Source organism: Streptomyces sp. BE20 (genome assembly GCF_036322525.1).
Lineage (GTDB): Bacteria > Actinomycetota > Actinomycetes > Streptomycetales > Streptomycetaceae > Kitasatospora.
Window position 1 is genome coordinate 1 of sequence record NZ_JAQYWW010001014.1, and the last position, 55656, is coordinate 55656.

The 55656-nt window shown below is 74.0% G+C and carries 51 protein-coding genes and 1 pseudogene (1 of these 52 only partly in view); 22 read left to right on the top strand and 30 right to left on the bottom strand.

Translation table 11 applies throughout. The features are described from left to right. Window positions 1–513, top strand: a pseudogene (locus PUR61_RS26275) (hypothetical protein); the annotation flags it as partial. A gap of 185 nt (window positions 514–698) precedes the next feature. On the opposite strand, the gene PUR61_RS26280 reads toward PUR61_RS26275, so the two are convergent. The 3 genes from PUR61_RS26280 to PUR61_RS26290 all read right to left on the bottom strand — a co-directional run bounded on the left by PUR61_RS26280 (window position 699) and on the right by PUR61_RS26290 (window position 3179). Further along, complete coding sequence (locus PUR61_RS26280; protein WP_329881879.1) at window positions 699–1520, bottom strand: M23 family metallopeptidase; 822 nt, start codon at window positions 1518–1520, stop codon at window positions 699–701. A gap of 140 nt (window positions 1521–1660) precedes the next feature. Next, window positions 1661–2398, bottom strand: coding sequence for an AAA family ATPase (locus tag PUR61_RS26285; RefSeq protein ID WP_329881880.1), 738 nt, complete (start codon window positions 2396–2398; stop codon window positions 1661–1663). 112 nt (window positions 2399–2510) lie between these two features. Continuing rightward, window positions 2511–3179, bottom strand: a complete 669-nt coding sequence (locus tag PUR61_RS26290; RefSeq protein WP_329881944.1) for a DNA-binding response regulator — start codon at window positions 3177–3179, stop codon at window positions 2511–2513. Between the two features lie 67 nt (window positions 3180–3246). Here PUR61_RS26290 and PUR61_RS26295 point away from each other — a divergent pair, with 67 nt between their 5' ends. After that, entirely contained in the window at window positions 3247–4089 is an 843-nt protein-coding gene (locus PUR61_RS26295; RefSeq protein ID WP_329881881.1) for an oxidoreductase, read from the top strand. 389 nt (window positions 4090–4478) lie between these two features. Then, a complete protein-coding gene (locus PUR61_RS26300) occupies window positions 4479–4823 on the top strand; it encodes a hypothetical protein (protein ID WP_329881882.1) in 345 nt (114 codons plus the stop codon). Window positions 4824–4923: 100 nt separating this feature from the next. Here the strand turns inward: PUR61_RS26300 and soxR are convergent, their stop codons facing one another. Continuing rightward, the gene (gene soxR / locus PUR61_RS26305; protein WP_329881883.1) at window positions 4924–5427 is read right to left on the bottom strand and encodes a redox-sensitive transcriptional activator SoxR; all 504 of its coding nucleotides are present in this window, start codon (window positions 5425–5427) and stop codon (window positions 4924–4926) included. Window positions 5428–5482: 55 nt separating this feature from the next. On the opposite strand from soxR, the gene PUR61_RS26310 reads away from it, so the two are divergent. Then, window positions 5483–6211, top strand: a complete 729-nt coding sequence (locus PUR61_RS26310; RefSeq protein ID WP_329881884.1) for a transketolase — start codon at window positions 5483–5485, stop codon at window positions 6209–6211. A gap of 81 nt (window positions 6212–6292) precedes the next feature. Continuing rightward, the gene (locus tag PUR61_RS26315; RefSeq protein WP_329881885.1) at window positions 6293–7186 is read left to right on the top strand and encodes a transketolase family protein; all 894 of its coding nucleotides are present in this window, start codon (window positions 6293–6295) and stop codon (window positions 7184–7186) included. Window positions 7187–7193: 7 nt separating this feature from the next. On the opposite strand, the gene treZ is transcribed toward PUR61_RS26315, so the two are convergent. From treZ to glgX, 3 genes are all read right to left on the bottom strand, one after another. Continuing rightward, a complete protein-coding gene (gene treZ, locus PUR61_RS26320; protein WP_329881886.1) occupies window positions 7194–9011 on the bottom strand; it encodes a malto-oligosyltrehalose trehalohydrolase in 1818 nt (605 codons plus the stop codon). After that, complete coding sequence (gene treY / locus PUR61_RS26325) at window positions 9008–11482, bottom strand: malto-oligosyltrehalose synthase (RefSeq protein WP_329881887.1); 2475 nt, start codon at window positions 11480–11482, stop codon at window positions 9008–9010. Before treY ends, treZ begins: the two co-directional genes overlap by 4 nt. A gap of 230 nt (window positions 11483–11712) precedes the next feature. Continuing rightward, window positions 11713–13869, bottom strand: a complete 2157-nt coding sequence (gene glgX / locus PUR61_RS26330; protein WP_329881888.1) for a glycogen debranching protein GlgX — start codon at window positions 13867–13869, stop codon at window positions 11713–11715. Between the two features lie 584 nt (window positions 13870–14453). Between glgX and PUR61_RS26335 the strand changes: the two genes are divergently transcribed. The 4 genes from PUR61_RS26335 (at window position 14454) to PUR61_RS26350 (ending at window position 18830) form a co-directional block, all read left to right on the top strand. Then, window positions 14454–15734 carry an SAV2148 family HEPN domain-containing protein gene (locus PUR61_RS26335; protein ID WP_329881889.1) on the top strand — a complete coding sequence of 427 codons (1281 nt, stop codon included), beginning with the start codon at window positions 14454–14456 and terminating at the stop codon, window positions 15732–15734. 391 nt (window positions 15735–16125) lie between these two features. After that, on the top strand, window positions 16126–17388 hold the full coding sequence (locus PUR61_RS26340) for a Dyp-type peroxidase (RefSeq protein WP_329881890.1): 1263 nt from the start codon (window positions 16126–16128) through the stop codon (window positions 17386–17388). 93 nt (window positions 17389–17481) lie between these two features. Continuing rightward, on the top strand, window positions 17482–18183 hold the full coding sequence (locus PUR61_RS26345; RefSeq protein WP_329881891.1) for an exonuclease domain-containing protein: 702 nt from the start codon (window positions 17482–17484) through the stop codon (window positions 18181–18183). 185 nt (window positions 18184–18368) lie between these two features. Then, window positions 18369–18830, top strand: a complete 462-nt coding sequence (locus PUR61_RS26350) for a GNAT family N-acetyltransferase (protein ID WP_329881892.1) — start codon at window positions 18369–18371, stop codon at window positions 18828–18830. Here PUR61_RS26350 and PUR61_RS26355 read toward each other — a convergent pair. The 5 genes from PUR61_RS26355 to PUR61_RS26375 all read right to left on the bottom strand — a co-directional run bounded on the left by PUR61_RS26355 (window position 18809) and on the right by PUR61_RS26375 (window position 25282). Further along, window positions 18809–19672, bottom strand: a complete 864-nt coding sequence (locus tag PUR61_RS26355; protein WP_329881893.1) for a DUF3592 domain-containing protein — start codon at window positions 19670–19672, stop codon at window positions 18809–18811. The two genes, PUR61_RS26350 and PUR61_RS26355, sit on opposite strands and share 22 nt — an antisense overlap. A 96-nt stretch (window positions 19673–19768) precedes the next feature. Further along, window positions 19769–20677 (bottom strand): DUF3592 domain-containing protein, encoded by a 909-nt coding sequence (locus tag PUR61_RS26360; RefSeq protein WP_329881894.1) that lies wholly within the window; start codon window positions 20675–20677, stop codon window positions 19769–19771. 55 nt (window positions 20678–20732) lie between these two features. Beyond that, window positions 20733–21755 (bottom strand): polysaccharide deacetylase family protein, encoded by a 1023-nt coding sequence (locus PUR61_RS26365; protein ID WP_329881895.1) that lies wholly within the window; start codon window positions 21753–21755, stop codon window positions 20733–20735. Between the two features lie 194 nt (window positions 21756–21949). Further along, window positions 21950–22843 carry a phosphotransferase enzyme family protein gene (locus tag PUR61_RS26370; RefSeq protein ID WP_329881896.1) on the bottom strand — a complete coding sequence of 298 codons (894 nt, stop codon included), beginning with the start codon at window positions 22841–22843 and terminating at the stop codon, window positions 21950–21952. A 189-nt stretch (window positions 22844–23032) separates the two neighbouring features. Continuing rightward, entirely contained in the window at window positions 23033–25282 is a 2250-nt protein-coding gene (locus PUR61_RS26375) for an MMPL family transporter (RefSeq protein WP_443035240.1), read from the bottom strand. Window positions 25283–25833: 551 nt separating this feature from the next. On the opposite strand from PUR61_RS26375, the gene PUR61_RS26380 reads away from it, so the two are divergent. The 4 genes from PUR61_RS26380 (at window position 25834) to PUR61_RS26395 (ending at window position 31605) form a co-directional block, all read left to right on the top strand. Continuing rightward, complete coding sequence (locus PUR61_RS26380) at window positions 25834–28011, top strand: MMPL family transporter (RefSeq protein WP_329881898.1); 2178 nt, start codon at window positions 25834–25836, stop codon at window positions 28009–28011. Window positions 28012–28372: 361 nt separating this feature from the next. Further along, window positions 28373–28576: a cold-shock protein gene (locus PUR61_RS26385; protein ID WP_329881899.1), complete on the top strand. Its 204-nt coding sequence runs from the start codon at window positions 28373–28375 to the stop codon at window positions 28574–28576. Between the two features lie 159 nt (window positions 28577–28735). After that, window positions 28736–30433, top strand: coding sequence for a DEAD/DEAH box helicase (locus tag PUR61_RS26390; RefSeq protein WP_329881900.1), 1698 nt, complete (start codon window positions 28736–28738; stop codon window positions 30431–30433). A gap of 404 nt (window positions 30434–30837) precedes the next feature. Continuing rightward, on the top strand, window positions 30838–31605 hold the full coding sequence (locus PUR61_RS26395) for a ricin-type beta-trefoil lectin domain protein (RefSeq protein ID WP_329881901.1): 768 nt from the start codon (window positions 30838–30840) through the stop codon (window positions 31603–31605). Between the two features lie 15 nt (window positions 31606–31620). Here the strand turns inward: PUR61_RS26395 and PUR61_RS26400 are convergent, their stop codons facing one another. Further along, entirely contained in the window at window positions 31621–32229 is a 609-nt protein-coding gene (locus PUR61_RS26400) for a TetR/AcrR family transcriptional regulator (protein ID WP_329881902.1), read from the bottom strand. A 127-nt stretch (window positions 32230–32356) separates the two neighbouring features. Between PUR61_RS26400 and PUR61_RS26405 the strand changes: the two genes are divergently transcribed. From PUR61_RS26405 to PUR61_RS26415, 3 genes are all read left to right on the top strand, one after another. Next, complete coding sequence (locus PUR61_RS26405; RefSeq protein WP_329881903.1) at window positions 32357–33025, top strand: FMN-dependent NADH-azoreductase; 669 nt, start codon at window positions 32357–32359, stop codon at window positions 33023–33025. Between the two features lie 4 nt (window positions 33026–33029). Beyond that, a complete protein-coding gene (locus PUR61_RS26410; protein ID WP_329881904.1) occupies window positions 33030–33350 on the top strand; it encodes a DMT family transporter in 321 nt (106 codons plus the stop codon). 75 nt (window positions 33351–33425) lie between these two features. Further along, on the top strand, window positions 33426–33758 hold the full coding sequence (locus PUR61_RS26415) for a type II toxin-antitoxin system VapB family antitoxin (RefSeq protein ID WP_329881905.1): 333 nt from the start codon (window positions 33426–33428) through the stop codon (window positions 33756–33758). Between the two features lie 19 nt (window positions 33759–33777). Here the strand turns inward: PUR61_RS26415 and PUR61_RS26420 are convergent, their stop codons facing one another. From PUR61_RS26420 to PUR61_RS26470, 11 genes are all read right to left on the bottom strand, one after another. Next, window positions 33778–34560: a sirohydrochlorin chelatase gene (locus tag PUR61_RS26420; RefSeq protein WP_329881906.1), complete on the bottom strand. Its 783-nt coding sequence runs from the start codon at window positions 34558–34560 to the stop codon at window positions 33778–33780. 11 nt (window positions 34561–34571) lie between these two features. Then, complete coding sequence (locus tag PUR61_RS26425) at window positions 34572–35486, bottom strand: ABC transporter permease (protein WP_329881907.1); 915 nt, start codon at window positions 35484–35486, stop codon at window positions 34572–34574. Then, window positions 35473–36276 carry an ABC transporter ATP-binding protein gene (locus PUR61_RS26430; RefSeq protein WP_329881908.1) on the bottom strand — a complete coding sequence of 268 codons (804 nt, stop codon included), beginning with the start codon at window positions 36274–36276 and terminating at the stop codon, window positions 35473–35475. Before PUR61_RS26430 ends, PUR61_RS26425 begins: the two co-directional genes overlap by 14 nt. Before the next feature lie 214 nt (window positions 36277–36490). After that, complete coding sequence (locus PUR61_RS26435; RefSeq protein WP_329881909.1) at window positions 36491–37657, bottom strand: aliphatic sulfonate ABC transporter substrate-binding protein; 1167 nt, start codon at window positions 37655–37657, stop codon at window positions 36491–36493. A gap of 271 nt (window positions 37658–37928) precedes the next feature. Continuing rightward, window positions 37929–39275 carry a sulfate adenylyltransferase subunit 1 gene (locus PUR61_RS26440; protein WP_329881910.1) on the bottom strand — a complete coding sequence of 449 codons (1347 nt, stop codon included), beginning with the start codon at window positions 39273–39275 and terminating at the stop codon, window positions 37929–37931. Beyond that, window positions 39275–40231, bottom strand: a complete 957-nt coding sequence (cysD, locus tag PUR61_RS26445; protein WP_329881911.1) for a sulfate adenylyltransferase subunit CysD — start codon at window positions 40229–40231, stop codon at window positions 39275–39277. The genes PUR61_RS26440 and cysD overlap by 1 nt, the downstream gene beginning before the upstream one ends. After that, entirely contained in the window at window positions 40228–40827 is a 600-nt protein-coding gene (cysC, locus tag PUR61_RS26450) for an adenylyl-sulfate kinase (protein ID WP_329881912.1), read from the bottom strand. Before cysC ends, cysD begins: the two co-directional genes overlap by 4 nt. Window positions 40828–40906: 79 nt before the next feature. Beyond that, window positions 40907–41611 carry a phosphoadenylyl-sulfate reductase gene (locus PUR61_RS26455; RefSeq protein WP_329881913.1) on the bottom strand — a complete coding sequence of 235 codons (705 nt, stop codon included), beginning with the start codon at window positions 41609–41611 and terminating at the stop codon, window positions 40907–40909. Then, a complete protein-coding gene (locus PUR61_RS26460; RefSeq protein ID WP_329881951.1) occupies window positions 41592–41879 on the bottom strand; it encodes a hypothetical protein in 288 nt (95 codons plus the stop codon). The genes PUR61_RS26455 and PUR61_RS26460 overlap by 20 nt, the downstream gene beginning before the upstream one ends. Continuing rightward, the gene (locus tag PUR61_RS26465; protein ID WP_329881914.1) at window positions 41876–43600 is read right to left on the bottom strand and encodes a nitrite/sulfite reductase; all 1725 of its coding nucleotides are present in this window, start codon (window positions 43598–43600) and stop codon (window positions 41876–41878) included. The genes PUR61_RS26460 and PUR61_RS26465 overlap by 4 nt, the downstream gene beginning before the upstream one ends. A gap of 199 nt (window positions 43601–43799) precedes the next feature. After that, window positions 43800–43883 (bottom strand): putative leader peptide, encoded by an 84-nt coding sequence (locus PUR61_RS26470; RefSeq protein ID WP_310593185.1) that lies wholly within the window; start codon window positions 43881–43883, stop codon window positions 43800–43802. A gap of 311 nt (window positions 43884–44194) precedes the next feature. On the opposite strand from PUR61_RS26470, the gene PUR61_RS26475 reads away from it, so the two are divergent. Beyond that, on the top strand, window positions 44195–45490 hold the full coding sequence (locus PUR61_RS26475; protein ID WP_329881915.1) for a YihY/virulence factor BrkB family protein: 1296 nt from the start codon (window positions 44195–44197) through the stop codon (window positions 45488–45490). Between the two features lie 378 nt (window positions 45491–45868). After that, complete coding sequence (gene rsgA / locus PUR61_RS26480) at window positions 45869–46999, top strand: ribosome small subunit-dependent GTPase A (RefSeq protein WP_443035237.1); 1131 nt, start codon at window positions 45869–45871, stop codon at window positions 46997–46999. Window positions 47000–47159: 160 nt separating this feature from the next. Here rsgA and PUR61_RS26485 read toward each other — a convergent pair whose 3' ends face one another. Then, complete coding sequence (locus PUR61_RS26485) at window positions 47160–47615, bottom strand: ASCH domain-containing protein (protein ID WP_329881916.1); 456 nt, start codon at window positions 47613–47615, stop codon at window positions 47160–47162. A 216-nt stretch (window positions 47616–47831) separates the two neighbouring features. On the opposite strand from PUR61_RS26485, the gene PUR61_RS26490 reads away from it, so the two are divergent. Both PUR61_RS26490 and PUR61_RS26495 read left to right on the top strand, forming a co-directional pair. Further along, the gene (locus PUR61_RS26490) at window positions 47832–49346 is read left to right on the top strand and encodes a DNA-3-methyladenine glycosylase 2 family protein (protein WP_329881917.1); all 1515 of its coding nucleotides are present in this window, start codon (window positions 47832–47834) and stop codon (window positions 49344–49346) included. Window positions 49347–49447: 101 nt separating this feature from the next. After that, entirely contained in the window at window positions 49448–49933 is a 486-nt protein-coding gene (locus PUR61_RS26495; RefSeq protein ID WP_329881946.1) for a methylated-DNA--[protein]-cysteine S-methyltransferase, read from the top strand. 67 nt (window positions 49934–50000) lie between these two features. On the opposite strand, the gene PUR61_RS26500 is transcribed toward PUR61_RS26495, so the two are convergent. Together PUR61_RS26500 and PUR61_RS26505 are read right to left on the bottom strand one after the other, a co-directional pair. Beyond that, window positions 50001–50510 carry a GNAT family N-acetyltransferase gene (locus PUR61_RS26500; RefSeq protein WP_329881918.1) on the bottom strand — a complete coding sequence of 170 codons (510 nt, stop codon included), beginning with the start codon at window positions 50508–50510 and terminating at the stop codon, window positions 50001–50003. Between the two features lie 58 nt (window positions 50511–50568). Beyond that, complete coding sequence (locus PUR61_RS26505) at window positions 50569–51084, bottom strand: MarR family winged helix-turn-helix transcriptional regulator (protein ID WP_329881919.1); 516 nt, start codon at window positions 51082–51084, stop codon at window positions 50569–50571. Window positions 51085–51226: 142 nt separating this feature from the next. On the opposite strand from PUR61_RS26505, the gene PUR61_RS26510 reads away from it, so the two are divergent. Then, a complete protein-coding gene (locus PUR61_RS26510; protein WP_329881920.1) occupies window positions 51227–52792 on the top strand; it encodes an MFS transporter in 1566 nt (521 codons plus the stop codon). Window positions 52793–52865: 73 nt separating this feature from the next. Here PUR61_RS26510 and PUR61_RS26515 read toward each other — a convergent pair whose 3' ends face one another. From PUR61_RS26515 to PUR61_RS26525, 3 genes are all read right to left on the bottom strand, one after another. Continuing rightward, window positions 52866–53576, bottom strand: coding sequence for a DUF305 domain-containing protein (locus PUR61_RS26515; RefSeq protein WP_329881921.1), 711 nt, complete (start codon window positions 53574–53576; stop codon window positions 52866–52868). After that, a complete protein-coding gene (locus PUR61_RS26520; RefSeq protein ID WP_329881922.1) occupies window positions 53573–54250 on the bottom strand; it encodes a DUF3105 domain-containing protein in 678 nt (225 codons plus the stop codon). The genes PUR61_RS26515 and PUR61_RS26520 overlap by 4 nt, the downstream gene beginning before the upstream one ends. A 142-nt stretch (window positions 54251–54392) precedes the next feature. After that, the gene (locus PUR61_RS26525; protein ID WP_329881923.1) at window positions 54393–54941 is read right to left on the bottom strand and encodes a hypothetical protein; all 549 of its coding nucleotides are present in this window, start codon (window positions 54939–54941) and stop codon (window positions 54393–54395) included. 282 nt (window positions 54942–55223) lie between these two features. On the opposite strand from PUR61_RS26525, the gene PUR61_RS26530 reads away from it, so the two are divergent. Beyond that, window positions 55224–55656, top strand: the 5' portion of a protein-coding gene (locus tag PUR61_RS26530) for a hypothetical protein (protein ID WP_329881924.1). It continues 1331 nt past the right edge of the window; 433 of the gene's 1764 nt are visible here — the first part of the coding sequence; the start codon lies at window positions 55224–55226; the stop codon falls past the right edge of the window.

Here is a 55656-nt window from a genome sequence, read left to right on the forward strand (position 1 = left end):
GCGGTCGGGAACACCGCCTACCCCGACGACCAGCCCGTCCTGCTGCACTACGACGGCCGGGACTGGACCAGGGTCACCGCCCCCGCCTTCACCGGCCTCTACGGCGAGTACCAGAGCGTTGCGGCCAACGGGCCCGACGACATATGGGTGGTGGGCCGGGCCGTCCTCACTGACCAGGACCGCGGCCACCCGCTGGTCGCCCACTACGACGGCCGCTCCTGGAGCACGGTGGCCGCCCCGGAGGGCGTGGCCGGCAAGCTGTGGTCGGTCGCCGCCGTCCCGGGCGGCATGGCCGCCGTCGGCTGGGACACGAGCGGCGGGCCGGACCGGCCGCTCGGCCTGCGCTTCACCCACGGCCGCTGGGAGACGCTCGACCTCTCCGTGCCCGGCTACGCCGACCTGTCCTACCAGGCGGTGGTGGCCGGGCCGGGCGGCCGGTTGACCGCTGTGGGCGCCGGCACCACCCCGAAGTCGTCGACCTACCAGCCGATGGCGCTCACCGGCCGCAGGTGACGCCGTCCCGCTCCCGTGCCCGGCCCGGGGCACGGGAGCGGGGAACGCGCGGACCTGAACGTTCAGTTCGCTACTCGGCCGGCCAGACGCTCACCTGCCGTTCGTTTCACCGTCACCGTGACGGCAAACCGAACGGCATTTTCGGATCCAGACCTCCGCACCCTCGCTGACCAGGCACGCAAGGTTCAGGCACGGCCACTGAACAGCATCGTGTCCTCCGGCACCCCTGTGCGCTCGGTGCCGGAGGTCTCGTCGAGGTAGGCCCACCGGAACGGCACCCCGCGCGCGGTCACCGGGTCCTGGCCGTCCATCAGTTGGAAGTGCAGGTGCGGTTCGGAGGAGTTGCCCGAGTTCCCGCATGCGCCGATCGGCTGCCCGGCCCGCACCCGGTCCCCGACGGCGACCGTGACCGAACCGCGCCGCAGGTGGGCGAAGCCGGCCACCACCCCGTCTCCGACGTCCAGCAGCACGTGGTTGCCCCACAGGTGGCGCGGCCGGCCCAGCCCGCGGACGAACCCCTCCGGGTAGAGGAACCCGTAGCCGGGCAGCGATGTGCGCGACCAGTGGTCGCGCATCCGGTCCTCCACCGCCACCACCACTCCGTCGGCGGGTGCCAGGACGGGCCGGCCGAAGGTCGGGAAGCGTTCCGGGCGGCGTCCGAACGGCCAGACCGTGGCGAACTGCGGTCCCTGGTCCTCGCCGTCGTCCGGGGCGTACGTGAGGTCGATGGCGTACGTCTGCGCGTGGCTGTGGGTGTGACTCGGCACCTTCGTCGCGGGCCCGTTGAGGGCCGTCCAGCGACCGGTCACGGGCACACCCACCGCCACCGGCTCCCGTGCGGCGACCGGTCGTTGGCGTCGGACCAGCAGCCAGTGCAGCAGTCCGCCGAGGGCTAGCAGGGCGACGCCGGTGATCCACAGCGGTCCGATGCCGGAACCGTTCACCAGGACGCAGACCGCCCCCGCACCGAAGATCGGCCCGTGCCGCTTCCAGACGGTCATCAGCATCGGCAGCCCCCCGGCGGCAGGTCACGTGGTCGACGCGGACGGAAGCCCGCGCGATCACCGTACCCGGACACCCGCCGTGCACGGACGGCCGAGGCGGCGCGGTGGGGCCGTGTGGCGGTGAGGCAGCGGGGCGGAGGGCTTCAGGTGAGGTGCCGCAGGTAGGACTCCGGGCGTTCGAGGTAGCGGCGCCAGTGGTCGACGAGGGCGAGGTCCTGCCAGCGGGTGGGCCGGATGCCGTGCTCGCCGACCTCCAGGACCGCCGCGTCCGGGGTGGCGGCCAGGATCGGGGAGTGGGTCGCGCAGACCACCTGCGCGCCGGACCGGCCCAACTCCTGGAGCAGGGCGACCAGCCGCAGGCTGGAGGTGAACGAGAGCGCCGCCTCCGGTTCGTCCAGCACGTACAGGCCGGGCCCGCGGAACATCGACTCGAAAACGGTGAGGAACCCCTCGCCGTGGCTCATCAGGTCGGTGCGCTCCTCCCAGTAGCCGGGCCATCCCTGCTTCTCGGCCATCATCCGCATCGCCGACTCCGCCCGCAGGAAGAACCCGCGCCGCCCGGAGCGCGGGCCGGAGGCCATGGCGAGGCCGCGCGGGGTGTACTCCAGGCGCAGGCGCTCGCCGAGGGCGCTCCTCTCGCGCGGCGACGCGTACCGGGAACCGCCGCGCCCGCCGTACGAGTCGAGGCCGAACGCCTCGGCCACCGCCTCGACGACGGTCGACTTGCCACTGCCGTTCTCGCCGACCAGGAACGTCACCGGCGCGGGCAGGGTGACCCCCGCCCCGACGAGCGCGCGCACGCACGGGACCGTCCACGGCCACGCGTCGCGGTCGTCCGCGCCGAGCAGCTGCGGGTGGACGCGTAGGCGTTCGACGATCATGCGGGGCCTCTCCGGGAAGTGCCCGACCGCCGTCGGAAGCTCGGTGGCCGTACGTCCGAGCCTAGGCGGCGGGTACGACACTCCGGGGTGGGCCGGGGCCGCATGTCGGCGGCTACGCCCGGCGCAGCCCCAACTCTCCCGCGCGCAGGCCGGCCTGGAAGCGGGAGCCGGCTTCGAGCCGTGCCATCAGCTCGGCCACCCGCCGCCGGTAGGTGCGCAGCGAGAGGCCGAGCCGCCGGGCCGCCACCTCGTCGGTGAGCCCGGAGGCCAGGGAGCGGAGGATCGTGCGGCCGTCCGCGTCGAGGTGCGGGACGTCGCCGGACAGGTAGGCGTCGAGGTCGACGGCGCTGTCCCAGACCGCTTGGACCAGCGCGTGCACGCCGTCGATCAGGGCCTGCGACGTGGTCACGGTGTACTCGCGGCCGGCGGGGGTCTGCCGTCCGGCCAGGATCATCACCCGCCGGTCGATGAGGATGGTCTCGTGCGGCAGCGGTGAGCCGCTGATCCGGACGAGGGCGCCCGCGTCCTGCACCAGCCGCAGGTGGACGCGGGCCTCCTCGTCGGCGAGGGCGACCGGGCTGAGGAGCTTGCGGGTGGTGAAGCCGGGTGCGGCGGTGTCCCTCGGCCGGGTCCGGACCTCGGCCCTCGCCTCCGGCCGGGACCACGTGCGGAGGTCCCTGGCCGCGCACAGGAACTCCGTCTGCGCGGACTCGAAGAGATGGCCGGCGCGCGCGGTCAGTTCCGCGTCGCCGTGGACCGAGAACACCTGCTCGTTGCGCATCCGTCCAGTCTGGCAGCAACTGGCCACGGTCTCGCCGGGGTTCGTGGCGGCGGACAGCATGGCACGCATGACGACCACGACGTTCCCGCTCGGCGGCGACCTCCCTGTCAACCGGCTCGGCTTCGGCGCGATGCGCCTCGCCGCCGGCACGTTCGACGGCCCGCCGAGAGACCCGGCGACCGGTGTCGCGGTGCTCCGGCGCGCCGTCGAGCTGGGCGTGAACCACATCGACACGGCCGGCTTCTACAACCGCGGAGCGGTGCGCGCGAACGAACTGATCCGCAGGGCCCTGGCCCCGTACCGGGACGACCTGGTGATCGCGACCAAGGTCGGTCCGCTGCCCGGTCCGGACGGCGTGCCGATCGGGCAGGCGGGGCCCGGCCACCTGCGCGGCCTGGTGGAGGCGGACCTGCGGGCCCTCGGGCTGGACCGGCTGGACCTGGTCTACCTGCGGGTGGGCGGGCTGACCGGGCCGGGCACCGAGTCGATCGCGGAGCGGTTCGCGGTCCTCGCCGGGCTCCGCGAGCAGGGGCTGATCCGGCACCTGGGCGTGAGCAACGTCGACGCCGCCCAGCTCGCCGAGGCGCGGGCGGTCGCGCCCGTCGCGGCGGTGCAGAACTCGTTCGAGAACGGCCCGGGACTGCTGGCCGCCTGCGAGGCGGCGGGTATCGCGTACGTGCCGTACTTCCCGCTCGGCGGGGGTTGGGTCCCGCTCGACCTCGAACGGCTCGGCCGGGTGGCCGCCCGGGTGGGCGCGACCACGTCGCAGGTGGCGCTCGGCGCGCTGCTGGCGTCCTCGCCGTCGGTGCTGGCGATTCCGGGTACAGGGTCGCTCGACCACCTGGAGGAGAACCTCGCGGCGGGCGGTCTGGTGCTCGGTGCGGAGGACCTGGCCGAGCTGCGCGCCTGACCGGGGGCACGGGGCGCGTCCCGGACTGCGGCTGCGCGGGCTCCCGTGGCGCAGGGTGGTCCTGCGGATCCGGGTGTTCCTCCGTCCGCGCGGCCGGTCCCGGGGCGGTGGCGGCTTCCGGTCGATGAGCGGGCGGCGGGGCGTGGGATGCGCGACCCGCGCGACCCGCCCGGCCCGGTGCGTCCCGCCCGTTCCCGCCGTGCGGCGCGGTGCCGGGAAACGCGGCAGCCGGCGGCGGGTGCTGGCGACAATTCCCCTGTCATATGCGGAACTTCACGGTCCCTCCCTATAGTCGCCGAGGCGTCTTTGGCGGGGTGCCCTCGCCGGAGCGCCGTCCGGCCGCGGGTCGCAGCGGCACATCACCACCGACAAGCGAGGGCGGAACCATCGTGCGTGGGAACACCAGGGGCAAGAGGGTCGGGATCGCGGGCTGTCTGCTGGCCGGGATCGCGGCGGCGGCCGTCGTCACGGCCCCGGCTGCCGAGGCGCGGACCGCGTCCCCGACCCGGACCGAGGGCGTGAACTGCAGCACCGGGAGCTTCGGCTCGGACGGTAACCAGTGGTACTACAACATCTCCTGCTCGGCCTGGGGCACGAGCAAGTGGTGGGTGAACATCAGCTGCTCCGACGGCACCACCCGCACCTCCGGCCCGAACACGGTCTTCATGAACGTGCGGGTCTACTGCCCGCCGAACACCACACCGATCCAGGGTTGGGTGACCTACACCGCCTGACCCGGGACCGGCCCGGGCGACCGGGCCCGCCCGGGCCGGTCTGCGCCGCCGCCCCGCTCGGGGTGGCGGCGCCGCACGTCGGCGGGCCGACCTGCGGCCGTCACTCCGTGAGCTCCCGCGCGGCCGGCTCGGGGCCGGTGGCGGGGTCGCGGGTGAGGAGGTAGCGGGCGCCGGGGCCGCCGGCGGCGGCGCGGTCGCCGGCGTTGTAGAGGGAGCAGCGGGTGAGCGAGAGGCAGCCGCAGCCGATGCAGCCGGTGAGCTTGGCCTTCAGGCGTTCCAGTTCGGCGATCTGCTCGTCGATCCGGCTCTGCCAGGACTGGGCGACGCCGTCCCACTCGGCGCCGCTGGGCGCGCGGCGCTCGGGGAGGCGGTCGAGGGCGACCTTGGCCTCGTCGAGGGAGAGGCCGACCCGCTGGGCGGCGCGGACGAAGGCGATCCGGCGCAGGGCGCCGCGGGCGTAGCGGCGCTGGTTGCCGGTGGTGCGGGTGGCGTGGATCAGCCCCATCCGCTCGTAGTAGCGCAGGGCGGAGGTGGCGAGGCCGCTGCGTTCGGAGAGCTGGCCGATGGTGAGGAGGTCGTGGCGGCCCGGGGGGTTGGCGGTCATGGGATCACTGTAGCGGCTTGACTTGAAGTCGACTTCAAGTTGGAGCATCGTGGTCATGACGACGAGCACCCTCCCCGCCATCCCCACCGCCACCACCACTCCCACCGCCGGTTTCGCGGACCTGCCGGGCCTGATGGCCCTGATGACCGGCGACGAGAAGCACGGGCCGGCCGCCACCTCCACCCTCGACGCCCTCTGGGTGCTCTACGACCGGGTGCTGCGGGTCTCCCCGGCCACCGCCGAGGAGCAGGACCGCGACCGCTTCCTGCTCTCCAAGGGGCACGGCCCGATGGCGTACTACGCGGTGCTCGCCGCCAAGGGGTTCGTCGCGCCGGAGGTGCTGCCGAGCTTCGGCGCGTACGACTCGCCGCTCGGCCACCACCCGGACCGGATGCTGATCCCCGGGGTCGAGATCAGCTCCGGGTCGCTCGGGCACGGGCTGCCGCTGGGGGTCGGTACGGCGCTAGGGCTGCGTGCCCAGGGGCTCACCGACCCGGTGGTCTGGGTGCTGATCGGGGACGCCGAGTTCGACGAGGGGTCGAACCACGAGGCGGTGGCCTTCGCCGGTGCGTACGGGCTGGACCGGCTGAACGTCCTGGTGATCGACAACTCCTCCGCCACGCACGGCTGGGAGGGCGGCATCGCGGCCCGGTTCGCCGTCGAGGGCTGGTCGGCCGAGACGGTGGACGGGCGGGACCACGAGGCGCTGTACGCGGCGTACACCGCCGAACACCCCGGCCGCCCGCGGGTCGTGGTGGCCCGGGTGGAGCCGAAGGACTCCTGACCGCCGCCCCGGCCCTCCTCCCCGCACCCCGCCCGCACCACCCCGCCCCGCACCACCCCGAACGGTAAGGAATCCCGACCGATGGACACCATGCGCGACCGCTTCGTCGACCTCACCGCCCGTCTGCTGGAGGACGATCCGCGATTGGCCGTCGTCCTGGCCGACGTCAGCGCCGCCGGCTTCACCGGGGCGGCCCGGCGCCACCCCGACCGCGTGATCAACGTGGGCATCCGGGAGCAGCTGCTGATCGGCGCGGCCGGCGGCCTGGCGCTCGCCGGGATGCGGCCGATCGCGCACACCTTCGCCAGCTTCCTGGTGGAACGCCCCTTCGAGCAGGTCAAGTTGGACCTGGTGCACCAGGGCGTCGGGGCCGTGCTGGTGAGCGCGGCCGGCTCGTACGACTGGCCGGCCGGCGGGCGTACCCACATGGCGCCGGGCGACGTCGCGCTGCTGGACACCCTCCCGGGCTGGACGGTTCACGTGCCCGGCCACCCGGACGAGGCGGAGCTGCTGCTGCGGCACGCGGTGGCGGACGGCGACCGCAACGTGTACGTCCGGCTCTCGGGGCACCGCAACGAGCACGCGGTGGCGGTCGAACCGGGCCGCTTCACCACCGTGCGCCGGGGCACCAAGGGCGTGGTGCTCGCGGTCGGCCCGATGCTGGACGCGGTCCTGGCGGCCACCGCCACCCTGGACGTCACCGTGCTGTACGCGGCGACCGTGCGGCCGTTCGACGCGGCCGGGCTGCGGGCCGCCACCGAGCAGTACGCGGACGTGGTGCTGGTCGAGCCCTACCTGGCGGGGACCTCCGCCAACGAGGCGCACGACGCGCTCGCCGACCGCCCGCACCGCGTGCTGGCCCTCGGCGTGCCGCGCAGGGAGCACCGGCAGTACGGGTCGATCCCGGAGCACCTGGCCGCCTACGGCCTGGACGCGGCCTCGCTGCGGGAGCGGATCGGCACGTTCCTCTGGTGAGGCCGGGTCACAGGCGGAGCAGCGCGACCGAGTCGGGCTCCAGCGTGAGGCCGTCGCCCGCCACCGCGTACCCGCCGTAGCCGGCCACCACCTCCGCCTCGCCGCCGAGCGGCACCGCGACGGGCGCCGTGCCCAGGTTGACCGCCGTCCGGTACCGGCCCCGGTGCACCACCAGCCACCCCGCGGCGTCGTCGAACTCGGCCCGGACCGCCGCGAGATCGGGGTCGGAGAGCTCCGGCGTCCTGCGGCGCAGGCGGATCAGCGTCCGGTACCAGTCGAGCAGTCCGGCGTGCGGTCCGCTTCGCGGTTCGGTCCAGTCGAGGACGGAGCGCAGCACGGTGGCGGGCTCCTGCGGGTCCGGTACGGACTCCGCGGCCCAGCCGTGTTCGGCGAACTCCCGTCGGCGGCCCCGGCGGACGGCCTCGGCGAGGTTCGGGTCGGTGTGGTCGGTGAAGTACTGCCAGGGGGTGGCGGCGCCCCACTCCTCGCCCATGAACAGCATCGGGGTGAACGGCGAGGTGAGCACCAGTGCGGCGCCGCAGGCGAGCCGGCCGGGGGAGAGGGCGGCGGAGATCCGGTCGCCGAGCGCCCGGTTTCCGACCTGGTCGTGGGTCTGGAGGTAGCCGAGCAGCCGGTGCCCGTGGGCGGGCGGGAACGGGCGGCCGTGGTGGCGCCCGCGGAACGAGGACCAGGTGCCGTCGTGGAAGTACCCCCGGGTGAGCGTCCGGGCGACCGCCGCCAGCGGGGTTTCGGCGAAGTCGCCGTAGTAGCCCCGGGACTCGCCGGTCAGGGCGCAGTGCAGGGCGTGGTGGAAGTCGTCGCTCCACTGGGCGGCGAGGCCCTGGCCGCCGGCCTCGCGCGGGGTGGTGGTGCGCGGGTCGTTGAGGTCGGACTCGGCGACCAGGAACAGCGGCCGGTTGGTGGCCGTGGCCAACCGGTCGACCTCGGTGGCGAGTTCCTCCAGGAAGTGGACGGCCCGGTCGTCGGCGAGGGCGTGCACGGCGTCCAGCCGCAGGCCGTCGATCCGGTAGTCGCGCAGCCAGGCGAGCGCGCTGCCGATCAGGTAGGCGCGCACCTCGTCGGAGCCGGGTGCGTCGAGGTTGACCGCCGCGCCCCAGGGGGTGTGGTGCCGGTCGGTGAAGTACGGGCCGTACGCGGGAAGGTAGTTGCCGGACGGGCCGAGGTGGTTGTGCACGACGTCGAGGACGACGCCGAGGCCCTTGCGGTGCGCGGCGTCGACGAACCGCTTCAGGCCCTCCGGTCCGCCGTAGGGCTCGTGCACGGCCCAGAGCGAGACGCCGTCGTACCCCCAGCCGTGCTTGCCGGGGAACGGGCAGACCGGCATCAGTTCGACGAAGTCGACGCCCAGGTCGACGAGGTGGTCGAGGTGGTGGGTCGCCGCCTCGAAGGTGCCGGCGGCGGTGAAGGTGCCGACGTGCAGCTCGTACAGCACCGCGCCGGGCAGCGGCCGGCCGCGCCAGTCGGTCCGTGACCAGCGGAACCCGGTGTGGTCGACGGCCCGGCTGGGGCCGTCCGGGCCGTGCGGCTGCCGGGGGGAGCGCGGGTCGGGCAGCGGGCGGCCGTCGTCGAGCACGAACGCGTAGTCCCCGGCGGGTGCGTCGCCGTGCCACCAGCCGGCGCGGGTGGTGTCGCGGGTCAGCGGGTGGCGGGTGCCGTCGACCGCCACCTCGACCAGCTCGTCCGCCGACGGGGCCCAGACCTCGTAGCGGGCCCCCTCACGCGGGGTCCCGTCACGCGGTGCCCCGGCATGTCCGGTCGCCTCACGGTGGGTCGCGGCGCGGCCGGCCGGGTGGTCGGGCGTCATGCCTCGCTCCTTCTGGTCAGCAGCGCCACCGGGTACGCCGCCAGCAGGTCGGCCACCGGTACCGGGCCGGGCGGGAAGTGGCGCTCGGTGAGCTCGTCCGTCCACCGGCCGCCGGCCGGCAGGTGCAGCTCGGTGGTGCGCCAGCCGCCGGCCCGGTCGAGGCCGTACGGCAGCCGGGTGACCGCGGTGACCACGTCCGCCCCGCGCCCGAAGGCGAGCAGGTGGTCGGCGGCGGGGCCGACCGCGGTCAGCGGCCGGTGGGCGCCGAGGGCCCGGGTCTTCCGCAGGTGCAGCGCGGTCGTGGTGAGGTGCAGCTTCTCCCGGGCCGGGTCGCCCGGCCGGGTCGTGGGCGAGTCGGTGAGCCGGACGGCCAGCGCCCCGAGGTCGACGACGCCCCGGTTGTCCGGGTCGACCAGGGTGTGGAGCGGCTCCTCGCTGCCCTGGTAGAGGTCGGGCACGCCGGGCACGGTGAGGTGCAGCAGCGCGGCGGAGAGCGTGTTGGACCGCGCGTACGGGGCGAGGGCGCTCACGTACCCCTCGACCCGGGGCAGCAGCCCGGGGTGGCCGAACACGGCGCGGGCGCGGTCGGCGAGGGCGCGCTCGAAGCGGACGTCGGGGGTGGTCCAGGAGGTGTGGACCTTGGCCTCCCGGGCCGCCTTGAGGACGGCGGTGACCAGCCGTTCCGGGGTGACCGGCCAGGCGGCGACCAGGGTCTGCCAGAGCAGCCAGTCGCTGTCCCGGTCCCCGCCCGGGCCGGCCGCGGTGGACCAGGCGGCGGCCTCCGCGGCCCAGGACCGGGGCTGCTCGGCGAGGACGGCGAGCCGGGCGCGGGCGTCGGCGCTGCGCTTGGTGTCGTGCGTGGAGAGGACGGTCATGGTGTGCGGCCAGTGCCGTTCGACGTAGTGGCACCAGGCGTGGAAGTCCTCCGGCCGCAGGCCCGGCCGGGCGGGCTCGCCGCCGACCTCGTTGAGGCTCAGCAGCGCGTTCCAGCGGTAGAAGGCGGTGTCCTCGACGCCCTTGGCGGCCACCGCGGCGGCGGTCTGGGCGAACCGGGCGGCGAACTCGTCCTGCACGGGACCGCGGCCGAGCCGGCCCGCCGCGAGGTCGGCGACCAGCCGGTCGGTGGGGTCGGCCGAGCCGTCGAGCGCCTCGTCCAGCTGCTCCGCGGAGGCGGCGGGCAGCGGCTCGCCGGGCCGGACGTACGGGCGGTAGGCGGGGTAGCCGGTGAGCAGGCGCTGCAGCGCGGCCCGCAGCCGCTGCGGCGGGTGGTCGGCGTACGCGGGCTCGGCGGCGCCGAGCCGGACGGCCAGCCGGACCAGCCGTTCGACCTCGGCGGCGAGCTCCCCCTCGGGGGCGACCATGTCGGCCCGGCCGCGCCGGGCGGCGGCGAGCGCCGGGTGCGGGTCGGCGCAGGGTTCGCCGGCCGGGGCCGCGCCGTCGGCGGGCGACGCGCCGGTGACGAACGCCTCGTACGCGCCGGCCAGCCGGCAGGCGCCCGCGTGGTCGGTGAGCACCCCGTCGATCCGGCGCAGCGCGTCGTACCCGGTGGTGCCGGCGCACGGCCAGTCGGCGGGGAGCCGCTCGTCGCCGGTGAGGATCTTCTCCACCACCGTGTACGCCCCGCCGGTGGCCCGGGCCAGCCGCTCCAGGTACCCGCGCGGATCGGCCAGACCGTCCGGGTGGTCGATCCGGAAGCCGTCCAGGACGCCCTCGCGGTGCAGCCGCAGCAGCACGCCGTGCGTCGCCTCGAACACCTCGGGCTCCTCGACCCGGACGGCGATCAGCTCGTTGACGGTGAAGAACCGCCGGTAGTTGAGTTCGGTGCGGGCCAGCCGCCACCAGGCGAGCCGGTACCACTGCCGGGCGAGCAGCTCGGGCAGCGGGAGCCGCTCGGTGCCGGGGCGCAGCGGGAGGGCGTGGTCGTGGTAGCGGAGGGTGTCGCCGTCGACGGCCAGTTCGCCGAGGACGGCGCCGAGCCGGTCGCCGAGCAGCGGCAGCAGGACCCGTCCGCGCCCGGGGGCGTCGGGCGGGCCGGGCTGGGCGCTCCAGTCGATGTCGAACCAGCGCGCGTACGGCGAGTCGGGGCCGTCCCGCAGGACGTGCCAGAGCGGCCGGTTGAGGTGCTCGGGTGCGGGGACGGCCATGTGGTTGGGCACCACGTCGGCGATCAGCCGTAGGCCGTGCCGGTGCGCCTCGGCGGCCAGAGCGCGCAGGGCGTCCTCACCGCCGAGCTGTTCCCCGATCCGGCCGTGGTCGACGGTGTCGTAGCCGTGGGTGGATCCGGGGACGGCCTCCAGCAGCGGGGAGAGGTGCAGGTGGGAGACGCCGAGGGCGGCCAGGTAGGGGACGGCCGCGGCGGCGTCGTGCAGGGTGAAGCCCGGCTGGAGCTGGAGGCGGTAGCTGGCGGTGGGGACGCCGGCGGGAGGGACGACGGCCGGGCGGGGCTGCGCGGGCTCGGCGGCGTTGGTCATGTGTCCATGCCTACCCGGCCGGGCCGGTACGCAAGACCCGTTGCTGACCCGAACAGGTGAGCGGCGCGGTGGACGGCCGGGCCCGGAGGCTCCCGCCGGGGCCGGCCGCGCCCTCGCGGCCCGGGCCCCTGCCGCCCGGTGCCCGCCACCGGCCGGCTGGTCTCTCGCCGGCCGGCGGCGGGCACCGTCCTTCCTGTGGGGGAGGCGGTGCGCCGGACCCCCGGGGGATCTCACGCGGGCCGTTGCAGCACCATCAGCGAGCGGTCGGTGAGCCAGAGGGTGTCCCCGGCCTTGACCCGGGCGCCCGACCCCGGCGCGGGCAGCCGCGGCTGCGCGGTGTCCACCACCACCTGCCACTCCTGCCCGTGCCCGGCCGGGACGGTGAACTCCAGCTGTTCGAAGTGCGCGTTGAACAGCAGCAGGAAGGAGTCGTCGACGATCCGCCCGCCGCGCCGGTCCGGCTCCGAGATGGCGTAGCCGTTGAGGAAGACGGTGAGGGACTTGGCGTAGCTGGCGCCCCAGTTGCGCTTGGTCATCTCCTCCCCGCCGGGTGTGAACCAGGCGATGTCCGTGAGGTCCTCGTACCCGCCGGTGCCGTCCCCGGTGGGGCGGCCGGAGAGGGCGGGGCCCGAGACGGGGCGGCCGTGGAAGAAGCGGCGGCGCCGGAAGACGGGGTGGTCGCGGCGGAGCCAGACCATGCCCTGGGTGAACTCCAGCAGCCGGGCGCCGGGCCCGTCGCCGTCCGGCCAGTGCACCCAGCTCAGCTCGTTGTCCTGGCAGTAGGTGTTGTTGTTGCCCAGCTGGGTGCGGCCGAACTCGTCGCCGTGCGAGAGCATCGGTACGCCCTGGGAGAGCATCAGGGTGGCGAGGAAGTTGCGCTGCTGGCGCGCGCGCAGCTCCTCGACCGCCGGGTCGTCGGAGGGCCCTTCGGCGCCGCAGTTCCAGGAGCGGTTGAAGGACTCGCCGTCCCGGTTGCCCTCGCCGTTGGCCTCGTTGCGCTTCTCGTTGTAGGAGACGAGGTCGCGCAGGGTGAAGCCGTCGTGGCAGGTGACGAAGTTGATCGAGGCGATCGGGCGGCGGCCGTCGTCCTGGTAGAGGTCGGAGGAGCCGGTGAGCCGGGAGCCGAACTCGGCGAGGGTGGCGTTCTCCCCGCGCCACAGGTCGCGGACGGTGTCCCGGTACATGCCGTTCCACTCGGTCCACAGCGGCGGGAAGTTGCCGACCTGGTAGCCGCCCTCGCCGAGGTCCCAGGGCTCGGCGATCAGCTTGGCCTGGGAGACCACCGGGTCCTGCTGGACGAGGTCGAAGAACGAGGACAGCCGGTCGACCTCGTGGAACTGCCGGGCGAGGGTGGCGGCGAGGTCGAAGCGGAAGCCGTCGACGTGCATCTCGGTGACCCAGTAGCGCAGCGAGTCCATGATCAGCTGGAGCACGTGCGGGCTGCGCATCAGCAGGCTGTTGCCGGTGCCGGTGGTGTCCTCGTAGAACCGCTGGTCCCGGGCCAGCCGGTAGTAGGAGGCGTTGTCCAGACCGCGCATCGACAGCGTCGGACCGAGGTGGTTGCCCTCGGCGGTGTGGTTGTAGACCACGTCGAGGATGACCTCGATGCCGGCCGCGTGCAGGGCCTTCACCATCGACTTGAACTCCTGCACCTGCTGGCCGCGGTCGCCGGTGGAGGAGTAGGAGGAGTGCGGGGCGAAGAAGCCGATCGTGTTGTAGCCCCAGTAGTTGGAGAGGCCGAGGTCGCGCAGCCGGTGATCACGGACGAACTGGTGCACCGGCATCAGTTCGATCGCGGTGACGCCGAGCTTGGCCAGGTGCTCGATCACGGCGGGGTGGGCGACGCCCGCGTAGGTGCCGCGGATCTCCTCCGGGATGCCGGGGTGGAGCCGGGTGAGGCCCTTCACGTGGGCCTCGTACAGGACGGTGCGGTGGTAGTCGGTGCGCGGCGGTCGGTCGGTGCCCCAGTCGAAGTAGGGGTTGATCACCACCGAGTGCATGGTGTGGGGCGCCGAGTCGAGGTCGTTGCGGCGCTCGGGCGCGCCGAAGTGGTAGCCGTAGACGGACTCGTCCCAGTCGATGTTCCCGCTCATCGCCTTGGCGTACGGGTCCAGCAGCAGTTTCGCGCTGTTGTGCCGCTGACCGAGCCCCGGGTTGTGGGGGCCGTGGACGCGGAAGCCGTACCGCTGGCCGGGCTGGACGCCCGGGAGGTAGGCGTGCCGGACGAAGGCGTCGGTCTCGCGCAGCTCGACGGAGGTCTCCGCACCGTCCTCGCCGAGCAGGCAGAGCTCGATCCGGTCGGCGCTCTCCGAGAACACCGCGAAGTTGGTGCCGGCCCCGTCGTAGGTGGCACCGAGGGGGTAGGGCTTCCCTGGCCAGACCTGCATGGCTCCTCAACTTCCTTGCTTAGAAGGAGAACTGACAGATAGTCCGATGGTCGGGCCGGACCCCGACGCTCTCTTCCCGGCCGGGCGGCCGGGCATGTGCGACGGTCGTGTGCCGTGACGCACGGCACAGTCCGCATACTCCCCGACGCGTCCCCCGAGGGCGGGGCCATTTGTGCCGTATTCGCCCGAACGGGTGTCCGCCCGGACTCCCGGGGCCGGTCCGCGGCCGGTCCGGGGTGCGTCGGGGACCCGGTCGGAGCGGTTCCGGCGCCCGTGCGCGGCCCTGCGCGATCCGGCGCGTCCCGGTGCCGTCCGGGGGCTTCCGGGCGGGCGGGGCAGGTGAGACGGTTGGGGCGGGCGGGGGTCGGGGCGCCGCCGTGGCCGAACCGGCTGCGGACGGTTCGCGGCGGGCAGTACTCTTGATCGTCCGGCCGCCCCGCACTCGTGGCGCAGTATCAGAAGGCCCGGCGGTGAGCCGTTCCGGACGAGCCGGACGGGCAGCACACAGACAGCAGCAGAGCCGGCCGTACGGCGAGCCGTACAGCGAGCAGGCAGCTCCGAGCAGGAACCAGGTGAGGTGGCGCATGGTGTTCCCCGCCGGCGGACGTGGCGGTGGGCCCGGCGGCCCCGACCGGGGCAGCGCCCGCAGCGAGGCGCAGACGGTCGTCATGCGCCCCGCCCTGACCGGCCGGGCGGTCGTGCCCGCGCAGGGCGGCCCGGTCGAGGTCCCCGCGCTGGCCTGGTCCGGCGCCGAGTGGGAGGACGCCTACCAGCGGGTCCGGCTGTCCGGCCGCGCCTACGTCTGGCTCAACCTCGTCGAGCAGCGGCTCCGCTCGCTCGTCGACGAGGTGCTGCACCCGATCTACGCGCCCGCCCACGGCGAGGACTGGGTCACGGCCGCAGCCGGCCCGGCGGGCGAGGAGTGGGCGCACCGGGCCGGCGCCGTCCGCGAGGTCAGCCGCCGCAAGGGCTACCTGCTCGACCCGGCCGACGACGACCCGCTGGTCTTCCTCACCCTGCCCCAGCTGCGGGAGCTGATGGTCCAGCACTGGCCCTGCTTCGAGCCCTACCTGGCGGACCGTCGGGAGATAGAACTGGCGCTGGACGAGCTGGAGGTCGCCCGGCACGTCGTCTCCCGCAACCGCGTCCTCACCGGCACCGTCCTCGCCCAGACCGAACGCGCCGCCGCCCGGCTGCTGGCCCTGCTCGACGGCGGCGCCGGCGGCGTCCCCGCCGACGTCGTCGAGTCCCTGGTCGCCGGCCGCTACGCGGACGTCGTCGCCGTCCACCCCGACCGGGTCCGGCTCCAGCGCGACCTGCCCGTCGAGGACCTGCTCGACGGCGCCCGGCGGCTCGACGCGCTGGGCATCGGCCTCGGCATGCTCTGCCAGAACTACACCGGCAAGCGGCTCGTCCGGCTCGCCACCGACGGCTGCCGGGTCCGGCTGCTGTTCCTCAACCCGACCAGCAGCGCCGTCCGCCGCCGCGAACGCGAGCTGGGCCTCGGGCGCGGCGAGCTGGCCCGCTCGATCCAGATGAACATCCTGCACGTCCGCCGGGTCCGCGCCCGGCTGCGGGACCAGGGCGGCTTCGAGATCAGGGTCTTCGACGAGACCCCCCGGTTCACCGCCTACCTGGTCGAGGGCCCGGCCGGTGCGGGGCAGCTCGGCGCCGGCGGTCGCCGCCAGACCCGGGACCTCGGCGTCGTCCAGCCCTACCTGCGCCGCGCGCGCGGCATGGAGTCGCCCGCGCTGGTGCTGCGTGGCGGTGCCGGCCAGCAGCCGGGCGGGACGGACGCCGGACTGCTGGAGGTCTACCGCGAGGAGTTCGAGGGCATCTGGGCGGACTCCCGGCCGGTCTCCTGACGCCCGTCTCCCCGAGCGGGGAGCCCGCGCCCCGGGGCCTCACCGCGGCGACCTCGTGACGGGACACCTCGCGAAAGGACCCCGCTGCGGCGACCTCGCGAAGGGACCTCGTGACGGGGCCTCGTGACGGGGCCTCGGCAAGGGGCCTCGCGACGGGTGCGGGCAGGGCGGCGGACGGGCCGTAGGCCGGACGGATGGCGACCGGCGGCTGATCGGCCGACGGACGGTCAGCCGGGGTGCACGTTCCGGGGGCGGGCCGGGCCGGGGCTTGCTAGCGTCGATTTCATGATCAGCAGGCCGGTTCCGGGCCTGCCGCGCGTCCCCCCGGCTGCCGCGAGCCCCCCTTCGGCTTGCCCGCGCACCCCTGCCCGTCGATCCGGAAGGCCCGCCGTTGTCCAGTCAGTACACGACCGACCCTGGCGCCCCCGGCGCCTCCCGTCGCAGCTTCGTCCGCACCGCCCTCGGGGCCGGCGCCGCCGGGGCGCTCACCCTCGGAACCGGCGGCGCCGCGCCCGCAGCCCCCGGGCCGCGCGCGACCACCGGCCTGATCCCGTTCCACGGCCTCCACCAGGCCGGCATCCTGAACCCCCCACCCGGGTACGGCACCTTCCTCGCCGTCGACGTCAACGTCGCCGACCGCACGGCGCTGGGGGCGCTGCTGCGCACCCTCACCGACCGGATCCGCTTCCTGACCGGTGGCGGCACCCCGCCCGACCTCGGCCCCGACGCCCCGCCCGCGGACAGCGGCACCCTCGGCACCGCCGCCGCCCTGCCCACCGACGACCTCACCGTCACCGTCGCCGTCGGCGCCTCCCTCTTCGACGCCCGCTACGGCCTCGCCGACACCCGCCCCCGCAAGCTCACCGCGATGCGGACCTTCCCCAACGACGCGCTGCGCCCCGCCGAGTGCCACGGGGACCTCTCGCTCCAGGTCTGCGCCACGAGCCGGGACACCGTCGAGCACGCCGTGCGCGACCTGCTGCGGGCGCTCCGGGGCGCGGTCCGGCCGCGCTGGCAGCTGGACGGCTTCCAGAACCGCGCCCGTCCGTCCGGCGCCGCGCGGAACCTGCTCGGCTTCAAGGACGGCATCGAGAACCCCGACACCGGCTCCGCCCGGGACATGGACGAGCTGGTCTGGGTCGGCGCGGGCGGCGGCGAACCCGCCTGGGCGGTCGGCGGCAGCTACCAGGTGGTCCGGGCCGTCCGCACCCTGACCGGGCCCTGGGACGAGGTGCCGCTGACGGACCAGGAGCGGATGATCGGCCGCCGCAAGTCCGACGGCGCCCCGCTCGGCCGCGCCAAGGAGAACGACAAACCGGACTACGGCCAGGACCCGAAGGGCGCCGTGATCGCCCTCGACTCGCACATCAGGCTCGCCAACCCGCGCACCGACGCGGCCCGGGGCAGCCGCATCCTGCGCCGCGCCTTCACCTACGACCGGGGCCTCGACGCGGACGGCGTCCCCGAGCACGGCCTGGCGTTCTGCTGCTACCAGCAGGACGTGGTCCGCCAGTTCGAGGCGGTCCAGACCCGGCTCGCCGACGAGCCGCTGGCCCGCTTCCTCCGCCCCACCGGAGGCGGCTACTTCTACGTCCTCCCCGGCGTCCGGGACGCCGCCGACTGGCTCGGCCGGACCCTGCTCGACGCGGCCTGAGCGCCGCCCCCGCCCGCCCCACCGGCCGGATTGTCGGAGGGGCGGGCGATGATAGGGGCTGTTTCGACCAGTAGGACGGAAGGACACACCCCTATGAGCTGGTGGCAGCAGCCACTGGTCGGCTTCGACCTGGAGACCACGGGCACCGACCCGGCCGTGGACCGCATCGTCACGGCCGCCCTCGTGGACACCGTCGGGGCCCGCCGGCTGAGCGCCACCGGCTGGCTCCTCGACCCGGGCGTCCCGATCCCCGCCGAGGCCGAGGCGATCCACGGCATCGGCGACGGCCTCGCCCGCGCCAAGGGCCGCCCGGCCAAGGAGGCGGTGGACGAGATAGCTGCCGCCCTCTGCGAGCGGCTCGCCGCCGGGCGTCCGGTGGTGGCCTTCAACGCCACCTTCGACCTCTCGCTGCTCGACGCGGAGCTGCGCCGGCACGGACTGCCGTCGCTCGCCGAGCGCCTCGGCGGCCCCGTCGGACCGGTCCTCGACGCGCTGGTCATCGACCGCGCCGTGGACAAGTACCGCAAGGGCTCCCGGACGCTCCAGCGGGTCTGCGAGGTGTACGGCGTCGAGCTGACCGACGCGCACGAGGCCGGCAGCGACGCGCTCGCCGCCGTCCGGGTGGCCGTCGCGCTGGGTGAGCGCTACCCGGCCGAGGTCGGCGCCGTCCCGCCCGCCGAGCTCCACACCCGCCAGATCGGCTGGTACCGGGTCTGGGCCGAGGACCTCCAGGCGTGGTTCCGCCGCGGCAAGGACCCGCAGGCCGTCATCGACCCCCGCTGGCCCCTGCGCTGAGGCGGCCGGCGGCCGGTGATCGCACCGCGCCCGCCCGACGCGGTGCGGGCGGCGGTGCGGGCACCGGTGCCCGGCGGCACACCCGGCCCGTGACCGGAACGCGGCCGGGTGCGGTCGCGTTGCCGATCCGCCGCCGGGCCGCCCGGCAGCCTGCCGTCCGGCGGTCCGTCTGCGACACTGCCGCCATGATCATCAGACTGGCCGAGCACGACCTCCCCGCCTTCCTCGGGCTCGCGGCCGAGGTGGAGGAGTGGTTCGGACCGATGGTGGCCGAGCCAGGGTTCCACCGGGCGGTGGCCGGGCACGCCGAGCGCGGGCTCGCGCTGGTCGCCGACGGCCCGGACGGCCCGCTCGGCGGGCTGCTCTTCGGGACCGGCCCGGACGGCCGCCACCACCTGCACTGGCTGGTGGTGGCCGAGCGGGCCCGGGGGACGGGCGTCGGGCGGGCCCTGGTCGACGACGCGCTGCGGCGGTACGTCCGCGGCCCCGCGACGGTGGAGGTGATCACCTTCGGCGCCGACCACCCGGGTGCGGTGGCCAGTGGCGCCAGGGTCTTCTACGAGCGGCTCGGCTTCGCCCCGGGCGAGCCCGCCGCGCCGGGGCCGGAGGGCGGCTCGCGACAGGTCTACCGGCTCGCCGTGGAGTAGCCGGCCTCCGGCGCGGGAGCGAGGAGGCGCGCCTTGGCGAGGGCGAACTCGGCGCCGTCCAGGAGGCCCTCCCGGTGCAGCACGGCCACTCGCTCCAGCTCCCGGGCGAGGACGGAGACGGCGTCGCCGGACTGCTCGTCGGGCGGGCGGACGGCGATCTCGGCACCGTCCGGGTGCCGCGGGTCGTAGCGGACGGTCACCCGGTCGCCGACCCGGGGCAGCGCGTAGGCCGGGAACGCCCCCGGCTGGGTGGTCGCGCGCTCCTCGCCGTCGAGGGTGCGGTACTTCACGGTGAGCCGCAGACCGACCCGGCGAGGAGCGGGGGTGGCCGCTTCCGTGAGCACGGTGACGGTGCCGGCGACGGTGACGCCGTGGTCGGCCAGTCGTCGGGCGAGGGCCCGTGCCCGACGGTGCACCGCGGTCTCGCGGGCCACCCGCCGTTCCGCGGGGACGCCCGCCAGGAGGGCGATCAGGGCAAACGCACCGATCGGGACCAGGAGCCAGGGGCGAGGGGCCCCGTCGGCGCCGTAGGCGCCCACCAGGGTGAGCAGGAGCCAGACCGGGAGGATCAGGCCGCCCGACATGCGGTGGCAGCGGTCGTCCTCGTCGGCGTTGTTGGCCAGGACGGCCGCGCAGACCATCGAGAGCAGCCAGCACACCAGGCCGCAGGTGATCTCCAGCACCATGGCGTTGGCGTCGCAGCCCGTCTCCCGGCCGCAGGGGTCGGCGGCGGGCACCCGCACCAGTCCGGCGGTGCCGAGCCGACCGGCCGCCACGGCGAGGCCGCACAGGAGGACGAGGGCCAGCAGACGGGGTCCGGTGATCCGGCGCTCTGTCGTCATGCGCGGACGGTAGTGCCGTTCGACCGCCCCCGGGGTGAACCGGGGCGGCCCGCGGGGGAAGATCCGGGTGAACGGGAGGCGTCGGCGGTGCGGCGTCTACGGCAGGGCGGGCCGGCGGTCCTCGGGGGCGCGTCCGAGCAGCTGGGCCTTGGCCAGGGCGAACTCGACCTCGTCCAGGGCCCCTTGACGGTGCAGGGCGGCGAGGCGCTCCAGGCCGTCCACGATCTCCGGCGGTGCGGCTCCGGGGGTGGTGGTGGGGACGGCGTCGTCGGGGCCGGGGTCCGTGACGGTGGCCCGGGCCACCGACGGGTCGTCCGGGTCGTAGCGGACCTCGGCGGGGCTGCCGCGGCGCGGGCCCCCGGGGGCGGGGAAGGCGCCGGTCACGGTGGTGGTGTGGACGGTGCCGGCCGGGGTGGTGAACTCGACGGTCAGCCGAAGGACGGGGTCGCCGTCGTGAGTGCTGCCGTCACCGGCGACGCCCACCACCGTGCCGGCGGCGGTGACACCGGACTCGGCCAGCCTGCGCTCCTGTTCGGCGGCGCGGAGCTGCTCCGTCCGCGTGGTGCGCCACCGCCGGGCGCCGAAGCGGTCGAGTCCGATCGTGGCCAGCGCGAGCGGGGCGACCGGGGCGAGCAGCCACGGGTGGAAGGTGTTGTCGGCGAAGGAGGCGCCGACCAGACCGAGGGCGACGCAGCCGAGCAGGACGCCGCGGTCGGAGGTGGCCGAGTCGCCGTCCAGCGGACCGTCCCCGTGCGCGGTGGTGGCGGTGCCCACCAGGGCTGCCAGCCAGCACAGGAGGCCACCGGCGAGGTGGACGGCGACGTCGAGGCCGCCGCAGGACCGTTCGGGCCCGCAGGCGTCCTCGACGAAGGCCCGGACGAAGCCGGTGCCGGTGATCCAGCCGGCCGCCGCGACGGGGGTGGCGAGCGCGAGCAGTCCGAGGACCCGACCGGTACTCAGGCGTGGTCCGAGCGGTCCGAGTTCCGTGGGGTGATCGGTGGCCATGGGCCGGATTCTAGGGGGCGTGGGTGACGGGACGGACGGTGCCCGGGTGACCGGATCAGCTCGCCGGGACGTCGAAGCGGTAACCCTGGGCCACCAGCCAGGGCAGCAGTTGCCGGAGCGCGGCGACGGTCTGGCTGCGGTCGCCGCCGCCGTCGTGGAGCAGTACGACGCCGCCGGGCCTGAGCCGGGTCCGGACGGCCGAGACGATCGCGGCCGTGCCGGGGCGGGACCAGTCGCGCGGGTCGACCGACCAGCCGAGGGGGCGCAGGCCGTTGTCCGCGGCGATCCGCCGGTTGTCCTCGGTGAACGCGCCGCCGGGGGCGCGGAACCAGCCGACCGCGGTGCCCGGGCCGCCGGCCCGGACGATCATGGCCTCGGCGTCGGCGATCTGACGGACCGCCCGGTCGTGCGGGAGGGCGGCGAACGGCTGCGGGTGGTCGACGCTGTGGTCGCAGAGCCGGTGGCCGGCCGCCACGATCCGCCGGACGGCGGCCGGATCGGCGGCGGCCTGCTTGCCGACCAGGCAGAACGTGGCCCTGGCGTGGTACTGGGCGAGCAGGTCCAGGACCTGGCCGGTGGCCGGGCCGGGGCCGTCGTCGAAGGTGAGCGCGACCGTACGGCCGCCGGACGCGGTGGAACCGGCGATCGTGGTGGAGACCCCGGTGGAGGGCGCCGGGGGCGCCGGAGTCCCGGGCGCGGTGGTGGTGGGGGACGGCGCCGGTGCGGGGGGTGTCGTCGGCCTCGCGGTCGGGGGGCGGGGGGTGGTGGGCTTCGGGGCGGGCGTGCGGGTGGGCGGTGACGTGACCGGAGGGGTGGCCGGGACGGAGCCGGACACCGGAGGGCCGGACGACGGCGGTCCGGACGGCGGTGGCGCGGACGGCGACGCGGGGGCGGTCGGTGCCGGGCCCGTCGGCGAGGAGGGCGCGGCGGTGGTCGTGCCCGGTTCGGGCCGGAGCGCGCCGTTGGCGGTGCCGCAGGCGGCGAGCGCCAGCGAGGCGGCGAGCGCGGCGCAGCCCGTGACGAGTCGGCGGCGCCGGGCGGAGGGCGAGGGGCGCGGCGGGGCGGAGTGCTGCGGCATGGCGGCGGCTCCTGAGGTGCAGAGGCGGATGCCGATCCTCGGTCGGGATGACTGTCGGATAGGACGCCGATGGCATCGACCCGGTTGCGCCCTCCTCGGGGGACACCCCGCCCCGACGGCCTTTCAGGGCCGCCGCCACGCGCGGTCCGCCGCCCGCCCGCCCGCCCCGCCCGCCCGCCGGACCGGCCGCCGGGTCAGAACGGGTACCAGCGCACCTCCGTCGCCCCCGAGCGCAGCGAGTCCACCCGCCGCCGGAACTCGGCGAGCGCGGCCGGGTTGCCCGGCACCTGCTGGGCGACCCAGGAGGCGCTCGCCGTCTCGCGGGCCCCGCGCAGCACCGTGAAGCCGGACCACTCGCGCACGTCCCAGCCGTACGCGTCGGTGAACGCCCGGTACTCCTCGGCGGGGACGCCGTAGCGGTCGTGGCTGAGTGCCAGGACCACCAGGTCGTGCTCACGCAGGTCGCGCGAGACGGTCTCCAGGTCGAGCAGGACGGGTCCGTCCGGCCCGATGTGGACGTTGCGCGGCAACGCGTCGCCGTGGATCACCCCGGTCGGCAGGTGCGGGTGGAGGTCGGGCAGGGCCGCGGCGAAGGTGTCCCGGCGGCGGCGCAGGAAGTCCACGTCGGCCGGGTCGACGTGGCCCTCGGCGGAGGCGAGCCAGCGTTCGACGGGGGCGAGCAGGTCGCGCCGGGAGAGCCGGAACGGCGGGTCGGGCAGCAGGTGCAGGGCGGTCAGCAGCGGGGCGAGGTCGGCCGGGCGGGCGGGCCGCCCGGCGGGCGGGAGCCGGTGCCAGAAGGTGACGGGGTGCCCGAGGGTGTGCCGCGGTTCGGCGGGCAGCGCGTCGTACGGGCGGACCACGGGGATGCCCCGGCCGGCCAGCCAGTCGGCGACGGCGAGTTCACGGCGGGTGCGCTCGGCCAGTTCGGGGCCGCGCCCGACCTTGGCGACCACGGCCGGGTCGCCGAGGTCGAAGACGGCGTTCTCGCCGAGCGCGAGCAGCCGCGCGCCGTCGGGCGCGGGAAGGCCGGCGGACTCGCAGGCGTGGGCGAGGATCAGCCGGGCCCGGCTCTCGTCGAAGGGGAGCATGGGGGTCCGTTCCGTGGTGGCGGTCGGGGCCCGCCTTCGTCCTGCGGCCTGCCGGGCTCCGGACGGACGGCGGGGGTGTGCGGGCGGGGGTGAGGGCGGGCTCCGGGGGGAGACGGCGATCATTCTGGCAAAGAGGTGCCGGGCCCCGCGTGTCGCGGGGCCCGGCGGGTGTGAGGTCGGAGGGGAAGGTCAGACCTCGATCCGGCGGTGCCGGGCCTGGAGGGCCGGCTCGGGGGCCGGCGGGGCGGTCGTCGCGGCGGGGGCGCCGACCGGCGGGAAGGTCTCGCCGTGCGAGAGGTTCGGCAGCCGGCCGAGCCAGCGGGGCAGGTACCAGTTGTGGTCCCCGAGCAGGGTCATCACCGCGGGCAGCAGGACCGCGCGGATGATCGTCGCGTCGATCAGCACCGCGACCGCGAGGCCGACGCCCATCTGCTTCATCGCCTGCATGGAGAGGGTGCCGAAGACCCCGAACACCGCCACCATGATCACCGCGGCGCTGGTGACCACCCCGGCCGTGGAGCGGATGCCGTGCGCGACGGCCGCCCGGGTCGGCATGCCCCGGTCGTGGCCCTCCTTGATCCGGGAGACCACGAAGACGTGGTAGTCCATCGAGAGGCCGAAGAGGATCACGAAGAGGAAGAGCGGCACCCAGGACTCGACCGCGCCGACCCCGGCGGTGCCGAGCAGGGAGGCGCCGACACCGTGCTGGAAGACCAGGGTGAGCACGCCGTACGCGGCGCCGACCGAGAGCAGGTTGAGCACCACGGCGGTGCCGGCGACGGCCAGCGAGCGGAACGAGGTCAGCATCAGGAGGAAGGCGAAGGCCACCACGAAGCCGAACACCAGCGGCATCGAGCCGGTCATCTTGGCGTTGAAGTCGTACGAGCCGGCGGTGCGACCGGTGACCGGGGCCTCGGTGCCGGGCACCTTGAGGACGGTGGAGGGCACCAGGTCCTCGCGGAGGGCCTTCAGCGCCCCGTTGCTGACGTCGTCGTTGCCGGTGCCGTTGAGCGGTATGTCGACGGTGGCGACGTTCTGCTCGGCGTGGACGGTGACGTCCACCGGACCGTGCATCCGGCCGCTGGCCAGGGCCTTCGCCTTGAGGTCGGCGATCGCCGCGGTCATCGCGGGGGAGTCGATGTCGGTGGACTTGATGACCACGGAGGCGGGGGCCGGGCTGCCGGGGAAGGCGGCCTCGATCTTCTGCGAGACGGCGACCAGCCGGTTGCCCTCGGGCAGCTGCTGCTGGAACGTGAGGTTGGCGGTGTGCATGGTGAGCATGGGCGCGGACAGGCCGAGCAGGACGGCGCCGGCGAGGACGGTGGCGGCCAGCGGGCGGCGCAGCACGGGGGTGAGGACGGCGTTCCAGAACCGGCCGCCGGTGGTGGCGGCGTCGGCGCGGCGGAGCTTGCGGAGGAAGGGGACGCGGCCCTTGTCGACCCGGTCGCCGAGCATGGACAGCAGGGCGGGCAGCACGGTGAGCGAGCCGAGCACCGCGGTGACGACGACCACGATGGTGGCGTAGGCCATGGCCTGGAACTCGGCGATTCCGGTGAGGAACATGCCAGCCATGGCGACCACCACGGTGACGCCGGAGACCAGGACGGCCCGGCCGCTGGTGGCGGCGGCGACCTTCAGCGCCGTGTCCAGGTCGCGGCCGGCGGCCCGCTCCTCGCGCTCGCGGCGCAGGTAGAACAGGCAGTAGTCGACGCCGACGGCGAGGCCGACGAGGAGCATCACGGAGCTGGCGTTGTTGCTGGTGTGGAGGAACCCGCTGCTGAGGGCGACCAGCCCGCCGGCCGCGACGAAGGCGGTGATGGCGAGGACCACGGGGAGGACGGCGGCGACCAGCGCGCCGAAGGCGATCAGCAGGATGCCGAGGGCGAGCGGGACGGCCGTCCACTCGGCGCGGGCGAAGTCGTCGGCGAACTGCTGGTCGATCCACTTGCCGGAGCTGGCGTCGCCGAGTTCGACCACGGTGAGGTCGGGGTGCTGCTTCTGCACGGCGGCGACGGCGTCCACCACGGCGGTGACGTTCTCGACCGCCTCGTCGTGATCGCCCTTCACGGTGAGCTGGACGAGGACGGAGTGGCCGTCCGCGGAGATCGCCCGGGTGTCGTACGGGGAGCGGATGCCGTCGGCCTTGCCGGTGCCGTCGACGCCCTTGATCACCTGCTCGACGGTGGTCCTGAAGGCGGGGGCCTCGGAGGTCAGGGTGGCGCTCTGGATCAGCACGGTCTCGCTCGCCGGGGACTTGAGTCCGGCGTCGTCGAGGATCTTGGCGGCCCGGGAGACCTGGCCGGGCATCGCCTCGGACTCCTTGACCTGGGTGCTTCCGTGCAGGCCGCCGAGGAACGCGGCGGCGACGACGAAGATCAGCCAGCCGAAGACGGCCGTCTTTCTGTGCCGGGCGCTCCATGCGCCCATCGCGGCGGCCATGCCGAGCTTGGTCTTCACGAGGTCCCCCTGGGAGAGCGGCCGGAGCCCCGGTGAGCGGGTGCGGCCGGTGGTACGGCGGTGGTCGGCCGCCGGGAGCGGAAGCCGGCTGCGGATCCGGCGTCGCAATCGACCTTAGGGAGACGGAGGTTGACGGAGTATCCGGCTGGCGGGGGAGTTCCCCCTGTGGTCTTCCTCGGGGGAGGGGTGGGGTTTTCCCTACCAGGGAACCCTGACTTCTCCTCCCTGCGGGAGGGTAAAAAGTCCACCCTGAGGGGGATCGGTCTCCACCCGGAGCACGAGGTCACGGGTGTCCTACGCGCGCGAAGATGGGTGCGGCCTCCGTACGGCGGCCTCAGGGGGATCGGCTACAGGGTTACGGGGGTTGTTTGCCGGCCGGCAAACAAGCGGTCGTAGGATGATGCTCCCTGAATACTTACCTGCCGACCGGCTAGGTGCTGTGCCCCTGCACGGCCCGGGCCGGTCTCGATCCGTCGCCCGGCGTCCCGTCCCCCAAGGGCTGCGGTGAACCATGCCCAGGAGGCATCACGAGCATGTTCCACCGACTAGGACATTTCGTCGTCCGTCGCGCCTGGTGGGTGATCGCGGCGTGGGTCATCGCGATGATCGCCATCGCCGCATCGGCCCCGAAGATCACCGCGCAGACCGACGAGGCCTCGTTCCTTCCCAAGCACTACGAGTCGATCCAGGCCTCGGTGCTCCAGGAGAAGGCGTTCCCGGCCAACTTCACGCCGTCCGCACTCGCGCTCTTCGAGCGCAACGACGGTGCCCCGATGGACGCGTCCGACAAGGACGCCATGGCCAAGATCGTCCAGGGTCTCACCGACAAGAAGATCGAGCACGTCGAGAAGATCGTCCCGGCGAGCGAGCAGTCGACCTCCAAGGACGGCAAGTACGCGCTCGCCCCGATCGCCATCGACAAGGCCACCCAGCAGTCCGACGAGTTCGGCGAGGCCGCCAAGAAGCTCCGGGACGAGGGCAAGTCCCTCACCTCCGGGACCAACCTCAAGTTCCAGCTCGGCGGCGCAGCCGCCCAGGCGCTGGACCAGAAGGAGTCCTCCGGAGCCGCCGACGCCGTGATCGCGCTGGCCACCCTGGTGCTGGTCGTGATCATCGTCGGGATCATCTTCCGCAGCGTCCTCGCCGGACTGCTGCCGATCGTGGTCTCGCTGATCATCGCCATGCCGGCGGCCAACGGCCTGATCGCCTACGCCACCAAGGCGTTCAAACTGGAGAGCACACCGGTCCTGTCGGCGATCCTGATCGTCGTGGTGCTCGGTGTCGGCACCGACTACTTCCTGTTCCTGGCGTTCCGCTACCGCGAGCGGCTGCGCGCCGGTGACGACCGCAAGGAAGCCGTCGCCAACGCGGTCGGCCGGGTCGGCGAGGCCATCGCCTCCGCGGCCGGCGCGGTCACCGTCGCCTTCGCGGTGCTGATCCTCTCCAGCCTCGGCATGTTCAAGGCGCTCGGCCCGGCCCTGGCCATCGCCGTCGTCGTCACCGCGTTCGCCTCGCTCACCCTGGCCCCGGCCCTGCTCGCCGTCATCCCGGCGCGCGCGGTCTTCTGGCCCGGCAAGAAGTGGATGAACGAGCCCAAGGACGCCCGCTTCCTCGCCCTCGGCCGCCTGGTGCAGAAGCGCCCCGCCCTGGTCGCCGTAGCCTCCGGCGGCGTGCTGCTGGCCCTCTCGGCCGGCGCCCTCGGCTACAACGGCACCTTCGACCTCGCGGGCAGCTCCATGCCCAAGGACAAGGAGTCGATGGTCGTCCAGGACAAGCTGGTCAACGGCTTCTCGGCCGGCGCCGCCGACCCGAGCCACGTCTACCTGACCACCACCGGCGGCGGCAAGCTCGACGCGGGTGCGTTCGAGGGCTTCGCCGCCAAGCTCGGCGGCGTTCCCGGCGTGGCCACCGCCGCGTCGAAGCCCCAGCTCAGCGAGGACGGCGCCACCGCCGACTTCACCGTGCTGCTCAAGAACGAGCCGTCCAGCAACGAGGCGATAGACACCCTCACGAAGCTGCGCGAGGTCGCCCACGCGCAGGCGCCGGGCGGCACCGAGACCAAGGTCGGCGGCCTGACCGCCGTCTACAAGGACATCAACCTGGCGATGAGCCACGACTACAAGCTGGTGTTCCCGATCGCAGGTCTGCTGATCCTGCTGATCCTCGGGCTCCAACTGCGCAGCGTGGTCGCCCCCTGGTACCTGATGGCCTCGGTGGGCCTCGGCTTCACCGCCACCCTCGGGTCCTCGACCCTGCTCTTCCAGAACATCAAGGGCGAGCACGGCATCATGTTCATGCTGCCGATCCTGATCTACCTCTTCGTGGTGGCGATCGGGACCGACTACAACATCCTGATCATCGCCCGTCTGCGCGAGGAGGCCCGCGAGGGCCGCTCCCCGCGCGAGGCGGCCCGGGAGGCGCTGCGCCACGGCGGTCCGACCGTCGCCGCGGCCGGCTTCATCCTGGCGGCGTCGTTCGGGACGTTCATGCTCGCGGGCAACATCTTCATGCTGGAGTTCGGCTTCGCGATGGCCTTCGGCATCATCCTGGCGGCCTTCGTGATGGCGATGTTCTTCACCCCGGCGCTCACCGCGCTGATCGGCCGGGCGGCCTGGTGGCCCGGCCACGGCGACGCCCCGGGAGCCGGCCACGCCCCCGTGGGCGGCGCGCAGGACGCGCACGGACTGCCGGAGGCGGCCGGGCGCCGCTGACCGACCGGTCACCCGGCGGGTACGGCGCAGCACGTACGGCGTATCCGTCACCACGCACCACGCACGCGCACACGGCGCCCGCTCCGGCGGGCGCCGTGTGCGCTTTTCGCCGCCGGGTTGCCCCTTTCCCGAGGGCTGCAAACGTGATCTGTAGAGCAGAAAATCCCCGGTCAATCGGGGTGCGGCCGTGCTACAGTCGAACCAGTTGCAGTTTTGGTTCCCATGAACGCTTGTGTGCGCCTGCTGGTTCCAACCAACAGGCGCATTTGTTTTGTCCGGTGTTTCAGCCTCCGGATGGGGATCGCGGCTACACGGGGTCCACGAGGTGTGGGCTCCGATGCCCCAGTTAGAGGAGACGGTTATGGCTACCGGCACCGTGAAGTGGTTCAACAGCGAAAAGGGCTTCGGCTTCATCGAGCAGGAGACCGGCGGCCCGGACGTGTTCGCCCACTACTCGAACATCAGCGCCCAGGGCTTCCGCGAGCTGGTCGAGGGTCAGAAGGTCGAGTTCGACGTGACCCAGGGCCAGAAGGGCCCGCAGGCCGAGAACATCCGCGTCATCTGAGTCCGGCTTCCGAGCTGACTCGCGATCTCGCGTAGCGAGGGCCCGTACCGCACGGTGCGGGCCCTCGTCCATGCCGCCGAACGGCCGGGGCGGCGCACTCCTTTCCCGACGGCCGGGCAGCCCTTTGAACGGGGCTGTTGACCGACGGATGGAGAAACCGTGACCACCCCTGCCCAGCCGCCCCGCGACGGCGGTCGCACCCGCAAGCCCCGCACCACCCGTACCGGCGGCGCCCCGCGCACCGGCGCGCCCCGCACCGAGGGCGCCCGTTCCGGTGCCCCCCGCGGCGGCGCCCCCCGCACCCCTCGCCGCAACGCGCCCCGCGTCGCCGAGGCCGCCGACTTCACCGTCGTCGAGGGCACCCCGGCCCGGCCCCCGGCGGCGAGCTTCGCCGAGCTGGAGCTCCCCAAGGGCATCCTGAGCGCGCTCACCCGCGAGGGCGTCACCGAGCCGTTCCCGATCCAGTCGGCCACCCTGCCCGACTCGATCGCCGGCCGCGACGTGCTCGGCCGCGGCCGTACCGGCTCCGGCAAGACCCTGGCCTTCGGCCTGCCGGTCCTCGCCCGCACCGCCGGCAAGCGCGCCGACGCCCGCCACCCGCTGGCGCTCGTGCTGACGCCCACCCGCGAGCTGGCCCAGCAGGTGACCGAGGCGCTCACGCCGTACGCCACCGCCGTCAACCTGCGGATCGCCACCGTCGTCGGCGGTATGTCGATCACCCGGCAGGCCAACGCCGTCCGGCGCGGCGCCGAGGTGCTGGTCGCCACCCCCGGCCGGTTGGACGACCTGATCGGCCGCGGCGACGTCAACCTCTCCGACGTCGCGATCACCGTGCTGGACGAGGCCGACCAGATGGCCGACATGGGCTTCCTGCCGCAGGTCACCAAGCTGCTGGAGCAGGTCGCCGAGGGCGGGCAGCGGATGCTGTTCTCCGCCACCCTGGACCGCAACGTCGACCGCCTGGTCAAGCGCTTCCTGACCGACCCGGTCACCCACTCGGTGGACCCCTCGGCCGGTGCCGTCACCACCATGGACCACCACCTGCTGCAGCTGGAGCAGGCCGACAAGGCCTCCGCCGCCGCCCACATCGCCTCCCGCGACGGGCGCGTGATCATGTTCGTGCACACCAAGCACGGCGCGGACCGGCTCGCCAAGCAGCTGCTCGCCACCGGTGTGAAGGCCGCGGCCCTGCACGGCGGCAAGTCCCAGCCGCAGCGCAACCGGGTGCTCGACCAGTTCCGTGACGGTCACATCACCGCGCTGATCGCCACCAACGTCGCCGCCCGCGGCATCCACATCGAGGGCCTCGACCTGGTCGTCAACATCGACCCGCCGATCGACCACAAGGACTACCTGCACCGCGGCGGCCGCACCGCCCGGGCCGGCGAGTCCGGCACCGTGGTCACCCTCGTGCTGCCCGACCAGCGCCGCGAGGTCAACCGGCTGATGACGGTGGCCGGCATCCGCCCGACCACCACCAGGATCCGTCCCGGTGACGCCGAGCTGACCCGGATCACCGGCGCCCGTACCCCCAGTGGCGTCCCGGTCACCCTGGCGGTGCCCGCCCCGGCCGCCGCCCCGGCGGCCGAGGGCAAGTCCTCCGCCCCGCGCCGTCGCCCCGGCAAGCGCTCCGCGCTGCCCGCCGACGTCGACATGAACGGCAACCCGCGCCGCCCCCGTCCGAAGCAGCGGCTCGGTGCCGGAGGTTCCGGCAGCGGCCAGGGCGGCCAGGGCGGCGGCGGTTCCCGCCAGGCGGCCGGATTCATCGGCCGCTCCTCCGGCCGTGCCAAGCCCGGCAGCGGCGCCAAGTCCGGCTCCAACTACGGCACCGGCCGCCAGCGCCGCCAGGCCGACTGAGCGACTCGACCGTGAACGGCCCGGCTCCCCCGGTGAACGGGGGAGCCGGGCCGTCCGGCGTTGCCCCCGCTGACGCGGTGCGGGCGGTGGCTGCCGACGTGACACGTGCGTACCCGGGGGTGGCGGCGGGTGCGGGGCGGGTGCTTTCCGGACGGATCGGCCGGTCCGGTGGGCGCGGTCCGGTGGCGGGTCCGGCTCCTCGCGGCTGCTGGTCCCGGGTGGTTCGTCCACCCGTGACCGGGGCCGCTCCGTGGACGGAGGGTTGGCGGATATCGGACGGCGGTCATTGACGGCCGTCCGGTATCCGCTGAGGCTTTCACGCGACCCGCACAACTGGCGCACCGTCACCACACGGCTGCCGCCGGCGGGTTGACCGGCCCACCCGTCTCCGGAAGGACCTTCCGATGCGCCGTACCGCCGCCCTGTTCAGCACCGTTCTGCTCGGAGCCGCCGCCGCGATCGTCGCGCCGGCCGCCACCGCCCAGGCCGCACCCACCGCACCCACCGCGCAGGCCGCGCCGGCCGGTGCGGAGGTGCTCGCCGGGACCTGCTACGCCTACACCTCCGGCTGGAACGCGTACGGCCAGTGTTCCGGCATCGACCCGCTGCAGACCTGGTACATCACGGCCACCTGTCAGTACCTCTCCAACGGCCACCCCTTCAACCGGTTCGTCAGCAGCTACAGCTGGGTCGGCGACGGCTCCGTCTCGCTGTCGTGCAACGTCAACGAGACCGCGATGGCGGCCGGTGTGATCGCCGGCCCCAAGCTCCCGCCGCAGCCGGCCGGCCCGATCGGTCAGATCTCCGGGTACGCCGGCAAGTGCGTGGACGTGAAGGGCGCGAGCAGCGCCGACCGCACTCCCGTCCAGATCTACGACTGCAACGGCACCAACGCCCAGCAGTGGAAGATCGCCGTCGACGGCACCGTCCGGGCGCTCAACAAGTGCCTGGACGTCACCGGCGCCGCGACGGCCAACGGCACCAAGGTGCAGCTGTTCACCTGCAACGGCACCGGCGCCCAGCAGTGGCAGGTCCGGGCCGACGGCTCGATCCTCAACCCGCAGTCCGGCCGCTGCCTGGACAACCTGGGCTTCGTCGCCACCAGCGGCAACCAGCTCGGCATCTGGGACTGCAACGGCGCGGACAACCAGATCTGGCACGTCCCCGCCTGACCGGGCGCCCGGGCCTCACCGGCCCAGGGTGCCGTGCGCGAGGGTCGAGAGGCCGGCGGTGATCTGCCCGGGGGTGCGGCCGCTGTCGCGCTGGTGGCGGAAGAGCTCGGGGGCGAGCGGGGCGAGGAGCTGGTCGGCGAGCGTCTCCGGGTCCGGCAGGCCGGCCTGCCGGGCGAGGTGGGTGACGTGCAGCCGCCAGAACGCGTAGGCGCCGGTCCGGAAGCGGGCGAGTCCGGTCTCCGCGCCCAGCACCAGGTGGACGTGGGTCTCCAGGAGGTCGACCATCGCCCGGTAGAACGCGGCCAGCCGGTCGGCCGGCGTCGGATGCGCCTCACCCGCCCCGCCGCCCGGTCCGAGCGGCGGGGCGCCGCGCAGCAGTTGCTCCTGGAGGGCCCGCTCGTGCTCGTCGAGCAGGGCGCGGGCGATCGACGCGCGGTCCGGGTAGCGGCGGTAGAGGGTGCCGCGGCCGATGCCGGCCGCCTTGGCGATGTCGTCCATGGTGACGGCGGCCGGATCGCCCGCCGCGAACAGCCCCTCGGCGGCGGCGAGGACCTTGGCCCGGTTGCGGGCGGCGTCGGCCCGCTCGCGCGGTGGGGGGCCGTCGGCCATCGGGAGTTCCGTCATGGCTTCACCGTAGAGCGAAGTGGACACCTGGTCCACTTCGCTCTACGGTGGACGGCGGACGTAAGTGGACGGAGTGTCCACTTAATGCCCAGGCCCTTCCGTACCCGTCTCCACCCGGGGGTTCACCGTGTCCCACCTCCTGCACCTCGACAGCAGCGCGCGCTCCGACTCCTTCACCCGCCGTCTCGGCGAGGCCTTCGCCGAAGCCTGGCTGGGGGGCGGGGGCGAGGTCACCCACCGCGACCTCGCCGCCGAACCCCTGCCCCCGATCCGCGAGGGCTGGACCCGGATCTGCGACACCCTGCTGCGCGAGGGCATCACCGAGACCGACCGCTACCCCGAGGCCGTCCGCACCGCACAGGAGCAGGAGGCCTGGGCGGTCGTCCGGCCGCTGCTCGACGAACTGGTCGCGGCGGACGTGGTGCTGATCGGGGCGCCGATGTACAACTTCGGCATACCCGCCGCGCTCAAGTCCTGGATCGACCAGGTGACGTTCCCGAAGATGGTCCTCGCCCCGCGGAAGTTCGTGGTCGTCGCCGCCCGCGGCGGCGCCTACGGGCCCGGCACCCCGCGCGCGCCCTTCGACCACAACGGCCGCTACCTGCTCGACTTCCTCCGCGGCCACTACGCGGTCGAGGACGGCGAGGTCATCGCCGCCGAACTGGTCAACTCGCTGGTCGACCCCGCGCTGGCCGGCCGGCTGGCCCAGCACCGGGAGTCGGCCGCCGACGCGCTGTACCGGGCCCAGGAGCTCGGCAACAAGCTCGTCGGCCACCGCATCCCGCGGGCGGGCTGACGCCGTGCCGTGGATCTGGCTGCTGCTGGCGGGAGCGGTGGAGGTCGCCTGGGCGCAGTCCATCAAGCCGACCGAGGGGTTCACCCGGCTCCCGCAGACCGCGCTCTGCCTCGTCCTGATGCTCGGTGCGGTCTACCTGCTGTCGCGCGCGCTCCAGGACCTGCCGGTGGGCACCTCGTACGCCGTCTTCACCGGCATCGGCACGATCGGAGCCGTCCTGACCGGGCTGGTCCTGCGCCACGAGACGCCGTCCCCGGCGGCCCTCGCGGGCCTCGCCCTGATCACCACCGGCCTGGTCACCGTCCACCTCGGCACCACCGACTGAGCCAGGGCCTCCGGATCGATGGTGGTGGCGCATAGTCCCATGTACATAACCAACATCGATACAGCGGAGGCGTGAATGTCCGTGACGCAGATCGACATCGATGAAGAGGCATCGGAGCGCGTGATGGCTCTTGCCGGCGTGCGAACCACGAAGGACGCCGTCAACCTGGCTCTGCGCTTCTACGCCGAGCAGCAGGAGCGCGCGGCGCGTAGAGGTCGGCACTTCGAGCGCGCGCAGCGTCGGACGGCTCTCACCGGCCGGCACCGGAGCGCTTCCGCGGTCGACCTCCTGATCGCGGCGACTGCCGCGCACCACGGGCTCACCGTGCTGCACGACGCCGCCGACCACCGCACCGTGGCCCGCCATGCCCCCGACCTCGGCGAGCACAGCATCCTGGACCACGCCTGAGCCCGAGCCGCGCTCCGGATCAGGCGGTCAGTGCAGGGGCGGCCGACGCGGTCCGGCGGGCCGCGTCGTAGCGGTGGAGGAGGAGACGGGCGACCTCGGGGGCGGCGCCGAGGACGTCGGCGAGGAGGTCCGCGCCGTCGGCGGCCCCGGCGATGCGGTCGGGGAGACGGCCGGGGGCGAGCAGGTAGGGGGCGACGGCGGTCCGCCGGGCGCCGGCGCGGCGCAGCGCGGCCAGGGCGTCGGGGACGCGGGGACCGTCGGCGGAGGCGTAGGCGACCTCGACGGCCGCCCAGCCGCGGGTGCGGCGCCACTCGGCGGCGACGGCGCGGGTGGCGGCGTCGGCGGCCGGGTCGGAGGAGCCGGCCGCCGCCAGGACGACGCCGGTGCGGGCCCGGACGGCGGCGGACGCGAGCTCCGGGCCGGCCTCGGTGAGCCGGCGGTCGAGGGCGGCGAGCAGCAGCGGGGACGGGCCGAGGACGTCGGCCGTCGGCAGTCCGGCGCCGGCCGCGCGCAGGGCGGCGGGGATGTCGTGCTTGGCGTGGAACGCGCGGTTGAGGAGCAGTGGCACGGCCACCGCGGCGGAGCCGAGCCGGGAGACGACCTGCGGGATCCGCGGGGCGCAGTGGTCCAGGTAGGCGGTGGCGACGTCGAGGCCGGGGCGCAGCGCGCGGACCCGGGCGACCAGGTCGGCGACGGTGGCGGCGTGCCGGGCGTCGCGGCTGCCGTGGGCGATCAGCAGCAGGGCGGGGCTGCCCGCCGCCACCGGGGTGGCGGGGGCGGCGGACAGCCGGCCTTCGTTCATGCGGAGCGGCCTTACTTGACGGCGGCCAGCAGGCCGCGGTTGCGCAGGACCCGGCGCTCGACCGGGGTGAAGACGAGGAGTTCGATGGCGATGCCGACGAACAGGATGAGGATGATGCCGAGCAGGACGCCGGCCATGTCCGAGAACTCGCGCTGGTTCTCCAGGTACCGGCCGAGGCCGAGGCCCAGGTCGGGGGAGGAGGCGACGAGTTCGGCGGCCATCAGCGAGCGCCAGGAGAACGCCCAGCCCTGCTTGAGTCCGGCCAGGTAGCCGGGGAGCGCGGCGGGGAGCAGGATGTGGCGGGCGCCGGTCAGGCCGGTGGCGCCGATGGTGCGCCCGGCCCGCAGGAACAGTGGCGGCACCTGGTCGATGCCGGCCACCAGGCCGTTGGCGATGGACGGGACGGCGCCGAGCAGGATGACCGCGTACATCATCGAGTCGTTGATGCCGAGCCAGATGACGGCGGCCGGCACCCAGGCGACCGAGGGCAGTGACTGGAGGCCGGAGAGGACCGGTCCGAGAGCGGCCCGGACCGGCTTGACCCGGGAGACCAGCAGGCCGATCGGGGTGCCGATGATGACGGCGACGACGAAGCCGGAGAGGCCGCGCCAGACGCTGGTCCAGATGATCGAGAACAGCGTGCCGGCCGACCACAGGTCCGTGGCGGCCTGCCAGACGTCGGACGGGCTGGGCAGCTTGTAGGAGCTGGTGATCTCCAGGCTGTAGGCGCCCTGCCACAGGGCGAGCACCAGGAGCACGCCGAGCAGCGGCGGCAGCGCCTTCTGCCGCAGGGTGTCCGCGACCGAGCTGCCCTGGGTGCTGACGGCGTCGAGCGCGTCGAGGCCGGCGCCGACGTCGGCACTGTCCGCACCGGGAGCCTTGTCCAGGGTGGCCCGGCTGGTGGGCGTGGTGTCAGTGCTGGCCATGGCGGCGGATCTCCCCACGCAGTTCTTCGGTGATCTCGATGGACAGGTCGGCCACGCCGGAGGACTCGATCCGGCGCGGCTGCGGGAGGTCGATCCGCCACTCGCGGGCGACCCGGCCGGGGCGCGAGGAGAGCAGCACCACGCGCTGGGCGAGCCGGACGGCCTCCCGCACGTTGTGGGTGACGAAGAGGACGGAGAGCTTGCGCTCGGCCCAGATGCGGGTGATCTCGTCGTGCAGGACGTCGCGGGTGATGGCGTCGAGGGCGGCGAACGGCTCGTCCATGAGCAGCAGCGAGCTGCCCTGGGCGAGCGCGCGGGCCAGGGCGACGCGCTGGCGCATGCCGCCGGAGAGCTCGTGCACGCGCTTGCCGTGGGAGCCCTGGAGGCGGACGAGTTCGAGCAGCCGCTCGGCCTCGGCGCGGCGCTCGGCCCGGGGGACACCGGCGAGCTTGAGGGCGAGTTCGATGTTCTTTCCGGCCGTGAGCCAGGGGAAGAGCGCGTGTTCCTGGAACATCAGCGCGGGGCGTCCCCCGGGTACCTCGATGGTGCCCGCGGTGGGCGCGTCGAGGCCGGCGACCAGGTTGAGCAGGGTGGACTTGCCGCAGCCCGAGGCGCCGAGCAGCGTGACGAACTCGCCCGGTGCGACATCGAGGGTGATGTCGTCCAGGACGTGCGTCTGCGCGCCGGGGCGGCCGAAGGACTTGTGCACGTGCGATATCCGGACGGCGGGCGTGCCGTTCCGGGTGCCGACGCCGGGGGCGTCGTCCGAGGTGGTCAGTGCCGGGGTCATCCGGGCACCTCCTGCGTGGTGTGGTCATGGGCCCCTCCGGCCCGCCGGCGGGCCGTGGAGGGGTGGTGGCGAAGGGAGCCGGGGTCCGGGCCCCCGCCCGCACCGTGCTCGGGGCATCGAGCGGGCACGGGGCCTGGGCGGGCGGGGGTCCGGACCGCGGGGCTTGAACGCGGTGGGCACGCTGCAGGCGCGCCCACCGGTGCCGTGGGGGGTGTTACTTGGTGCCGAGTCCGGCGTCCGCCACGGTGGTCTGGCCCTTCTCCTTGAGCACCTTGTTGAGCAGGGTGAGGTCGTAGATCCCGCTCAGGCTCGGCTTCTTGAGCAGACCGGCGGTCACCGCGTTGTCGGCCTCGGTCTGCAGGGTGGCGGCCAGCGGGTCGTCCAGGAAGTCGATGTCGGCCCACGCGGGGTCGAGGATGGCGGCCTCCAGGGCGTTGCCGGCCTCCTTCTTGATGGCCTCGTTGGCGATGGCCTTGGCCTTGTCCGGGTTGGCCTTGATGAAGGCGTTGGTGGTCACCGAGCCGCGCAGGACGGCCTCGACCACGTCGGGGTGCTCGGCCAGGAACTTCTGCGAGACGATGATGTTGGTGATCACGAACTGCTTGTTCGGCCAGATGTCCTTCTCGTTGAGGAGGACCTTCGCGCCGAGGGTGACCAGCTTGGACGCGGTCGGCTCCGGCACCCAGGCGCCGTCGATCGAGCCCTGCTTGTAGGCGTCCGGGGTGACCTTGTTGTCCGAGCGGACCACGCTGACGTCGCCGGCGCCGGACTGGGCGTCGACCTTGTAGCCCTTGCCGGCCAGGTAGTTGAGGAGCGCCACGTCCTGGGTGTTGCCCAGCTGCGGGGTGGCGATCTTCTTGCCCTTGAGGTCGTCCAGGGTGGCGATCTTCTCCGGGTTGACCACCAGCTTGACGCCACCGGAGGCCGAACCGCCGATGATCTTCAGCGACTTGCCCTCGGACTTGGTGTAGCCGTTGATCGCGGGGGAGGGGCCGATCCAGCCGATGTCGATGGAGCCGGCGTTGAGCGCCTCGATCTCGGCCGGGCCCGCGTTGAAGACCTGGGTCTTGATCTGGGTGGCGCCGAGCTCCTTCTGGAGGATGCCCTCCTGGAGACCGACCAGCGGGGTGCCGTGGGTGAGGTTGGCGAAGTAGCCGATCTTCACCGAGTCGGCGGAGAGCTTGGCGGCGCTGGCGGAACCGGCGGCAGCGGTGCTGGGCTTGCTGTCGTCGCTCTTCGAGCCGTAGCCGCAGGCGGAGAGCAGGGTCACGGCGGTCAGCCCGGCCACGGCTGCGGCGGCGGAGCGTCTGATCCGGCCGGCGCCGGGATGTGCCGGGCTATGCGGCTGGTGGGCGTGCGGGAGCGCCTGGTGCGGTGCCATGGTGGAAGTCCTTCTCGCGGACGGACCGCCGGGATGCGGTCTCGGGGCGGACAACGGTCAGGGTGGTGCTTGCGGCATCGAGTGATGCGGGGCAAGCCGGGTCGGCACTGCTGTTCCGGCTGTGGGGCGGAACAGTGACCGGCCCGGTGACAGGGCTGTTGTCAGCCCTGTCGGCTCACACATCGCGTCAGGCCGCCCTGGCCGCTGCCGAGGACGCCGCTGCCTATGCGGCCGCCTTCCTTGTCCATGCCCGAGAACGCCTCGCTGGGCATCAGACCCAGTCCTCCTCGTCCGGTGTGTCGGAAGCGTCGTTGCTGCGTACGGTGTCGAACGCCTCGCCCGCCATGCCGGCGGTGAGGGTGGTGCCGTCGGCCGGGTCGATCAGCAGGAACGACCCGGTCAGACGGTTGTCGGAGTAGCCGTCGAGCGCCAGCGGTTCGGCGGTGCGGAGCACCACGTGGCCGATGTCGTTGACGTTCAGGCCGTCGGCGCCGGAGCCCTGTCCGAGCTTCCCGTCGCGGATCGGCGCGGTGATGTCGATCCGGTAGGAGATCTCCTTGACCAGCGCGCGGACCGTGCGGGTGGTGTGCTTGAGCAGCACTTTGTCGCCGGCCCGCAGCGGGCGCTCGCTGAGGTGGCTGACGGTGGCCTCGATGTCCTTGGTCGGGACGGGGGCCGGGCCGGCCGCGATCAGGTCGCCGCGGGAGATGTCGAGGTCGTCGGCGAGGCGGACGGTCACCGACTGGGGGGCCCAGGCGGCGTCGGTCTCCCGGCCGAGCGCGTCGATGCCCACGACCGTGGTGGTGTGGCCGGAGGGCAGCACCGTCACCGGGTCGCCGACCCGCAGCACGCCGGAGGCCAACTGCCCCGCGTAGCCGCGGTAGTCGGGGTGGTCCTCGGTCTGCGGGCGGATCACGTACTGGACCGGGAAGCGGACCGGCTCGATGCTCGGGTCGCTGCCGACCGGGACGGTCTCCAGGTGCTCCAGCAGGGTCGGACCGCCGTACCAGTCCATGTGCGCGGAGGGCTCGACGACGTTGTCCCCGGCCAGGGCCGAGATCGGGACGGCCACCACGTCCTTGACGCCGAGCGAGGCGGCGTAGGCGGTGAACTCCTCGGCGATGGCGGCGAACACGGGCTCCGCGTACTCGACGAGGTCCATCTTGTTGACGGCCAGCACGACGTGCGGCACGCGCAGCAGCGCGGCGACGGCGGCGTGCCGGCGGGTCTGCTCGACCACGCCGTTGCGGGCGTCCACCAGGACGACGGCGAGCTCCGCGGTGGAGGCGCCGGTCACCATGTTCCGGGTGTACTGCACGTGCCCCGGGGTGTCGGCGAGGATGAACCGCCGCCGCGGGGTGGCGAAGTAGCGGTACGCGACGTCGATGGTGATGCCCTGCTCGCGTTCGGCGCGCAGGCCGTCGGTGAGCAGCGCGAGGTCGGGCGTCTCCTGGCCGCGGCTGCGGGAGGCGTGCTCGACGGCCTCCAGCTGGTCGGCCAGCACCGACTTGGAGTCGTGCAGCAGGCGGCCCACCAGGGTGGACTTGCCGTCGTCGACGGAGCCGGCGGTGGCGAAGCGCAGCAGCGAGGTGGCGGTGGTTTCCTGGGTGGTGCTCATTAGAAGTATCCCTCGCGCTTGCGGTCTTCCATCGCGGCCTCGGAGAGCTTGTCGTCGGCGCGGGTGGCGCCGCGCTCGGTGAGGCGGCTGGCCGCGATCTCGACGATGACGGCCCGGATGTCGGTCGCGTCCGAGTCGACGGCGCCGGTGCAGGACATGTCACCGACGGTCCGGTAGCGGATCAGGCGCCGCTCGACCGGCTCGCTCTCCTTGGGGCCGCCCCACTCGCCGGCGGTCAGCCACATGCCGTCGCGGGCGAAGACGTCGCGCTCGTGGGCGTAGTAGATCTCCGGGAGCTCGATGGACTCGCGCTCGATGTACTGCCAGACGTCCAGCTCGGTCCAGTTGGAGAGCGGGAAGACGCGGACGTGCTCGCCGACCGCGTGCCGGCCGTTGTAGAGCGACCACAGCTCGGGGCGCTGGCGGCGCGGGTCCCAGGCGCCGAACTCGTCGCGCAGCGAGAAGACGCGCTCCTTGGCGCGGGCCTTCTCCTCGTCGCGGCGTCCGCCGCCGAAGACGGCGTCGAAGCGGCCCGTCTCGATGGCGTCCAGCAGCGGGACGGTCTGCAGCGGGTTGCGGGTGCCGTCGGGGCGCTCGCGCAGCCGGCCGTCGTCGATGAAGTCCTGGACGTGGGCGACGTGCAGGCGCAGGTTGTGCTCGGCCACCACGCGGTCGCGGTAGGCGATGACCTCGGGGAAGTTGTGGCCGGTGTCGACGTGCAGCAGCGAGAACGGGACGGCGGCCGGCCAGAAGGCCTTGAGCGCCAGGTGCAGCATGACGATGGAGTCCTTGCCGCCCGAGAACAGGATCACCGGGCGCTCGAACTCCCCCGCGACCTCGCGGAAGATGTGCACCGACTCGGCCTCCAGCGTGTCCAGGTGGGACAGCGTGAAGGCCCCCCCGGCGTTCTGGTCGGGGTCGTCGGCCTGCACCGGGCTCTGGGTCGCGGTGGTCATGCGAGGCCCCTCTCGGTCAGGAAGGCGTGCAGCTCCGCGGCGGACTCGGCCACCGCGCGGCCCTGCGTCTGCAGGCGCAGCTCCGGATGCTCCGGCGCCTCGTACGGGTCGTCAACCCCTGTCAGGCCGGAGATCTCGCCGGCGGCCTGCTTCGCGTAGAGCCCCTTGACGTCGCGCTCGGCGCAGAGCTCGACCGGAGTGGCGACGTGGATCTCCAGGAAGTCCGTGCCGTTCGCGGCGTGCCGCTCGCGGACGGCGGTGCGGGAGTCGGCGAACGGCGCGATCACCGGGGCGAGCACCTTGACGCCGTTGGCGGCGAGCTTCTCGGCGACGAAGCCGATCCGGGTGACGTTGGTGTGCCGGTCCTCGCGGGAGAACCCGAGGCCCTTGGAGAGGAACTCGCGGATCTCGTCGCCGTCCAGCACCTCCACCCGGTGGCCCTCGGCGCGCAGCCGCTCGGCCAGGGCGAAGGCCAGCGTGGTCTTGCCCGCGCTCGGCAGCCCGGTCAGCCACACGGTGGCGCCGCGCTCGCAGGGGGCGGCCGCACGGGCCGCCTCTGCGGCTCTCTCGGCGACCGGGGTGTGGACTGTGCTCACGGTGACTTCTCCAGACGGAAGGGGTGTTGACGATCGATCATGTGCGGCAGGGGTGGCACGGAGGATGCCCGGAGGTGGCTCAGAGGTGAATGCCGCACTCGGTCTTGCCGGTGCCGGACCAGCGGCCCGCCCGGGCGTCCTCGCCCTCCCCGGGCTTGCGGGTGCAGGAGAGCGGCGAACAGCCGATCGACGTGTAGCCCTCCCACAGCAGGGGGTTGAGCAGCACGCCGTTGGCGTTGACGTAGGCGTCCACGTCCTCCTGCGTCCACCGGGCGATCGGGGCGATCTTGACCTTGCGGCGCCGGGCGTCCCAGGAGACCACCGGGGTGCCGGCGCGGGCCGGTGAGTCGTCGCGGCGCAGCCCGGTGGCCCAGGCGTCGTAGCCGCCGAGGCCGCGGTTGAGCGGCTCGACCTTCCGCAGCGAGCAGCACAGGTCCGGGTCGCGGTCGTGCAGGTGCGGCCCGTGCAGGGCGTCCTGCTCGGCCACGGTCAGGGCCGGGGTGAGCGTGATGACGTTGACCGGCATCACCGCCGCCACCGCGTCCCGGGTGCCGATGGTCTCCGGGAAGTGGTAGCCGGTGTCCAGGAAGACCACGTCCACGCCGGGGAAGACGGAGGAGGCGAGGTGGGCGACGACCGCGTCCTCCATGGAGGAGGTGACGCAGAACCGCTTGCCGAAGGTGTCGGCGGCCCAGCGCAGGATCTCTTGCGGGGCGGCCTCCTCCAGCTCCCGGCCGGCCTGCTCGGCCAGCGCCCGGTAGTCATCAGTGGTCGCGGTGGTCATGCGGTGCGCTCCCCCCACTGGTCCGACTCGCGTTGTCCTGGTTGCCGCCGCCCTGGACCCCACCGGTCTGAGCCCCACCGGTCTGGTTCCCACCGGTCTGGGTGCCGTTGGCCCGGGCCCCGTTGGCGGGGGAGAGCAGGCCGAGGAACTTCAGCTGGAAGGCCCGGCGGCAGCCGTGGCACTCCCAGGCGCCGTGTCCGACCTCGGAGGGGCGCAGGTCCTCGTCACCGCAGTACGGGCAGAAGAACGGTGCGGCGCGCTCGCTCACGACAGCTGCTCCTCGCCGGCCCTGGCCGCCCACTGGGCGAACCGCTCGCCCTCGGCGCGGTCGGCCTGGTACCGGGTCAGGACGCGCTCGACGTAGTCGGGCAGGCCGTCCTTGGTGACCTTGAGGCCGCGGACCTTGCGGCCGAAGCCGGCCTCCAGCCCGAGCGCGCCGCCCAGGTGGACCTGGTAGCCCTCGACCTGGTTGCCCTGCTCGTCGGTCACCAGCTGGCCCTTGAGACCGATGTCGGCGACCTGGATGCGGGCGCAGGCGTTCGGGCAGCCGTTGATGTTGATGGTCAGCGGCTCCTCGAAGTCGGGGAGGCGCTTCTCCAGCTCGTCGATGAGCGTGCGGCCGCGCTCCTTGGTCTCGACGATGGCGAGCTTGCAGTACTCGATGCCGGTGCAGGCCATGGTGCCGCGGCGGAACGGGGAGGGCGTGACCCGCAGGTCCAGCGCCTCCAGGCCGGCCACCAGCGACTCGACCCGGTCCTCGGTGATGTCGAGGACGAGCATCTTCTGCTCGGCGGTGGTGCGCAGGCGGTCGCTGCCGTGGGCCTCGGCGAGGTCGGCGATCTGTCCGAGCAGCTTGCCGTCGACCCGGCCGACGCGCGGCGCGAAGCCGACGTAGTAGCGGCCGTCCTTCTGCCGGTGCACCCCGACGTGGTCGCGCCAGCGGCCGGCGGGCTCCGCCGGGGCGGGGCCGTCGACCAGCTGGTACTTGAGGTACTCGTCCTCCAGCACCTGGCGGAACTTCTCCACGCCCCAGTCGGCGACCAGGAACTTCAGCCGGGCGCGGTTGCGCAGCCGGCGGTAGCCGTAGTCGCGGAAGATGCCGATCACACCGCCGTAGACGTCGGCGACCTCGTCGAGCGGGACCCACGCGCCGAGCCGCACGCCGAGCTTGGGGTTGGTGGAGAGGCCGCCGCCGACCCAGAGGTCGAAGCCGGGGCCGTGCTCGGGGTGGACGACGCCGACGAAGGCGATGTCGTTGATCTCGTGCGCGACGTCCAGCAGCGGGGAGCCGGAGACGGCGGACTTGAACTTGCGCGGCAGATTGGAGAAGTCCTTGTTGCCGATGAACCGGCGCTGGATCTCGTCGATGGCGGAGGTGCCGTCGATGATCTCGTCCTCGGCGATGCCGGCCACCGGGGAGCCGAGGATGACGCGGGGGGTGTCACCGCAGGCCTCGGTGGTGGAGAGGCCGACGGCCTCCAGCTTCTGCCAGATGGAGGGGACGTCCTCGATCCGGATCCAGTGGTACTGGACGTTCTGCCGGTCGGTCAGGTCGGCGGTGTTGCGGCCGTACTCCTGCGAGACCTCGGCGACGGCGCGGAGCTGGGCGACGGTCAGCCGGCCGCCGTCGATGCGGACGCGGAGCATGAAGTACTCGGCGTCGAGCTCGTGCGGGTCGAGGATCGCGGTCTTGCCGCCGTCGATGCCTTCCTTGCGCTGGGTGTAGAGACCCCACCAGCGCATCCGGCCGCGGAGGTCGGCCGGGTCGATCGAGTCGAAGCCCCGGTGCGCGTAGATCGTCTCAATACGTGTCCGCACGTTGAGACCGTCGTCGTCCTTCTTGAACTGCTCGTTGGCGTTCAGAGGAGTGAAGTGGCCCATGCCCCACTGGCCCTCACCGCGGTGACGGGTCACCTTGCGAGGCGCGGCGGGGCGTCGCGCGGGGGCGGCGTCGGCCGTGGGCTCGGCGGTCTCGGGAGTGGTGGCCATGGTGAAGTCCTTCGGGGCAGGTGGCTCTGACGCCGGGTGGGTCGCTGGACGGGCTCGGCGGTTCGGTGCTGCTGTGACCTGCGGGTTCTCAAGGCCTGCGATGCAGTGACCGGCTGACCGGGCGGGCGCCTGCGCGTCCGCTGCGGCGGGGACGGCGAGGTGGTGGCGCCGGGTGCGGTGGGTGGCGGCGGGGTGGGGCTCAGGTCACCGGACAGATGGCGCTGGACACGCGAAGGAGATCGACGTGAAGTCGACCTACTAGGGTGGTTCCGGCGCTCGGCATGGCAAGAGATTCGCACGGAGCACGACTCGCGGTCCACTAACGTCCGTATTCTGGACCAGAAGGTTTCGAATGCTGAGATGTCGGAGCGTTCCCGCCGCTCCCCGTTCCGGGTCCCTCGGCGGATCGTCGACAGACGGTCGGCACGGCCTCGCCCCGGGGCCGGCGCGAGGCCGGCAGATGGTCGGCGGGTGGTCGGCGGGTGTTCGGGAAGTGTCCGGCGGGCGGCCGCCGCGGGTCGGACGACGGGTCGAACGGCGGCTCCGCGCCACAGGAGATCAGTGGACCGGCCACGGCCCGATACCGTTAGCCCTGTGCAAGCAGCAGGCGAAACGACCAGACCGAACCCCGAGCGGCCCTCCCGTCGTCGGGGCAAGGGCTCCCGGCGGGCGGCCAGACAGGTCACCTGGCGGTCCACCACCTGGGCCCTGGTCAAGGACACCACCAACACCTGTGTCGAGTACCGGGTCACCGGCCTCGCGGCGGAGGCGGCGTTCTTCACCCTCCTCTCCATCCCACCCCTGCTGCTCTGCCTCGCCGGCACCCTCGGCTACCTCGACGACTTCCTCGGCGCCGGCACCATCGACAACCTCAAGGCCGACATCGTCAAGGCCGCGGGGACGGTCCTCTCCGACTCCTCGATCACCGAGGTCGTGCAGCCGCTGCTGGGCCAGGTCTTCGACCAGACCCGGCCCGACCTGATCTCGATCGGCTTCCTGCTCTCGCTCTGGTCCGGATCCCGGGCGCTCTACATCTTCATCGACACCATCACCGTGATGTACGGGCTCGACGGCAAGCGGGGCATCGTCAAGACCCGGCTGATGTCGCTCGGCCTCTACCTGGGCGCCCTGGTCATCGGCTCGCTGGTGCTGCCGCTGCTGATGGCCGGGCCCGGGCTGGTGATGAACGCCGTCCCGGGGATCGCAGGGCTGGTCAACGCCGCCTACTGGCCGTTCGCCATCCTGCTGCTGATCGTCTCGCTGACGACCCTCTACCACCTCGCCGTGCCGGTCTCCACGCCCTGGCGGGAGGACATCCCCGGGGCCCTGGTCGCGCTGGTGGTGCTGGTCTTCTGCAGCGTCGCGCTCCGCCTCTACCTGGTCAGCTCCATCGAGGGCCACTCGGTGTACGGCTCGCTGGCCGCCCCGGTCGCCGTCCTGCTCTGGATCTTCGTGGTGGCGCTCGCGGTGCTCATCGGCGCCGCGATGAACGCGGCCATAGACCGCCGCTGGCCCACCCTGGAGACGGCCGACGCCCGGGCCGAGAACGAGCGCGCCCACGAGGAGGCGGCCGCCGCCGTGGTCCGCGAGGTGGCCGCCCGCCGTGCCGTCGAGCGGGCCCGCCGGGCGCGTGAGCTCGGCCTCGCCGAGGGCGGCGAGGAGGAGCACTGGGAGGACGAGGGCGAGGAGGTCGACGTCCCCTCCGAGTACCCCGAGCGGTGGGCCGACGTGCTGGCCGCCGACAACGTCCGCGGCCGGATCGCCGCGCGCGGGGGCGGTCCGCACCACCGGCCCGCGCCACCCCCGCCGGACAGCGACCGGCCGGTCGCCCCGCCCCCGGAGTACCCGCTGCCCAGCCACCCGCCCCGCCCGCCGTGGGACCGGCGCTGAGGCGGATCCGGTCCCGGGACGCGGCCGGACCCGGGGCGGGACGGCGGCGGGGGCGGGACGGCGCCGGGCTCGCGGCCGGGTCCGGGACCGGCTTCGGGGCAGGGTCGGGGCCGGGGCCGTCGCGGTGAATCCGCCGGTGAAAAACCGGTTGGCAGGCGGGGGCGGCTTGGCTACGGTGTGAGTCGTCCGGTTCGGGCCGTGCCGATGCCGGTCCGAGGAGAGAAAGCAGGAGGTGGGTCCCATGGCCACGACTGTCATGACGGCTGCCCTGGGCAGCGCCCGCATCCACCTCTCCCTGCCGGCCGTCGGCTGACGTAGCCCCTCGCACGTGCAGCCGCAGCCCGGCGGGATCACTTTCCTCCCGAAGGGCCCACTGCGTTGTTCAACGCTGCCTCCGCTTCCGTTTCCTCTTCTCTTCCCGTCTCCTCCTCCCACGAGGACTCCACGCTGGCCGGGTACGGCTGGACGGCCGAGCTCGACGACCTGTTCGCGCCCCTCGCCGAGGCCGGTCTGACGCCTGCCCGGATCGTCCGGGTCGACCGTGGCCAGTGCGACGCCGTCCTGACCGACCCGGAGACCGGCACGCTGCGCACCGTCCGGGCCGACACCCGGCCGGTCGGCGACGCCGACATGATCAACTGCCCCTGCACCGGGGACTGGGCCGCCGTCGACCTCACGGCCCGGCCGATGGCCACCGTCGTGGCGCTGCTGCCGCGGTCCACCGCGATCATCCGCAAGGTCGCGGGCAAGCGCTCCGACGGCCAGGTGCTGGCCGCCAACGTCGACACCGTGGTGATCGCCGCGTCGCTCGCCGCCGAGCCCGACCTGGGCCGGATCGAGCGCTTCCTCGCCCTCGCCTGGGAGTCCGGCGCCGAGCCGCTGGTCGCGCTCACCAAGGCCGACCTGGTCGACGACGCCGACTTCATCCGGGCCGACGTCGAGGCCGCGGCGCCCGGCGTCACCGTGCTGGTGGTCAGCGCCGAGACCGGTGAGGGGGTGGACGTGCTGCGCGCCTGCACGCCCGGCACCACCGCCGTGATCGGACAGTCCGGCGTCGGCAAGTCCACCCTGACCAACGTGCTCGCCGGGGCCGACGTGATGGCCGTCCAGCAGGCCCGCGCCGTCGACCAGAAGGGCCGGCACACCACCACCACGCGCGAACTGGTCCCGCTGCCCGGCGGCGGCGTGCTGATCGACACGCCCGGTCTCCGCGAGGTCGGCCTCTACGGCGGCGAGGGCGTGGCACTCGCCTTCGCCGACATCGAGGAGTTGGCCGAGGACTGCCGCTTCCACGACTGCAACCACCACACCGAGCCCGGTTGCGCGGTGATCGCCGCGCTGGCCGAAGGGAGCCTCCCGGAGCGTCGGCTGGAGAGCTACCGCAAGCTCCAGCGGGAGGGCGAGTGGATCGCCTCCCGCTCGGACGCCCGGCTCGCGTCGGCCCGGCTGAAGAAGTGGAAGACCATCACCAAGTCGATGCGCGCGGCGGGAGGTCCCGTGAAGCGGTGACGTCCTGCTCTGCGGCCGGTCGGCCGGTCGGTCGGTGGTGGTGGCGGGCGGCGGGTCCCTTGGGGGCTCGTCCCTCCGCCCCGCCGACCGTGGCCGCCCAGCCGCCCGCCTGCCCCGTTGACGCCCGCCCGGCCGGCCAGGCCGGCCAGGCGGGCGGGCGTCAACGGAGGTCGGCCACCAGCCGGAAACGCTCCAGCACGACCGGGGTGACGTCGTCCACGGTGAAGTCCGGGTCGCCGAGGGCCGCGCGCAGCTCGTCGCCGTGCCAGAACCGCTCGTGCGCGGCCCGCCACTCCGCGACCGTCGCATAGCCCTCACCCTCGTCCAGGGCGTGCTGCAGTCCGACCTCGCCGAGCAGGACGACCCGGACGTCCGTCGTCTCGGTCACCGCGACGACCCGCCCGGCCGAGTCGACCACCGCGCCACGGCTACCGGCCCTGGGGAGCGGCTCCCCCTCGTGCTCGTACTCGACGACCAGCCCGGTGGTGCTGGTCTTGGCGCCGGAGAGCACGGCCGCGACCAGCTTGTCCCGGAGCGGTCCGGGGAACGCGAACTCCTCCACCCGCAGCCCGGCGATCCGAGGGTCGTCCGGGCCGGTGTAGGACTGCTCGGGCATGCGGGGCTCCTCAGGACACGGGTCGGCCGGGGTCGGCCGGGGCGGGATCGAGCGCAGCGTAGCCGTTCCACCGTCGGGTGGCGCGCGGTTTACCGGCCGGTCGGGCGGCGGCTCGGCGGGCCCGTCCCGCCCGCCGCCCCGGCGTCCCCACGGGTCCGGACGGTCACGTCCGATTTCCGCCAGTCGAGCCCCCTCCGGTGCCGCAGACTGGACAGCGTGATCGACGACGACATCCGGTACCGAGCCGTGGACAGCCGGGACGCCCGCTTCGACGGCGTCTTCTTCACGGCTGTCACCTCGACCGGGATCTACTGCCGGCCGAGCTGCCCGGCCGTGACCCCCAAACGCGTCAACTGCACCTTCTACCCCAGCGCCGCCGCCGCCCAGAGCGCGGGCTTCCGGGCCTGCCGCCGCTGCCGCCCCGACTCCGTCCCGGGCTCGCCGGAGTGGAACCACCGGGCCGACCTGGTCGGCCGCGCGATGCGGCTGATCGGCGACGGCATCGTGGACCGCGAGGGCGTCGCCGGCCTGGCCCAGCGCCTCGGCTACAGCTCCCGCCAGCTCCAGCGTCAGCTCACCGCCGAACTCGGCGCCGGCCCGATCGCGCTGGCCCGTGCCCGCCGGGCGCAGACGGCGCGGCTCCTGCTCCAGACCACCGAGCTGCCGGTCACCGAGATCGCCTTCGCCTCCGGGTTCGCCTCCGTGCGGCAGTTCAACGACACCGTCCGCGAGGTGTACGACCGCACGCCGAGCGGCCTGCGCGCCGAGGTCACGGCGGGCCGGCGGACCGCCACCCCGGCGGGCGGCCTCGCCCTGCGGCTGGCCTACCGGGGCGCCCTCGACAGCGACCACCTGATCGACTTCCTCGCCCTGCGCGCCGTCCCCGGCGTGGAGGAGGTCGTGCCCGGCTCCCGGCCGGGCGTCCGCACCTACCGCCGCACCCTCGCGCTCCCGTACGGCCACGGCATCGCCGAGGTGGACGGCCTCGCCCCCGGCGAGCCGCGTGCCCGCGGCTGGCTGGACTGCCGGCTCTTCCTCACCGACCTGCGTGACCTGCCGACCTCCGTCCAGCGCCTGCGGGTCCTGTTCGACCTGGACGCCGACCCGCTCGCGGTCGACGACCAGCTCGGCGCCGATCCGCTGCTCGGCCCGCTGGTCCGGGCCCGCCCGGGCCTGCGCTCGCCCGGCCACGTCGACCCGCACGAGCTGGCCGTCCGGGCCGTCCTCGGTCAGCAGGTCACCGTCGTCGCGGCCCGTACCCTGGCCGGACGGCTCGCCGTGAAGTACGGCTGCGCGCTGCCCGAGCCCAGCGGCGGGCTGCGGCTGCTCTTCCCGACCGCCGCCGCCCTCGCGGTCGCGGATCCCGAGGACTTCGCGATGCCGGCCGCCCGTCGCCGGGCCCTCACCGGCCTCTGCGCCGCCCTCGCCGAGGGCGTCGTCCGGCTCGACGGCGGGGTCGACCGGGAGGAGGCGGCCGCGCAGCTGCTCGCCCTGCCCGGCATCGGCCCGTGGACCGTCGGCTACCTGCGGATGCGGGCCCTCGCCGACCCGGACGTCTTCCTGCCGACCGACATCGGCGTCAAGCACGGACTGCTCCGGCTCGGCGCCGACGGCGACCCGAAGTCCGCCGCCCGCACGGCCGAGGCCTGGGCCCCCTGGCGCTCCTACGCCCTCCACCGCCTCTGGGCGGGCCCGGCCACCGACCCCAGCACTGGAACGGAGAACACCTGACGATGAGCACCACCGAGCAGACCGGCACCGAGCCGACCACCACCGAGCAGACCACCACCGAGCCGAGCACGGCCGGCGCCGGCACCACCGTCTTCACCTTCATGGAGAGCCCGTTCGGGCGGCTGATGCTCAGCGGCGTCCGCCCCGTGGACGGCGGTCCGGCCGCGCTGGCCACCGTCACCGCCCCCGGCCAGAAGTACGCGCTCGCCGAGCCCGACGACGACTGGGTGCACGATCCGGACGCGCTGACCGAGCCGGTGGCCCAGCTGACCGCCTACTTCGCCGGGGAGCTGACCCACTTCGACCTCCCGCTCGCCCCGGTGGGCACCGACTTCCGCCGCCGGGTCTGGGCCGCCCTCGACCGGATCCCGTACGGCGAGACCGTCACCTACGGCCGGCTCACCGCGTTGGCGGGCGAGTCCCCGAAGGCCGTCCGCGCGGTCGGTGGCGCGGTCGGCGCCAACCCCCTGCTCATCGTCCGCCCCTGCCACCGCGTCCTCGGCGCCAACGGCGCCCTGACCGGCTTCGCCGCCGGGACCGACCGCAAGCGCTGGCTGCTGGACCTGGAGAGCGGCGCCCTGTTCTGAGCCCGGCTGCACCGGCCCGGCCGGCGGTGCGGTACGCGGACGGTCGGCGGCCCGCCGCGGGAGCCGGTCAGGCCGCGTCGGCCGTCAGCGCCACGCGCCAGTCGTTGCTGCGCATCCGGCGACCGGGCGGGAACTCGAAGTCGGTCTCGCCGAGGAGGGTGAAACCCGACTTGCGGCAGACCGCGTTGGACGCGGGGTGGCCGACGGACGGGAAGGCGTGCATCCAGGGGTGGCTGGCGGTGCGGGCGGCGGCCCGTACGGCGGCGCGGGCCGCCGCCGCGGCGATGCCCCGGCCCTGGTGGCCCGGCAGGACGTTCCAGCCCATCTCGTAGACGGTCGCCCCCTGCCAGTCGCGCTCGGCGTAGCCGACGGCCTCGTCCTCGGGCTCCAGCACGATGCGGTACATGCAGCCGATGCCGGACGGGACGAGGTCCAGGTAGCGGCGGTGGCGGACGAGCATCCGCTCCTCGCTCTCGGGGCCGCCGACGTGCGCGCGCATGTCCGGGGTGTTGATCCGGCGCAGCAGCCCGAGGTCCACGTCGGTCCAGGGTTCGAGACGGACGAGGGAGGGGTCCATGGCCGGACGGTAGTCGGCGGTGCGGCCTCCGGCGACCGGTTTTCGCGGGGCCCGCTGCTCAGAGGACGGGTTCGGCGAGCGCCCGGGCGAGGTTCTCCAGGGCGGGCAGGGCGTGCATGACGGCGTCGCGGTCGGCGGGGGACAGGGCGTCGAGCGCGGTGGCGATGCGGCGCTCGTGGGCGTGCTGCCAGTCGTCGAGCTGGCGCCGACCGGCCGGGGTGAGGGCGATCCGGGCGGTGCGGCGGTCGCCGGGGTCGGCCTGGCGGTCGACGAAACCGGCCTCCAGCAGTTTGCCGACCAGACCGCTGACGGTGTTCGGGGCGAGCCGTTGCCGGGCGGCCAGTTCGCCGACGCGCAGCGGGGCGGCGGCGAGCGTCTGGAGGAGCTCGACCTGCGCCATCGGCAGGGATTCCCAGGGGTAGTCGGTCCGGATGCTGCTGCGCAGGGTGCGGCGGAGCCGGGTGACCACGTCGGTGAGCCGTCGGGCGCGTTCGACCGCCGCGGTTTCCGGGTCCTGGGGGCCGACGACGGCCGGCCCGGAGGCGGGTTCGGGAACGGGTGGTGACGACGGCATGGCGGACAGCGTAGCGCCTGGTGCGGACGGTCTCCGACGGCCTTGATCCGGTCGACGGCGATCGATCCCGGTCGTCGGCTGCCAGATCGCACACCGATCATCTCGTAGAGAGAACATATCTGCATCCGATATATTTCGCCGTATGAACGCCGCGTCCACCCTCGCCACCCGGCTGCTCACCGAGCACCCCCGGCCGCGCGGCATAGCCCGCCGACGGCACGCTCACTGGCTCGCCGTCGCCACCGTCTGCCTGGGCGCCTTCCTCGGCCAGCTCACGGCCAGCGTCACCGCCCTCGTCTACCCGGAGCTCCAGCGCCACTTCCACACCGGATTCGCCGCCGTCGAGTGGGTCGCCCTCGCCTACCTCCTGGTCCTGGTGGCCCTGCTCGCGCCGGTCGGGCGCCTCTCCGACCTGGTCGGCCGCAAGACCGTCTACCTCGGCGGGCTCGCCGTCTTCGGCCTCGCCTCGCTGGGCGCCGGGTTCGCCGGCGGACTCGGGACGCTGGTCGCGTGCCGGGCGGTGCAGGCGGTCGGCGGCGCCATGATGCAGGCCAACAGCGTCGCCCTGGTCGCGCGCGGCGTGCCCGGGCACGCGATGCGACGGGCGCTCGGCGTCCAGGCGACCGCCCAGGGACTGGGACTGGCGCTCGGGCCCAGCCTCGGCGGGCTGCTGGTGGAGCACGCGTCCTGGCGCTGGGTGTTCTGGGTCAACGTGCCGATCAGTCTGGTCGGCATCGTCGCCGGCTGGTTCCTGCTGCCCCGGACCCGCCCCGACGTCCTTCCCGCCGCGGCCCCGTCCGCCGCCCGCCCCGGCACGCCGGGCCCGCGTCCGTTGCCACGTCCGGCCCCACGCCCGGGTGTCCTCCCCGGCGCCCGGACCGCCGCGCGCCTCCCGCGTCCGCGCCGGGCCCCCGACTCCGACGGTGGCGCCGGCCGCTTCGACCTGCCCGGTCTGCTGTTGCTCACCGGCTCGTCCACCGCCCTGCTGCTGGCCCTCTCCGCCGCCTCCGGCCTGCCGCTCCCCGGCTGGGCGGTGATCGGACTGCTGCTCGCCGCCGTCCTGCTCGCGTTCGGCCTGGTCCGCCAGGAGCGCCGGGCCACCCGGCCGATCCTCGCGCCCGGCCTGGTCAACACCCCCGGAGTCCGGCCCGGCCTCGCCGTCTCGCTGATCGGGTACCTGCTGCTGTTCTGCCCGCTGGTGCTGGGCCCGGTCCTGCTCGCCGAGTCGGGCCTGCCGACCGCCGGGGCCGGCCTCGTGATCACCCTGCTCCCGGCCGCCTTCGCGGTGGCCGCGTCGGCCGGTGGCGCGCTGCTCCCGCGCAGCTGGACGGACGTCGCCCGGTGCCGCTTCGGTGCCGCCCTCGCCGGGACGGGTCTGCTGTGCTGCGCGCTGCTCCCGGCCGCCGGCGCGCCCGCCCACCTGTTCGCCCTGCCCCTGGCGGTCGTCGGCTGCGGGCTCGGTGTGCTGCTGCCGGCCAACAACGCGCTGGTGATGCGGGCGATCCCGGCGGAGTGCTCGGCGGTCGGGGGCGGCATGGTCAACATGGCCCGCAGCCTCGGTACGGCGCTCGGTACCGCGTTGCCGGTGCTCGGCGTCCACCTGGCGGGCCCGGCGCTCGGCGGCCGGTCGGTGCTGCTCCTCCTCGCCGGGGTCGCCGCTCTCGCGGTGGCGCTCACCCGTCCGGTCCGTCCGGCGGTCCGCCGCTGAGAGGACGGGCACGGCCGGGGCGGCGGACGGGTCCCCCGTCCGCCGCCCCGGCCGTGCCGTGGTGTTCCGTCGCTCAGGAGGCGGGCACGCCGGGGGCGGCGCCGCGCTCCTGGAGCATGTCCGTCATCAGCTGGATCTCCGAGTTCTGCCCGACCACCATCGACCGGGCGAGCCGCTTCTCGGTCTCGTTCTTCGCCACGTCGACGTAGCCCTGGGCCATCTCCACCCCGCCCTTGTGGTGCTCCAGCATCAGCTGGAGGAAGAGCACCTCGGCGTCCTGCCCGCTCAGCGAACGGAGCTTGGCGAGCTGGGTGTTGGTGGCCATGCCGGGCATCAGCGAGCCGTCGTGCGCCTCGTAGGTGTGCTTCATGCCCATCCACGCCATCGGCTTGGCCGGCGAGTGCTGCGGGAGCCCCCACTGGTCGAGCCAGCCCATCATCATGCCGCGCTGGTTGGCCTGGGTGTTGATGATGTCGAAGGCGAGCGTGCGGGTGTGCCCGTCCGTGGTCCGGTCGCGGACGATGAACGACAGGTCCACCGCCTGCTGGTGGTGGGTCGCCATGTCGCGGGCGAACCCGGCCTCCGGGGAGTCGTCCGCCGGCGCGGAGGCCGAGGAGGATCCGGAGGCGGACGTGCCGCCGGCCACCAGGGCCGGCACACCGAGCGCGAGGGCGAGCGCCGCCGCCAGGGCGGCGGGCCACCAGAGCCGCTTGCGCGAGGTCGCGGGGACGAGGTCGTCGTCCTCGAACTCCTCCTCGCCCGGTGTCACGTCGGGGGCGGTCACATCGCCCCCATGGTGCAGGAGGCCCCGGGCTCCTGGGTCTGCTTGCCCTGGACGTACTTGGTGAAGAACTGCTCCACCCGCGGGTCGGAGGCGCTGTCCACGGTCAGCTGGGTGGACCAGGCGTTCAGGGTGATGGTGCCCTGCTCGTCCGGGTACGGGCTCATCAGCGAGTACGGGGTGGCCTTCACCTTGGCCGACAGGGCCTTGATGTCCTCCGGGGTGGCCTTGCTGTTGTAGGTCACCCAGACGGCTCCGTGCTCCAGCGAGTGGACGGCGCGCTCGTTCTCGACCGGCTGGTCGTAGACGGTGCCCATGCAGTCCAGCCAGATCGCGTTGTGGTCGCCGCCGACCGGCGGGGTCTGCGCGTAGGTGACCTTCTCCTTGACGTGGTTCCGGGTCAGCTCGCCGAAGGTCTGCACGCCGTCGATCGGGGCGCTGGCGGCGACCTCCTTGGCCTTCTTGTCCTTGTTGGCGTCGACCACGATCCAGGTGCCGGTGGCTATCGCGGCGATCACCAGCACGCCGGCGACCGATCCGGCGAGGACCTTGTTACGACGGTCGCGGCGCTGCTCGGCCGCGCGCAGCTCGGCGATCCGGGCGCGGCGGTCGAGACCGGCCTGCTTGGCACCCGGCTTGTTCGACTGTGCCTTGGACTGCTTGGAGGCGGAACCCATGTGGTGTCCTTGTCCCCACCGCACATCGGGCGCGGCGGTCTGAAGAAGTGGCGGGATGGGGCGGATCCGTCGGTCCCGTCCGTCCGTCGGCCCGCACGGGAGCGCGGGCGGGCGGCACGGGAGGGCCGGCGGCGGGTTCCGCTCAGGACCGGTGTACTTGGAGTTCGTGCAGGTCGGGCGCGGGATTCGGGCCGACCAGCAGCCCGGCGGGCACCACCCGGGGCAGTGCCTCGGGAGCCTCCGGCAGGGGCGCCGCCGCAGGTTGCGGGTGCGGCGGCGGGTTGGGGAGCTGGGCATCCTGGGCGCAGTACGGGTGACCGGAGCAGCCGTTGTCGCGATGCGGCGGATCACCGTCGACCGAGCACCACGTCCAGTGCCGGTGGCTCTCCGCGCGGACGCGGTCGCCGACGGTCTGCGGCGTGGTGGCCGGGCCGGTGGTGGTGAGGTGTCCGTGATCGGGCGCCGGGGTGGCGGCCGGTGCGTCCCGGAAACCGGTCGGCGGGCCGATCGGGGGGCCGGCCGGGGCTGCCGCCGGTGCTTCCGGCCGCTCGGTCGTGACCGCCCTGGCGTGGCCCGCGCACGGGAGCGCCGTCAGCAGTCCGGCGAGCAGCAGGATCCACAGCGCGCCGACCGGGCGACCCGCGAGTGCGGCCCTCCACGGTCGGGATGTGCTGGGGGCCGACGCGGTCATGCGCACATTTAATCAGCCGAACGAGTGAAGCGAGCCCCCTCCCGGGTTCTCACTTTCGGTGGCCGACGGGCCGGAATCCACCGGAAACACCCTGGTCGGGGCGGTTCGGGCGAGCACGGGAGGAACGGAAACGAAACGGACGGCGAATCCGGTGATCGATATCGGTCGATGTGTGCGCGGTTGTCGTCGAAACCCGGACAGCGTCGTTGCCCTTGGAGACAATGTCGTCGAGCCCGGCCCGCCCGGGGGCGGCGCGATCACGGAGCGACCAGGAGCCGCCAGATGACCAAGCAGGGTGCACCCGCGCAGCAGCCCCGGCCGGACGACGGCTGGTGGGACACGGTCTACGCGGGCCCGGCGGGCACCCTCCCCGACACTCCGGACGCGACGCCGGGTGAGGGCAGCGTCGACGACTGGTTCGAGACGGCGGCCGGGTTGATCGGGCACCAGCGGAGCGGGGAGGACGCGGCCACGCAGCCCGAGCCCGAGCCCGAGCCCGAGCCCGAACCTGAACCTGAACCCGGTCCTGGCCCTGAGGCGGCGGTCGGGGCCGATCCGGTGGCCGACACCCAGGTGCTGGAGCGGGACAGCATCGACGACTGGTTCGACACGGCGGTCGGCGTGATCAGCCCGCAGCCCTCGGACCCCGGAGAGACGCACCGCTTCCCCGCCCCGCCCTGGGCGGACGACGGGCCCGTGAAGAGCCCGGGGGCAT

Coding starts and splice junctions, on each gene's coding strand:
- PUR61_RS26335 (WP_329881889.1), top strand. CDS start 14,454: ATGGTGTTCCCCGCCGGCGGACGTGGCGGTGGGCCCGGCGGCCCCGAC.
- PUR61_RS26385 (WP_329881899.1), top strand. CDS start 28,373: ATGGCTACCGGCACCGTGAAGTGGTTCAACAGCGAAAAGGGCTTCGGC.
- PUR61_RS26455 (WP_329881913.1), bottom strand. CDS start 41,611: ATGACCACCGCGACCACTGATGACTACCGGGCGCTGGCCGAGCAGGCC.
- PUR61_RS26290 (WP_329881944.1), bottom strand. CDS start 3,179: ATGCGCAACGAGCAGGTGTTCTCGGTCCACGGCGACGCGGAACTGACC.
- PUR61_RS26520 (WP_329881922.1), bottom strand. CDS start 54,250: ATGGGTTCCGCCTCCAAGCAGTCCAAGGCACAGTCGAACAAGCCGGGT.
- cysD (WP_329881911.1), bottom strand. CDS start 40,231: ATGACCACCGCGACCCAGAGCCCGGTGCAGGCCGACGACCCCGACCAG.
- PUR61_RS26525 (WP_329881923.1), bottom strand. CDS start 54,941: ATGACCGCGTCGGCCCCCAGCACATCCCGACCGTGGAGGGCCGCACTC.
- PUR61_RS26400 (WP_329881902.1), bottom strand. CDS start 32,229: ATGACGGAACTCCCGATGGCCGACGGCCCCCCACCGCGCGAGCGGGCC.
- PUR61_RS26395 (WP_329881901.1), top strand. CDS start 30,838: ATGCGCCGTACCGCCGCCCTGTTCAGCACCGTTCTGCTCGGAGCCGCC.
- PUR61_RS26360 (WP_329881894.1), bottom strand. CDS start 20,677: ATGGCCACCGATCACCCCACGGAACTCGGACCGCTCGGACCACGCCTG.
- PUR61_RS26370 (WP_329881896.1), bottom strand. CDS start 22,843: ATGCTCCCCTTCGACGAGAGCCGGGCCCGGCTGATCCTCGCCCACGCC.
- PUR61_RS26355 (WP_329881893.1), bottom strand. CDS start 19,672: ATGACGACAGAGCGCCGGATCACCGGACCCCGTCTGCTGGCCCTCGTC.
- PUR61_RS26500 (WP_329881918.1), bottom strand. CDS start 50,510: ATGGACCCCTCCCTCGTCCGTCTCGAACCCTGGACCGACGTGGACCTC.
- PUR61_RS26470 (WP_310593185.1), bottom strand. CDS start 43,883: ATGCCGAGCGCCGGAACCACCCTAGTAGGTCGACTTCACGTCGATCTC.
- PUR61_RS26425 (WP_329881907.1), bottom strand. CDS start 35,486: ATGGCCAGCACTGACACCACGCCCACCAGCCGGGCCACCCTGGACAAG.
- PUR61_RS26485 (WP_329881916.1), bottom strand. CDS start 47,615: ATGCCCGAGCAGTCCTACACCGGCCCGGACGACCCTCGGATCGCCGGG.
- PUR61_RS26375 (WP_443035240.1), bottom strand. CDS start 25,282: ATGGCCGCCGCGATGGGCGCATGGAGCGCCCGGCACAGAAAGACGGCC.
- PUR61_RS26505 (WP_329881919.1), bottom strand. CDS start 51,084: ATGCCGTCGTCACCACCCGTTCCCGAACCCGCCTCCGGGCCGGCCGTC.
- PUR61_RS26430 (WP_329881908.1), bottom strand. CDS start 36,276: ATGACCCCGGCACTGACCACCTCGGACGACGCCCCCGGCGTCGGCACC.
- PUR61_RS26280 (WP_329881879.1), bottom strand. CDS start 1,520: ATGCTGATGACCGTCTGGAAGCGGCACGGGCCGATCTTCGGTGCGGGG.
- PUR61_RS26465 (WP_329881914.1), bottom strand. CDS start 43,600: ATGGCCACCACTCCCGAGACCGCCGAGCCCACGGCCGACGCCGCCCCC.
- PUR61_RS26350 (WP_329881892.1), top strand. CDS start 18,369: ATGATCATCAGACTGGCCGAGCACGACCTCCCCGCCTTCCTCGGGCTC.
- PUR61_RS26310 (WP_329881884.1), top strand. CDS start 5,483: ATGACGACGAGCACCCTCCCCGCCATCCCCACCGCCACCACCACTCCC.
- PUR61_RS26435 (WP_329881909.1), bottom strand. CDS start 37,657: ATGGCACCGCACCAGGCGCTCCCGCACGCCCACCAGCCGCATAGCCCG.
- glgX (WP_329881888.1), bottom strand. CDS start 13,869: ATGCAGGTCTGGCCAGGGAAGCCCTACCCCCTCGGTGCCACCTACGAC.
- treZ (WP_329881886.1), bottom strand. CDS start 9,011: ATGACGCCCGACCACCCGGCCGGCCGCGCCGCGACCCACCGTGAGGCG.
- soxR (WP_329881883.1), bottom strand. CDS start 5,427: ATGACCGCCAACCCCCCGGGCCGCCACGACCTCCTCACCATCGGCCAG.
- PUR61_RS26365 (WP_329881895.1), bottom strand. CDS start 21,755: ATGCCGCAGCACTCCGCCCCGCCGCGCCCCTCGCCCTCCGCCCGGCGC.
- PUR61_RS26295 (WP_329881881.1), top strand. CDS start 3,247: ATGACGACCACGACGTTCCCGCTCGGCGGCGACCTCCCTGTCAACCGG.
- PUR61_RS26315 (WP_329881885.1), top strand. CDS start 6,293: ATGGACACCATGCGCGACCGCTTCGTCGACCTCACCGCCCGTCTGCTG.
- PUR61_RS26380 (WP_329881898.1), top strand. CDS start 25,834: ATGTTCCACCGACTAGGACATTTCGTCGTCCGTCGCGCCTGGTGGGTG.
- PUR61_RS26285 (WP_329881880.1), bottom strand. CDS start 2,398: ATGATCGTCGAACGCCTACGCGTCCACCCGCAGCTGCTCGGCGCGGAC.
- PUR61_RS26495 (WP_329881946.1), top strand. CDS start 49,448: ATGGAGAGCCCGTTCGGGCGGCTGATGCTCAGCGGCGTCCGCCCCGTG.
- PUR61_RS26510 (WP_329881920.1), top strand. CDS start 51,227: ATGAACGCCGCGTCCACCCTCGCCACCCGGCTGCTCACCGAGCACCCC.
- PUR61_RS26420 (WP_329881906.1), bottom strand. CDS start 34,560: ATGAACGAAGGCCGGCTGTCCGCCGCCCCCGCCACCCCGGTGGCGGCG.
- PUR61_RS26440 (WP_329881910.1), bottom strand. CDS start 39,275: ATGAGCACCACCCAGGAAACCACCGCCACCTCGCTGCTGCGCTTCGCC.
- PUR61_RS26345 (WP_329881891.1), top strand. CDS start 17,482: ATGAGCTGGTGGCAGCAGCCACTGGTCGGCTTCGACCTGGAGACCACG.
- PUR61_RS26415 (WP_329881905.1), top strand. CDS start 33,426: ATGTCCGTGACGCAGATCGACATCGATGAAGAGGCATCGGAGCGCGTG.
- treY (WP_329881887.1), bottom strand. CDS start 11,482: ATGACCAACGCCGCCGAGCCCGCGCAGCCCCGCCCGGCCGTCGTCCCT.